This window comes from Curtobacterium sp. L6-1 (assembly GCF_018885305.1).
In the GTDB taxonomy this organism is placed as follows: Bacteria; Actinomycetota; Actinomycetes; order Actinomycetales; family Microbacteriaceae; genus Curtobacterium; species Curtobacterium aetherium.
In genome coordinates this window covers 922,747-980,417 of record NZ_CP076544.1, presented here as the reverse complement: position 1 = coordinate 980,417, position 57,671 = coordinate 922,747, and the positions used below count along the sequence as shown (strand labels likewise).

Annotated in this window: 46 protein-coding genes (2 of these 46 only partly in view); 4 read left to right on the top strand and 42 right to left on the bottom strand. The window is 72.5% G+C overall.

All coding sequences use genetic code 11. The annotated features are described in order from the left end of the window. The 10 genes from KM842_RS04535 to KM842_RS04490 form a co-directional block, all read right to left on the bottom strand. Positions 1–658, bottom strand: partial view of an ABC1 kinase family protein gene (locus KM842_RS04535; RefSeq protein ID WP_216261313.1) — the beginning only. The gene continues 1,034 nt to the left of window position 1, outside the view; the window shows 658 of its 1,692 coding nt (coding positions 1–658); it begins with the start codon at positions 656–658; its stop codon lies off the left edge, out of view. A gap of 209 nt (positions 659–867) precedes the next feature. Beyond that, positions 868–1,965 carry a 3-dehydroquinate synthase gene (aroB, locus tag KM842_RS04530; protein WP_437124543.1) on the bottom strand — a complete coding sequence of 366 codons (1,098 nt, stop codon included), beginning with the start codon at positions 1,963–1,965 and terminating at the stop codon, positions 868–870. Next, the gene (locus KM842_RS04525; protein WP_216262087.1) at positions 1,962–2,513 is read right to left on the bottom strand and encodes a shikimate kinase; all 552 of its coding nucleotides are present in this window, start codon (positions 2,511–2,513) and stop codon (positions 1,962–1,964) included. Before KM842_RS04525 ends, aroB begins: the two co-directional genes overlap by 4 nt. A gap of 38 nt (positions 2,514–2,551) precedes the next feature. Further along, positions 2,552–3,772: a chorismate synthase gene (gene aroC, locus KM842_RS04520; RefSeq protein ID WP_216261312.1), complete on the bottom strand. Its 1,221-nt coding sequence runs from the start codon at positions 3,770–3,772 to the stop codon at positions 2,552–2,554. A gap of 89 nt (positions 3,773–3,861) precedes the next feature. Continuing rightward, on the bottom strand, positions 3,862–5,532 hold the full coding sequence (gene mltG / locus KM842_RS15830; RefSeq protein ID WP_253206250.1) for an endolytic transglycosylase MltG: 1,671 nt from the start codon (positions 5,530–5,532) through the stop codon (positions 3,862–3,864). 73 nt (positions 5,533–5,605) lie between these two features. Next, a complete protein-coding gene (gene ruvX, locus KM842_RS04510; protein WP_216262082.1) occupies positions 5,606–6,049 on the bottom strand; it encodes a Holliday junction resolvase RuvX in 444 nt (147 codons plus the stop codon). An 8-nt stretch (positions 6,050–6,057) separates the two neighbouring features. Beyond that, positions 6,058–8,715, bottom strand: coding sequence for an alanine--tRNA ligase (gene alaS, locus KM842_RS04505; RefSeq protein WP_216261311.1), 2,658 nt, complete (start codon positions 8,713–8,715; stop codon positions 6,058–6,060). A gap of 143 nt (positions 8,716–8,858) precedes the next feature. Continuing rightward, a complete protein-coding gene (locus tag KM842_RS04500; protein WP_216261310.1) occupies positions 8,859–9,053 on the bottom strand; it encodes a hypothetical protein in 195 nt (64 codons plus the stop codon). A 142-nt stretch (positions 9,054–9,195) separates the two neighbouring features. Beyond that, positions 9,196–9,825, bottom strand: coding sequence for a 30S ribosomal protein S4 (gene rpsD, locus KM842_RS04495; protein ID WP_216261309.1), 630 nt, complete (start codon positions 9,823–9,825; stop codon positions 9,196–9,198). 270 nt (positions 9,826–10,095) lie between these two features. Further along, positions 10,096–11,478 (bottom strand): replication-associated recombination protein A, encoded by a 1,383-nt coding sequence (locus KM842_RS04490; protein WP_437124542.1) that lies wholly within the window; start codon positions 11,476–11,478, stop codon positions 10,096–10,098. 177 nt (positions 11,479–11,655) lie between these two features. Here KM842_RS04490 and KM842_RS04485 point away from each other — a divergent pair, with 177 nt between their 5' ends. Further along, the gene (locus tag KM842_RS04485) at positions 11,656–12,447 is read left to right on the top strand and encodes a peptidylprolyl isomerase (protein WP_216261308.1); all 792 of its coding nucleotides are present in this window, start codon (positions 11,656–11,658) and stop codon (positions 12,445–12,447) included. Between the two features lie 113 nt (positions 12,448–12,560). Continuing rightward, the gene (locus KM842_RS04480) at positions 12,561–13,793 is read left to right on the top strand and encodes a DUF349 domain-containing protein (RefSeq protein ID WP_216261307.1); all 1,233 of its coding nucleotides are present in this window, start codon (positions 12,561–12,563) and stop codon (positions 13,791–13,793) included. 145 nt (positions 13,794–13,938) lie between these two features. Here the strand turns inward: KM842_RS04480 and KM842_RS04475 are convergent, their stop codons facing one another. The 5 genes from KM842_RS04475 to KM842_RS04455 all read right to left on the bottom strand — a co-directional run bounded on the left by KM842_RS04475 (position 13,939) and on the right by KM842_RS04455 (position 17,308). Next, positions 13,939–14,901: a bifunctional riboflavin kinase/FAD synthetase gene (locus KM842_RS04475; RefSeq protein WP_216261306.1), complete on the bottom strand. Its 963-nt coding sequence runs from the start codon at positions 14,899–14,901 to the stop codon at positions 13,939–13,941. 17 nt (positions 14,902–14,918) lie between these two features. After that, positions 14,919–15,440: a hypothetical protein gene (locus KM842_RS04470; RefSeq protein WP_253206249.1), complete on the bottom strand. Its 522-nt coding sequence runs from the start codon at positions 15,438–15,440 to the stop codon at positions 14,919–14,921. Between the two features lie 68 nt (positions 15,441–15,508). Then, a complete protein-coding gene (locus KM842_RS04465; RefSeq protein WP_216261305.1) occupies positions 15,509–15,874 on the bottom strand; it encodes a hypothetical protein in 366 nt (121 codons plus the stop codon). Further along, complete coding sequence (gene truB, locus KM842_RS04460; protein ID WP_216261304.1) at positions 15,871–16,812, bottom strand: tRNA pseudouridine(55) synthase TruB; 942 nt, start codon at positions 16,810–16,812, stop codon at positions 15,871–15,873. Before truB ends, KM842_RS04465 begins: the two co-directional genes overlap by 4 nt. 49 nt (positions 16,813–16,861) lie before the next feature. Further along, complete coding sequence (locus KM842_RS04455) at positions 16,862–17,308, bottom strand: hypothetical protein (protein ID WP_216261303.1); 447 nt, start codon at positions 17,306–17,308, stop codon at positions 16,862–16,864. Between the two features lie 52 nt (positions 17,309–17,360). Between KM842_RS04455 and KM842_RS04450 the strand changes: the two genes are divergently transcribed. Then, complete coding sequence (locus KM842_RS04450) at positions 17,361–18,260, top strand: HhH-GPD family protein (RefSeq protein ID WP_301183816.1); 900 nt, start codon at positions 17,361–17,363, stop codon at positions 18,258–18,260. A gap of 207 nt (positions 18,261–18,467) precedes the next feature. On the opposite strand, the gene rbfA is transcribed toward KM842_RS04450, so the two are convergent. The 12 genes from rbfA to KM842_RS04390 all read right to left on the bottom strand — a co-directional run bounded on the left by rbfA (position 18,468) and on the right by KM842_RS04390 (position 32,908). Further along, the gene (gene rbfA, locus KM842_RS04445) at positions 18,468–18,944 is read right to left on the bottom strand and encodes a 30S ribosome-binding factor RbfA (RefSeq protein WP_216261302.1); all 477 of its coding nucleotides are present in this window, start codon (positions 18,942–18,944) and stop codon (positions 18,468–18,470) included. A 75-nt stretch (positions 18,945–19,019) separates the two neighbouring features. After that, positions 19,020–21,884 carry a translation initiation factor IF-2 gene (infB, locus tag KM842_RS04440; RefSeq protein ID WP_216261301.1) on the bottom strand — a complete coding sequence of 955 codons (2,865 nt, stop codon included), beginning with the start codon at positions 21,882–21,884 and terminating at the stop codon, positions 19,020–19,022. 74 nt (positions 21,885–21,958) lie between these two features. Further along, positions 21,959–22,285 (bottom strand): YlxR family protein, encoded by a 327-nt coding sequence (locus tag KM842_RS04435; protein WP_216261300.1) that lies wholly within the window; start codon positions 22,283–22,285, stop codon positions 21,959–21,961. An 86-nt stretch (positions 22,286–22,371) separates the two neighbouring features. Further along, entirely contained in the window at positions 22,372–23,367 is a 996-nt protein-coding gene (gene nusA / locus KM842_RS04430; RefSeq protein ID WP_204607710.1) for a transcription termination factor NusA, read from the bottom strand. 168 nt (positions 23,368–23,535) lie between these two features. Continuing rightward, positions 23,536–25,287 (bottom strand): proline--tRNA ligase, encoded by a 1,752-nt coding sequence (locus KM842_RS04425; protein WP_216261299.1) that lies wholly within the window; start codon positions 25,285–25,287, stop codon positions 23,536–23,538. A 153-nt stretch (positions 25,288–25,440) separates the two neighbouring features. Then, on the bottom strand, positions 25,441–26,571 hold the full coding sequence (gene ispG, locus KM842_RS04420; RefSeq protein ID WP_216262073.1) for a flavodoxin-dependent (E)-4-hydroxy-3-methylbut-2-enyl-diphosphate synthase: 1,131 nt from the start codon (positions 26,569–26,571) through the stop codon (positions 25,441–25,443). A gap of 101 nt (positions 26,572–26,672) precedes the next feature. Next, positions 26,673–27,260: a cysteine hydrolase family protein gene (locus KM842_RS04415; RefSeq protein ID WP_301183815.1), complete on the bottom strand. Its 588-nt coding sequence runs from the start codon at positions 27,258–27,260 to the stop codon at positions 26,673–26,675. Continuing rightward, positions 27,257–28,849, bottom strand: a complete 1,593-nt coding sequence (locus KM842_RS04410) for a purine-cytosine permease family protein (protein WP_216261298.1) — start codon at positions 28,847–28,849, stop codon at positions 27,257–27,259. The genes KM842_RS04415 and KM842_RS04410 overlap by 4 nt, the downstream gene beginning before the upstream one ends. Before the next feature lie 74 nt (positions 28,850–28,923). After that, on the bottom strand, positions 28,924–30,252 hold the full coding sequence (locus KM842_RS04405; protein WP_216261297.1) for a M50 family metallopeptidase: 1,329 nt from the start codon (positions 30,250–30,252) through the stop codon (positions 28,924–28,926). 94 nt (positions 30,253–30,346) lie between these two features. Continuing rightward, entirely contained in the window at positions 30,347–31,429 is a 1,083-nt protein-coding gene (locus KM842_RS04400; RefSeq protein ID WP_216261296.1) for a 1-deoxy-D-xylulose-5-phosphate reductoisomerase, read from the bottom strand. Positions 31,430–31,436: 7 nt separating this feature from the next. Next, on the bottom strand, positions 31,437–32,405 hold the full coding sequence (locus KM842_RS04395; protein WP_216261295.1) for an FKBP-type peptidyl-prolyl cis-trans isomerase: 969 nt from the start codon (positions 32,403–32,405) through the stop codon (positions 31,437–31,439). Between the two features lie 5 nt (positions 32,406–32,410). Continuing rightward, positions 32,411–32,908: an OsmC family protein gene (locus KM842_RS04390; protein WP_216261294.1), complete on the bottom strand. Its 498-nt coding sequence runs from the start codon at positions 32,906–32,908 to the stop codon at positions 32,411–32,413. A gap of 158 nt (positions 32,909–33,066) precedes the next feature. On the opposite strand from KM842_RS04390, the gene KM842_RS04385 reads away from it, so the two are divergent. Next, positions 33,067–34,053 carry an asparaginase gene (locus KM842_RS04385; RefSeq protein WP_216261293.1) on the top strand — a complete coding sequence of 329 codons (987 nt, stop codon included), beginning with the start codon at positions 33,067–33,069 and terminating at the stop codon, positions 34,051–34,053. Positions 34,054–35,428: 1,375 nt separating this feature from the next. On the opposite strand, the gene KM842_RS04380 is transcribed toward KM842_RS04385, so the two are convergent. The 15 genes from KM842_RS04380 to KM842_RS04310 form a co-directional block, all read right to left on the bottom strand. Continuing rightward, positions 35,429–37,384 carry a zinc-ribbon domain-containing protein gene (locus KM842_RS04380; RefSeq protein WP_216261292.1) on the bottom strand — a complete coding sequence of 652 codons (1,956 nt, stop codon included), beginning with the start codon at positions 37,382–37,384 and terminating at the stop codon, positions 35,429–35,431. Positions 37,385–37,444: 60 nt separating this feature from the next. After that, entirely contained in the window at positions 37,445–39,787 is a 2,343-nt protein-coding gene (locus KM842_RS04375) for a transglutaminase TgpA family protein (RefSeq protein WP_216261291.1), read from the bottom strand. Further along, positions 39,784–41,193, bottom strand: a complete 1,410-nt coding sequence (locus KM842_RS04370) for a DUF58 domain-containing protein (protein WP_216261289.1) — start codon at positions 41,191–41,193, stop codon at positions 39,784–39,786. The genes KM842_RS04375 and KM842_RS04370 overlap by 4 nt, the downstream gene beginning before the upstream one ends. Continuing rightward, entirely contained in the window at positions 41,190–42,161 is a 972-nt protein-coding gene (locus tag KM842_RS04365) for an AAA family ATPase (protein ID WP_216261288.1), read from the bottom strand. Before KM842_RS04365 ends, KM842_RS04370 begins: the two co-directional genes overlap by 4 nt. A gap of 154 nt (positions 42,162–42,315) precedes the next feature. Beyond that, a complete protein-coding gene (locus KM842_RS04360) occupies positions 42,316–48,300 on the bottom strand; it encodes a fibronectin type III domain-containing protein (RefSeq protein WP_216261286.1) in 5,985 nt (1,994 codons plus the stop codon). Continuing rightward, the gene (locus tag KM842_RS04355; protein ID WP_216261280.1) at positions 48,273–49,685 is read right to left on the bottom strand and encodes a serine/threonine-protein kinase; all 1,413 of its coding nucleotides are present in this window, start codon (positions 49,683–49,685) and stop codon (positions 48,273–48,275) included. The genes KM842_RS04360 and KM842_RS04355 overlap by 28 nt, the downstream gene beginning before the upstream one ends. 233 nt (positions 49,686–49,918) lie before the next feature. After that, positions 49,919–50,746, bottom strand: coding sequence for a PP2C family protein-serine/threonine phosphatase (locus tag KM842_RS04350; protein ID WP_216261278.1), 828 nt, complete (start codon positions 50,744–50,746; stop codon positions 49,919–49,921). Next, the gene (locus KM842_RS04345; protein ID WP_216261276.1) at positions 50,743–51,555 is read right to left on the bottom strand and encodes a hypothetical protein; all 813 of its coding nucleotides are present in this window, start codon (positions 51,553–51,555) and stop codon (positions 50,743–50,745) included. Before KM842_RS04345 ends, KM842_RS04350 begins: the two co-directional genes overlap by 4 nt. 53 nt (positions 51,556–51,608) lie before the next feature. Further along, entirely contained in the window at positions 51,609–52,154 is a 546-nt protein-coding gene (locus KM842_RS04340; RefSeq protein WP_216261274.1) for a hypothetical protein, read from the bottom strand. A gap of 136 nt (positions 52,155–52,290) precedes the next feature. Next, positions 52,291–53,052, bottom strand: a complete 762-nt coding sequence (locus tag KM842_RS04335) for a YaaA family protein (RefSeq protein WP_216262069.1) — start codon at positions 53,050–53,052, stop codon at positions 52,291–52,293. A 5-nt stretch (positions 53,053–53,057) separates the two neighbouring features. Further along, positions 53,058–53,321, bottom strand: coding sequence for a F0F1 ATP synthase subunit epsilon (locus KM842_RS04330; RefSeq protein WP_110825108.1), 264 nt, complete (start codon positions 53,319–53,321; stop codon positions 53,058–53,060). A 1-nt stretch (position 53,322) separates the two neighbouring features. Next, positions 53,323–54,777, bottom strand: coding sequence for a F0F1 ATP synthase subunit beta (gene atpD, locus KM842_RS04325; protein WP_216261272.1), 1,455 nt, complete (start codon positions 54,775–54,777; stop codon positions 53,323–53,325). A gap of 49 nt (positions 54,778–54,826) precedes the next feature. Further along, positions 54,827–55,729, bottom strand: a complete 903-nt coding sequence (locus tag KM842_RS04320) for a F0F1 ATP synthase subunit gamma (protein ID WP_216261270.1) — start codon at positions 55,727–55,729, stop codon at positions 54,827–54,829. Next, positions 55,730–57,358 carry a F0F1 ATP synthase subunit alpha gene (atpA, locus tag KM842_RS04315; RefSeq protein ID WP_216261269.1) on the bottom strand — a complete coding sequence of 543 codons (1,629 nt, stop codon included), beginning with the start codon at positions 57,356–57,358 and terminating at the stop codon, positions 55,730–55,732. It lies immediately after the preceding gene. A 107-nt stretch (positions 57,359–57,465) separates the two neighbouring features. Continuing rightward, a protein-coding gene (locus KM842_RS04310; protein ID WP_216261267.1) for a F0F1 ATP synthase subunit delta crosses the window boundary here: on the bottom strand, positions 57,466–57,671 show its final stretch. 589 nt of this gene lie beyond the right edge of the window; 206 of the gene's 795 nt are visible here — the last part of the coding sequence; its start codon lies beyond the right edge, outside the window — the gene reads right to left on this strand; its stop codon occupies positions 57,466–57,468.

Sequence of the window (57,671 nt, the reverse complement as noted above, 5' to 3'; positions counted from 1 at the left end):
CGAGGTTCCGGAGTTCCGCGGTGAAGTTCACCTGCCGGACGAGGTCGGCGCCGTACTGCTCGGCGACCTCGACGATGCCGAGCTGCCGGGCCTGGGCGGAGGTCCGGGTGAGGAACCGCACGAGCCGCAGCGCGATGTCGACGTCCCGCCGCAGGGCCGCGTCGATGCCGGGCCGCTGCACCTTCACGGCGACCGCGGTGCCGTCCCGGAGGCGGGCACGGTGCACCTGTGCGATCGACGCCGCCGCGACCGGCACCGGGTCGAAGGCCGCGAAGACCTCGGCCACCGGGGCGCCGAGTTCGGTCTCGAGCAGTGCCGCGACCTCGTCGGGCTCCGCCGGTCGGACGTTCCGCTGCAGGTGCGCGAGCTCCTCGGTCCACTCCTCGGGGAGCAGGTCGTCGCGCGTCGAGAGCAGCTGGCCCATCTTCACGAAGCCGCCGCCGGCCTCCTCGAGCGCGCGGCGGAGGTGGTCCGCCTGCTCGTGCCGGAGGTCCGCCGTCGCCGGGTCGCGGGAGAAGTCGAGCCGACGGAACGGCAGGAGTCCGTGGCGACGCGCGATGCCGAGGACCTCGGCGAACCGTCGGCCCCGGCTGCGGACGCCCCCGGGTCCTGGTCGCTGCTGGGTGGAGAAGTCGCTGAGACGGGGCGGGTTCGGCACTCCGCCAGTCTGCTCCGAGGGCCTGGGGCGGGGCGGGGTACAGCGCCGCGGCGGACCCGGTCGGGTGGCCCGGCCGGGAGTGCCGGGGCTGCCGGGTGGCCCGGGGCGGCCGCGTCGGATCGGCCGGGCCGGTCCGACGGTGGTCAGGGCCGCCGGGTCGGACCGTGGTCAGGGCCGCCGGGTCGGCGGTCCTGGTCGGGCCGCGCTGGTCACGCGCCGACCTCCTGGTAGGCGGTGAACAGGAGGTGGTCCTCCGGGCCCTCGAGCGTGACCGGCTTGCCGACCCCGTCGAGGATGACGAACCGCAGCATGCCGGCGCGCGCCTTCTTGTCCCGGCGCATGGTGGCGAGCAGGCTCTGCCACCGCCCGAGCGGGTACGTCGTCGGCAGCGACAGCGAGTCGAGGACCGCGCGGTGCCGGTCCACCGTGGCGTCGTCCAGGTGCCCGGTCAGGCGCGCGAGCTCGGCCGCGAAGACCATCCCGACCGCGACCGCCGCGCCGTGGCGCCACTGGTACCGCTCGGCGTGCTCGATCGCGTGCCCGAGCGTGTGGCCGTAGTTGAGGATCTCGCGGCGGCCCTGCTCCGTGAAGTCGTCGGACACGACCTGCGCCTTGAGCTCGATCGCGAGCTCGACCACGCGACGGAACTCCGGCGTGGTCGGGTCCGTGACGCGGTCGACGTCGGCCTCGATGACGTCGAGGATCTCGGGCACGGCGATGAAGCCCGCCTTGACGATCTCGGCGAACCCGGCCAGGACCTCGTTGCGGGGCAACGTCCGCAGCAGGTCGAGGTCGGCGACCACTGCGCGCGGCGCCGAGAACACCCCGACCAGGTTCTTGCCCTCGTTCGTGTTGATCCCGGTCTTGCCGCCGACGCTCGCGTCCACCATCCCGAGCACGGTGGTGGGGACGGACAGGTACGCGACCCCGCGGAGCCACGTCGCGGCGACGAACCCGGCGAGATCGGTGACCGCACCGCCGCCCAGGCCGATCACGGCGTCCGTGCGGGTGAAGTCGGACTGGCCCATCACCTGCCAGCAGAACGAGGCCACCTCGATGCGCTTGCCGGCCTCGGCGTCGGGGACCTCGGCGATGAGTGCCTCGAGACCGGCGTCGACGAGCAGCTGCCGGAGCTCCTCGGCACGGGCACCGAGCGTCGGGGCGTGCACGATGAGGACCTTCGCGACGCGGGGGCCGAGCAGGCCGGGCACCGACGCGAGCAGGCCGTTCCCGACCGCGACGACGTACCCGTCGTCGCCGCCGACACGGATCTCGGTGGTGCCCTCGGGCAGGATCGACTCGGTCACGGTGCTCCTTCGTCGGAGGTGGTGGGGGTGCTGGTGCCGACGGCGTCGGCGGGTGCGCTCGTGGCGGCGTCCGGGCGTGCGGCGGCAGCGCGGACCCAGGCGACGACGTCGTCCGCGACGCGGGACATCGGCCGCCGCGAGGTGTCCAGCACGACGTCCGCCAGCTCGGTGTACACCGGCAGGCGCTCGTCGAGGATCGCCTGCCAGGCCGCGATCCCGCCCGACGCGATGAGTGGTCGGTCGCTGCCGGCGATCCGCCCCGCGACCGCCTCGGCCGTGACGGTCAGGAGCACGACGTGGGCGTCGGCCAGCGCCGCACGGGTCGCCGGGTGCAGCACCGCTCCCCCGCCGAGCGACACGACGCCGCCCGCCGCCAGGGCGCGACGGACCGCCTCGGCCTCGAGCTCGCGGAACACGGGTTCGCCGCGTTCCGCGAACAGCCGCGGGATCGGCCCGTGCTCGCGGACGACAACGCGGTCGGTGTCTGTGAACGGCACGCCGAGGGCCTTCGCGACCCGCTTGCCGACGCTCGACTTCCCCGCGCCCATCGGTCCGATGACGACGACGGGCGGGAGCGTCGGTCCGTTCACCAGGCCGGGGTCTGCGCGACCGTGTCGGCCCGCCGGGTGCGGAGGGTCTCCGGGATGGCGGCGAGGTAGGCGTCAAGGTTCCGCTTGGTCTCGGTGACGCTGTCGCCGCCGAACTTCTCGAGCACGGCGTCGGCGAGCACGAGCGCGACCATGGCCTCGGCCACGACGCCCGATGCCGGCACGGCGCAGACGTCGGAGCGCTGGTGGTGCGCGCTGGCGTCCTCGCCGGTGGCCACGTCGACGGTGCGGAGCGCGTGCGGCACCGTGGCGATCGGCTTCATCGCGGCGCGCACCCGGAGGACCGTGCCCGTGGACATGCCGCCCTCGGTGCCGCCGGCGCGGTCGGACGTGCGCACGATCTCGCCGTCGGCGCGCTCGAGCTCGTCGTGTGCGGCGGAGCCCCGACGGGCTGCGGTCGCGAAGCCGTCGCCGACCTCGACGCCCTTGATGGCCTGGATGCCCATGATCGCCGCGGCGAGGCGGGCGTCGAGACGACGGTCCCACTGCACGTGGGAACCGAGCCCCGGCGGGACACCGTAGAAGAGCACCTCGACGATGCCGCCGAGCGTGTCGCCGTCCTTCTTCGCGGCCTCGACCTCGGTCACCATGCGGGCGGAGGTGACGGCGTCGGCGCAGCGGAGCTGGTCGTCGTCGAGCCGGTCGACGTCCTCGGGGACGGGCAGGGCCGCGTCGTCCGGGACGCGGACCGTGCCGACCTGCAGCGTGTGCGCCACCGACGTCATGCCGAGCTCGGCGAGGAACGCCTTCGCGACGGCACCAAGGGCGACGCGGGCGGCGGTCTCACGGGCAGATGCGCGCTCGAGGATCGGGCGGGCCTCGTCGAACCCGTACTTCTGCATCCCGACCAGGTCGGCGTGCCCGGGCCGCGGACGGGTGAGCGGTGCCCCGCGGCCGCGCGATGCGTCGGTCTGCTCGACGGGCTCGGGGTTCATCACCTCGACCCACTTCGGCCACTCCGTGTTGCCGATGCGGATCGCGATCGGGCTGCCCATCGAGAAGCCGTGCCGGACGCCGCCGGACAGGTGCAGCTCGTCCTGCTCGAACTTCATGCGCGAGCCCCGGCCGTAGCCGAGCTTGCGGCGCGCGAGGTCGGCGCGGATGGACTCGTACGACACCGGGACGCCGGCCGGGAGGCCTTCCATCATGGCGATCAGTTCGGGTCCGTGGGACTCACCAGCGGTCAACCAACGAAGCATGCGCCCATCCTCCCACAGCGACGGGCGGCGGTCGGTGTACCGGGAGGTGCACCGACCGCCGCCCGTGCGACGATCCGTCGTGGGTCGCGCTACTGGTACTCGGGGTGCGCGCGGAGCCAGGCCTGGAACTGCTGGACGGCCTGTTCGTGCTGGGCGAGCGTGTCCGAGAACACGGTCTCCCCGGTGTCGAGGTTCACCGTCACGAAGTAGTGCCAGCTGCCGGTCGCCATGTTGGTGACCGCGTTGATCGCGAGGTCGCCCGGGTTGGAGATCGGCGCCGGGGGCAGGCCCTCGTGCTGGTAGGTGTTGTACGGGTTCGACGCGTCCGCACGCTCGGCGTCGGTCGTCGTCACGCGGTGCGTGTTGCCGGTTCCGTACGCGACCGTCGCATCGGACTGCAGGAGCATCCCGTCGTCGAGCCGGTTCTGGAACACCCGGGCGACCTTCGGGTAGTCGGCCGCGAGACCGGCCTCCTTCTGCACGAGCGAGGCGAACACCACGACGCGCTCCTGGTCGGCCTCGGCCACGCCGGCCTTCTCGAGGCGCTGCTTCATCGTGTCGACCATCGACTGGAAGTACTGCTTCGCGGTCCAGTCGGTCTTGATCGGGTAGGTCGCGGGGAACAGCCAGCCCTCGAGCGTCGTGACGCCCGACGGGAGTCCGTACGCCGACACGTCCTTCGCCGCGGCCTCGACCTCGGCCTTGCTCAGGCCCGCCTTCGACACCATGCCGGCCTCGATGTCCTGCAGGGCCGTGCCCTCCGGGATGACCAGGGAGGGGTCCTCCACGCGGTTCGCCTTGTCCTGCAGCGCCGACAGGGCAGCCTTCGAGCTCATCTTCTTCTTGAGCGCGTACGAGCCCGGCTGGAACTGGACCTGCGGCGACGCGAGCAGCAGCTGGTAGAACGCCTTCGAGGTCTTCACCACGCCGCTGCGCTGCAGGGTGGCGGCGACGTCCTCGCCGATGTCGCCGTCCTTGATCGTGATGGTCACCTTCGCGGTGCCGTCGCCGGTGTAGTCGTCGGTCTCCTGCGCGCCCGAGATGGCGCTCATCACCGCCTTCACCTTCGGGGCCGCGAACGCGTAGGCGCCGCCGGCTCCCGCCAGGACGATCGCGACGATGACGATCCCCGCGATGAGCGGACCCTTGCGCCGCGGCGGTCGCTCGCCGCGGGGCGGCCGGGAGGCTCCCCCACGTCCGCCACGTCCGCCACGTCCGCCACGTCCGCCACGTCCGCCACCACCGCCGTGTCCGCCGTCGTCCTCGCGGTCGTGACCGCCGGGGACACCGTCGCCCGCTCCGGCGGCGGCATCGACCGGCTCGGTCCGCGTGTCGCCGTCGACCTCGTCGGCTGCGTCGACTCCCTGCCAGGTCCCGCGTCGCCGGACCGGCGCGTCGTCGCCCGCGGGGTCCGCCTCGCCACGCCTCGCCGCGCCGTCGGGCACCGGCCCGCTGTGCAGCGAGCCGCCGAGCAGCGCGTGCACGTCGGGGTGGTCGTCACCGACCGTCGGGGCCGAGGCGACGCTCGGTCGTGGGCCGGGCCTCCCGGCGGCGTCGCCGACCTGCTCGGTCGGGGGGCCCGTCGTCTCGGGCGCGGCCTCCGCCGCCTGCCGTTCCCGGGCGGCACGTGCGGCGCGACGCGAGAGCGGCGGCTGGCCACCGTCCCGGCCGTCGCCGCGGGTGCGGTCCTCGGTGCGCGCTCGGCGCTCGGCGTCGTTGCCGGTCGCGATGATCGCGTTCCAGTCCAGATCGTCTGCCAACGGTCCTCGGTCTCTCGGTCGTGGGACTCCGCGCGGCTCCGGGCCGCACGAGCGGCGTCGGGAGGGCAGCCGGTCAGGGGAGTTCGGCCCCGGGTGGGGCGCCGGATGCGCGCTCGTGGTCGAGCGCATGTTGCAGAATGATAACAGCGGCCGCTTGGTCGATCACGGCCCGGGACTTCTTCGTGTTCCGACCCGCCTGCTGCAGCCCGCGCTGCGCCGTCACGGTCGACAGTCGTTCGTCGACCAGCCGGACCGGGCGGTGCGCCGCGATCCGGGCCGCGAAGGCCCGGGCGTCCGTCGTCGACGCGGTGTCGCCGCCCGACATCGACAGCGGCAGGCCGACGACCACCTCGAGCACGTCGTACTCGTCGGCGATCGCCAGGATCCGCCGGAGGTCCGCCGAGTCGTCCCGACGGACCGTCTCGACCGGAGTCGCGAGCAATCCGTCGCGGTCGCACACCGCCACGCCGATCCGGGCGCGGCCGACGTCGATGCCGAGCCGCCGCCCGGACCGGATCGCCACGGTCAGGCCGCGATGCGGTCGGTCACGGCGCGGAGCGCGGCGGGCAGCGCCGACGCGTCGGTGCCACCGCCCTGCGCGAGGTCCGGCTTGCCGCCACCGCCGCCACCGAGCACACCGGCGGCCTCCTTGGCGAGCGGACCCGCCTGGACACCGGCCGCACGGGCCGCGTCGTTCGTCGCGACGATGACGACGGGCTTGCCGCCGACGACCGCGCCGAGGACGACCACGGCGGCGTCCGAGCCGAGCTGGCCGCGGACACCGGTCGCCAGGGCACGGAGGTCGTCCCCGGAGGAGAGACCGTCCACGACCTGCGCCACGACCGACACGCTGCCGACGCGCTCGGCGGACCGGGCGATCGTCGGGACGCGCTGCTGCAGGTTCGCGGACTCGAACTCCGCGATCCGCTTCTGGGCGGTCTTCAGGTCGTCGAGCAGCGACTGCACGCGACCCGGGAGGTCGTCGCGCTGGGCCTTCAGGGCGCTGGAGAGCTGCGAGACGATGGTCCGCTCGACGGCGAGCTCGCGGAAGCCCTCGAGCCCGACGAGCGCCTCGACGCGGCGGTTGGTCGAGCCGACGCTCGACTCCCCCACCAGGTTGACGAGCCCGACCTGCGCGCTCGTGGCCACGTGCGTGCCACCGCAGAGCTCGCGGGACCACGGACCGCCGATGTCGACCATCCGGACCTCGGCGCCGTACTTCTCGCCGAACAGGGCCTGCGCGCCGAGCGCCTTCGCCTCGTCGAGGGGCAGCACACGCGTGTTCACCTCGAGGTCGGAGCGGATCGCGGTGTTCACGACCTCCTCGATCTCGGAGCGGGTCTCGAGCGACACCGGCTGGCTCCAGGAGAAGTCGAGGCGCATGTAGCCGGCCTTGTTGTACGACCCCGCCTGGAGCGCCTCCGGCCCGAGGACGTCGCGGAGCGCGGCGTTGACCAGGTGCGTCGCGGAGTGCGCCTGGGTGGCACCACGGCGGTACTCGGCGTCGACGACCGTCGTCGCCGGGTCGCCGACGCCGACCTCGCCGGAGCGCACCTGCACGGTGTGGCTCCACAGACCGGACACCGGACGCTGCACGTCGAGGACCTCGAGGTCGAAGCCGTTGCCGACGATCGAGCCCTGGTCGGCGTCCTGTCCACCGGACTCGGCGTAGAGCGACGTCTCGCTGAGGACGACCTCGGCGATGTCACCGACGACGGCGCGGTCGACGCTGCGACCGTCGACGATCAGGCCGAGCACGCGGCTCTCGGCCTGGAGGGCGTCGTAGCCGAGGAACACGGTCTCGCCGGCGGCGCGGAAGGCGCTGTAGACGCTGAGGTCCGCGAGCGCGGTCTTCTTGCTCTTCGCGTCCGCCTTGGCGCGGGACCGCTGCTCCGACATGAGCGTCTCGAAGGCCGAGCGATCGACGTGCACGCCGGCCTCCTCCGCCATCTCCATCGTCAGGTCGATCGGGAAGCCGAAGGTGTCGTGCAGCAGGAACGCGGTGTCGCCACCGATCGCCGGGCGACCGTCCTGCTTCGCGCGGTCGACCGCGACGTCGAGGATCGTCGTGCCCTGCGCGAGCGTGCGGAGGAAGGTCTCCTCCTCCGCGTAGGCGATGCGGGCGATCCGGTCGTACTGCTCGCCGACCTCCGGGTAGGCGTCGCGCATGGCGTCGCGGGAGGCCGGGAAGAGCTGCGGGAAGGTGGCACCCTCGACGCCGAGCAGGCGCATGGCGCGGACCGTGCGGCGGAGCAGGCGACGGAGGATGTAGCCGCGGCCCTCGTTCGACGGCTGGACGCCGTCGGTGATGAGCATCAGGGCGGACCGGACGTGGTCGGCGATGACGCGCATCCGGACGTCGTCCTCGTGCACGGCGCCGTAGCGTCGACCGGAGACCTCGGCCGCCTTGTCGAGGACCGGGCGGACCTGGTCGATCTCGTACATGTTGTCGACGCCCTGCTTGATGAAGGCGACGCGCTCGAGCCCCATGCCGGTGTCGATGTTCTTGTTCGGCAGCTCGCCGGTGATCTCGAAGTCGTACTTCGACCGCACGTCGGCGATCTGGTACTGCATGAAGACGAGGTTCCAGATCTCGACGTAGCGGTCGTCGTCGGTCGCGGGACCGCCGTCGACGCCGTACTCCGGACCGCGGTCGAAGAAGATCTCGGAGCAGGGTCCCGCCGGACCGGGCTGGCCGGTCGACCAGTAGTTGGTGTCCTTACCGAGCTTCTGGATGCGGTCGTCCGGCAGCGACGAGTGGCGCTTCCAGAACGCGATCGCCTCGTCGTCCTCCTCGTAGACGGTGACCCAGAGGTCGTCCGCCGAGAAGCCGAGCCCGCCGTCGGACTCCGCGTTCGTCAGGAACTCCCAGGCGTACTGGATCGCCTGCTCCTTGAAGTAGTCGCCGAACGAGAAGTTGCCGTTCATCTGGAAGAACGTGCCGTGCCGCGGGGTCTTGCCGACCTCGTCGATGTCGTTCGTGCGGATGCACTTCTGGACGCTCGTCGCGCGGGGGTACGGCGCCGGGATGAGCCCGGTGAGGTACGGGATGAACGGCACCATGCCGGCCACCGTGAACAGCAGCGACGGGTCGTCCGAGACGAGCGACGCGGACGGGACGACGGTGTGGCCGCGGTCACCGAAGAACTGGAGCCAACGGCGGCGGATCTCTGCGGTCTGCATGGTGCTTCCTGTAGGGCGTGTGGCGGGGGCGGGAGGCTCGGGCTGGTGCGGGTGAGCCGGTGTTGCCGGGGAGGTGCGCTCGGGAACGGCGCTGGGGCAGCGGGGACGCGGTGTCGGTCCGCGGCGCCCGTCAGGCAGGGCCGTCAGTCGGCGCTGTCACCGTTCGGGCGGAGTTCGGCTTCGCGCGAGCGGTACCCGTCGGCCACCGCGCCGGTGAAGGCCTTCGCCCGGGCGTCGACCTGGGCCAGGAGGTGCGCGGCGGACGGCGTCCGGCTGACCCGCTGTGCGGCGACGAACCCGATGACCACGCCGACGGCGACGAGGAACAGCTGCTTCACGATGTCTCCCTCTCGCACGCCCCGGAGCGCGCGTCCGTCCAGCGTAGCGCGGCAGTCCGACGGCCCGGTCACGGGTAGTGGGACGCAGAACGGCGGGCCGCCCTCCGGAGAGGACGACCCGCCGTTCACGCAGGTGCTGGGATCAGCGGGCTGCGTAGTACTCGACGACGAGCTGCACTTCACAGGTCACGGGGACCTCGGCGCGCTTCGGACGACGGGCCAGGCGGGCCTGGAGCTTGTCGATCTCGACCTCGAGGTAGCCCGGGACCTTCGGGAGGACTTCCTGGTGGCCACCGGCAGCGGCGACCTGGAAGGGCTCGAGCGACTCGGAGCGCTGCTTGACGTGGATCAGCTGGCCCTCCTTGACGCGGAAGGAGGGGCGGTCGACGAGCTTGCCGTCGACGAGGATGTGACGGTGCACGATGAGCTGGCGGGCCTGCGCGGTGGTGCGGGCGAAGCCGGCACGGAGCACGAGGGCGTCCAGACGCGTCTCGAGGAGCTCGACGAGGTTCTCACCGGTCAGACCGGCGGACTTGCGGGCTTCTTCGAAGACGATGCGGAGCTGCTTCTCGCGGATGCCGTACTGGGCGCGCAGACGCTGCTTCTCACGGAGGCGGACGGCGTAGTCGCTGTCCGCACGACGGCGCGTACGGCCGTGCTCACCGGGCCCGTAGGGGCGCTTCTCGAGGTACCGGGCCGCCTTCGGCGTCAGCGGGATGCCGAGCGCGCGCGAGAGGCGGGTCTTGCTGCGGGTGCGTGACTTGGTAGACACAGGGTCCTTTTCTCTGTACTGAACTGAAGGTGTCACGGGTCTCGGAGCGCGCACGCACCGACGGACCCCGTGACGGGATCCAGAGGGATGAGCCTGTGGGATCGGGCGGCTACAGCCCGAACCTCTGCCCCCGTGCCGGACGTGTCCACTCGAGACTGTCCGACACTGTGTCCTCGACGCAGCCGCACGCGAGGACCAGGACGTAGGCCCGTCAACGATAGCAGCATCGTGGACCGTTGTGGAGCCCCCGACGGACGGCGCGTCGACCGCTCAGTCGCCGCGGATGATCCCGCGGAGCCGGTCGAGGCGGGGACCGATCTCCCGCTCGAACCCGTTGCCGGTCGGCGTGTAGTACTCGGTGCCGTCCAGGGCGTCCGGCAGGTACTGCTGGGTCGCGACCCCGTGCTCGGCGTCGTGCGAGTAGACGTAGCCCTTGCCGTGCCCGAGCCGCTTCGCCCCGGCGTAGTGCGCGTCCCGCAGGTGGTTCGGTACGACGCCCATCCGCCCGGCCTTGACGTCTGCCACCGCCTGGTTCACGCCGTTGTACGCCGCGTTCGACTTCGGGGCGGTGGCCAGGTACACGACGGCCTCGGCGAGCGGGATCCGTCCCTCGGGCATGCCGATGAGCTGCACGGCCTGCGCGGCGGCCACCGCGATGGGCAGCGCCTGCGGGTCCGCCATGCCGATGTCCTCGGACGCCGAGATGATGATCCGGCGGGCGATGAAGCGCGGGTCCTCGCCGGCCTCGATCATCCGGGCGAGGTAGTGCAGCGCCGCGTCGACGTCGCTCCCGCGCACCGACTTGATGAACGCGCTGATGACGTCGTAGTGCTCGTCGCCCGCCCGGTCGTACCGGAGCAGCGCGCGGTCGACCGCCGCGGCGACGGTCTCGGCGTCGACGACGGGCACGGTGCCGTCCTCGCGCTCGTCGTCGTCCTGCGCCGCGACGGCCGACGCGGCGGCGGCCTCGAGCGCGGTGAGGGCACGGCGGGCGTCGCCCGAGGCGAGCCGCACGATCGCCGCTCGGGCCTCGTCTCCCAGGACCACGGTGCCACGGAGGCCGCGGGCGTCCTCGACCGCGCGGTCGACGAGCATGCCGAGGTCGGTGTCGGTGAGCGGTTTCAGCGTGAGCAGGAGCGACCGGGACAGCAGCGGGGAGATCACGGAGAACGACGGGTTCTCGGTCGTCGCGGCGATGAGGATGACCCAGCCGTTCTCGACGCCGGGCAGGAGGGCGTCCTGCTGCGCCTTGCTGAAGCGGTGGATCTCGTCGAGGAACAGGACCGTCGTCGAGCCGTACAGGTCGCGGTGCGCGAGTGCCTTCTCCATGACCTCGCGCACGTCCTTGACGCCCGCGGTCACGGCGGAGAGCTCGACGAACTCGCGGCCGGACTGTCGGGCGATGGCCTGCGCGAGGGTCGTCTTGCCGGTGCCGGGCGGTCCCCAGAGGATGACGGAGACGCCGCCCGGGCTCTCGCGGGTACCGGTCGCCAGCTGGACGAGCGGCGACCCGCGACCGAGGAGGTGCTGCTGGCCCGCCACCTCGTCGAGGCTGGTCGGGCGCATCCGGACCGCGAGCGGGACCGACCCCTGCGCGAGCCCGGTCCGCCCACCCGTCGTGGGCGCGTTCATGCCGGACCGGTCGGAAGCCATGCCTCGATGGTAGGCGTCCGCACCGACGTGGCCGCGCCGGCTTGCCGACCGACGGCGCGCGGGGCCCGGCGCAGGACCGGGCCGGCGCCGAGCCGGGGCTGCCGGGGCTGCCGGGGGTCGCGGGCGGCGACCCGGTACGCTCGGTCCGACACCGCGACGAGAGGTCAGAAGAGCACCGTGGCACCGAAGAACCAGAGCCGTGAAGCCCGCGAGCGACTCCGTCTCTACCAGGCCAGGAAGGGCCTCCACGAGCGGCAGCGACGCCGCCGCGTGCGGGACAACCTGCTCGGTGCCGGTGCGCTCGTGCTCGTCGCCGCGCTGGCCACGGGTTCGCAGCTCGTCCACGCCACCACGCAGGACGGAGCCGGTGCGTCCGCGACTGCGTCGTCCGCTCCCACCCCGTCGGCGACCGCGGGCCGCACCGGGACCGTCCCGAGCAAGCGCATCGCGGAGGGCGCGACCTGGACCGGCTCGCTCACGCTGAACGACGACATCCGGCTCGGGATCGAGCTCGACGGGAAGGCGGCACCGCAGGCCGCGAGCGTCGAGATCGACCTGATCCGCAAGCGGTTCTACGAGGGCACCACGTGCCACCGGTTGGCGGACAGCGCGGACTTCCACTTCCTGCAGTGCGGATCGGCGAACGGCAACGGGTCGGGCGACGCCGGGTTCCGGTACGGCCCGCTCGAGAACGTGCCGGAGGACGGGCAGTACGAGAAGGGCACGATCGCGATCGCCCGCGGATCGTCCCCGTCCTCGCAGACCACGCAGTTCTTCATCGTCACCGGCGACACCACGCTCGACCCGTCGACCGGCGGCTACACGGTCGTCGGCAGGGTCACGAGCGGTCTGCCGGAGCTCGTCGCGAAGGTGACCTCGAAGGGCATCGCGGACCCGGGCCAGGACGGCTCCGGCGAGCCCGAGGTCGCGACGACGATCACCGGCGCGACGATCGCGCAGGAGGACTAGTCCACAGCGAAAGCGCACACGCCCGTCGCACGGGGCGGGCGTGCAATAGGCTGACCACCTGACCGTGCCGACGGTGACGTCGGTGATGCACGACCACGATCGAGGCGAGACCTGTGGCATCTGACGAAGCAACGACCTGGGGCAGGGTCGACGAGGACGGGACGGTCTACGTCCGGTACGAGGACTCCGAGCGGGCCGTGGGTGAGTACCCCGACGCATCCGCCGAGGAAGCCCTGGCCTACTTCGCCCGGAAGTACGCCGACCTGGAAGGCCAGGTGAAGATCGCCGAGCAGCGCGTCAAGGGCGGGGCGTCGGCGAACGACGTCGCGCGCACGGTCGAGCACCTGCGCGGCCTGGTGACGGACGCTCGCGTCGTCGGCGACATCAAGTCGCTCGAGGACCGCGTCGGCGCGCTGACCGACCAGGTGGGCTCGCTCACCAAGGAGCAGGCGGCGCAGGCGCAGCAGGCCCTGACCGAGGCACTCGCGTACCGCACCGCCCTGGTCGAGGAGGCCGAGGCACTCGCCGCGGTCGACCCGGCCCGCGCGCAGTGGAAGCAGGTCACGGCGCAGCTCGACGACGTCTTCGCCCGGTGGCAGCAGCACCAGCACGACGGCCCGCGCCTGCCGAAGAACGACGCCAACGACCTCTGGAAGCGGTTCCGCACCGCCCGGTCGACCGTCGACCAGCACCGCCGCGCGTTCTACTCCGAGCTCGACTCGCAGCACCGCGACGCCCGTGCCCGCAAGCAGGAGCTCGTGCAGCAGGCCGAGGCACTCGCACCCCGCGGTTCGGACGCCATCCCGGCCTACCGCCAGCTGCTCGACGAGTGGAAGGGCGCCGGCCGTGCGGGCAAGCGGCACGACGACGCGCTCTGGGCGCGGTTCAAGGCCGCCGGTGACGTGCTGTTCGAGCAGCGCCACGCCGAGGCGTCCGCCGAGAACGAGGAGTACTCGGCCAACCTCGAGGCAAAGCTCGCCCTCCTCACCGAGGCCGAGCCGATCCTGCAGATCACCGACCGCTCCGCCGCGCGCAAGGCGCTCACCGACGTGCAGCGCCGCTGGGACGAGATCGGGCGGGTCCCCCGCGCCGACGTCCGTCGCGTCGAGGACCGCATCCGCGCCGTCGAGGACCACGTCCGTGGGCTCGAGGACCAGCACTGGAAGCAGTCCGACCCCGAGCGCAAGGCGCGGCAGACCGGCCTCGCGAGCCAGCTCGAGGACGCGATCGCCAAGCTCGAGTCCGAGCTCGCCGAGGCCGAGGCCAGTGGTGACGCGCGGAAGATCAAGGACGCCCGGGAAGCGCTCGACGCCCGCAAGATCTGGCTCGACGCACTCGGCGGCTGAGACACCGACCCGCAAGTGACGGAGGCCCCGCGACCATCACGGTCGCGGGGCCTCCGTCGTCCGCCGCCGACGTCGACGGCAGCGCTGCGCCTGTGCCCGGTCGTGCCCTGTCGGGTCACGCCCTGTCGGGTCATGCCCTGTCGAGTCAGGCGGTGACGGGCATCCCGAGCAGCAGCCGGATGTCGAGGTCGTCCTGCCGCATCTGCGCCGCGAGCTCGTCCATGCCACCGAACGCCACCATGCCGCGGACGTAGGCGACGAACAGCACCGAGATCGTCTCGTCGTACAGGTCGAGGTCGACGTCGAGCAGGTGCGCCTCGATCTGCTTCGCCGGCACGCCCTCGAACGTCGGGTTGTTGCCGACCGACACCGCAGCCGGGTACGTCACACCGTCGTGCAGGACCCGGGCAGCGTAGACGCCGTCGGCGGGCACGAAGCCCTCGCACGCCGGAGCGAGGTTCGCCGTCGGGTACCCCATCGCCCGACCGCGCTGGTTGCCGTGCACGACGACGCTGCGGACCGCGTGCTCCCGGCCGAGCAGCCGCGCGGCCTCGGCGACGCGGCCGACGCCGAGGAGCTCCCGGATCCAGGTGGAGGACACGCGGCGCTCGTCGGACGGCCGGACGTCGTCGACCAGGTCGACGTCGTCGATGAGCTCGACCCGGAAGCCGTACTGTTCGCCGAGCGCCCGGAGCAGGGTGACGTCCCCGGCACCGCGGGCACCGAAGCGGAAGTCACTGCCGACGAACACCAGCTGGGCGTGCAGGGTGCCGACCAGGATCTCGGACACGAAGGCCTCGGCGGACTTGGACTGCAGGGCGGGGTCGAACCGGAGCAGGAGCGTGGCGTCGACGCCCACCGCGTCGAGGAGTTCCCGACGCTGCGCCGTGCTCGTCAGCGCCGGCGGCACCCGCTGCGGGTCGATGACGTTGAGCGGGTGCTGGTCGAAGGTGACGACGGTCGAGATCAGTCCGCGCTCGTGAGCGGCCTTCTCGAGGTGGGCGATGACGGCGCGGTGCCCGACGTGGACACCGTCGAACTTGCCGATGGTGACGGCGCTCGGCCCGAAGTCGGCCGGCACGTCCGTGACGTCGTCGTAGAACTGCATGCTCGGGGTCCTCCCGGTCACTCGGCGGACCGTGCGGCGTCGTCGGTCGCGCCGCGGCGGACGGGCTCGACACCGGCGGCGGCGCGATGGTGCTTCCGCAGCCACCAGAGCCCGGCCACGGGCAGGACGAGCGGCGCGAACGCGTATCCCATGCCGTAGTACGACCAGATCGTGAGGTCGGGGAACAGCTGGCGGTCGATGAGCGAGAGCGTCCCGACGACCAGGACACCGGTCATCTCGAAGACGATCGTCACGCAGGCGACGCGGTACCAGAACCGGCCGGGGACGATGAGGGCGATCATCGCGACGATGTAGACCACGGCCGCGATGGCGCTCAGTGTGTACGAGAACGGTGCGAAGGAGAACTTCTCGGCGATCTGCACGACGCTCCGGCCGGTGGCCGCGAGTGCGAGGATGCCGTACACCGCGATGAGCACCCGCCCGACACCGGTCGCCAGGGACGACACCCTCGGTGCAGCGGGGCCCTCGGGTGCGGAGCTGCCCGAGGAGGTGCTCCCCGCGGAGGACTTGGTCGCCATTGCACCGATCCTACCGATCGTCGACGGGCTCCGGAGCACCGACGGCGTCAAGCGGACCCCGGTGGGCGTCAGTTCAGCGCGAACCAGATCTGCCACATCCGGTAGACCATGACGGCGGCGGTGAACGCCCCGGCGCCCAGGACGACCGTGCTCCAGCGGGTCCGGTCGACGAGTGCCCAGACGATGGTCGCCGGGGGGACGAGCACCACCGAGACGGCGTACACCCAGAACTCGAGCACGTTGCCCTGCGGCGGGTTGCCGACGGCCGGCGCGACGAGTGCCACGACGAGCTGCACGAGGAGCAGGAGCTCCACGAGTGCGAGACCTCCGACCGTGTAGTCGTTCGGCTTCCGCCCGACGAGGCCCAGGACGACCGCGACGACACCGATCACGCAGGCGATCGCGAACTGCACCCACATGAACCACTCGATCACGGGTTCGCTCCTGTCGCGGTCGGGAAGTTCGTGATGACCCGGAGCTGTCCGCGCCGGACGGCGACCAGGCCGACGAGTCGGTCGGAACCGGTTGCGATGGCCGCGACGGGCCCATCGGAGTCGGGGTGGTCGACGGAGATGCGCTTGCCGTCGCCGAGGTCCTTCGCCTGCGCCCCGTCGAGCTGCACGGCCGGGAAGAGCCGCCGTGCGACATCGGCCGGTCGGGCGAGGGCCGCGCGGACGTCGACCGTGTCGTCCTCGAGGTCGATGGCGTCCTCGACCGAGAACGGCCCGACGACCGATCGGCGCAGCGCGGTGAGGTGCGCCCCGGTGCCGAGCGCCGCCCCGACGTCGCGGGCGAGGGCCCGGACGTACGTGCCGGACGAGCAGGAGACCACGACGTCGAGGTCGACCACGCCGACGTCCACTCCGTCGACGGACACGACGCGGTCCGCACGTCCACGGACCTCGAACCGGTCGACGGTCACCCTGCGGCTCCGCAGCGTCACGGCCTCGCCCTTGCGTGCGAGGTCGTAGGCGCGGCGCCCGTCGACCTTGATGGCGCTCACCGTCGAGGGCACCTGGTCGATCGGTCCACGCAGCGCGGCGACGGCCGCTTCGATCGCGTCGTCCGTGACGCCCTCGCTCGGGACGCCGGCGCCGGACACGGGATCGCCGTCCGCGTCGTCGGAGTCGGTGCCGACCCCGAGCCGGATCGTCGCCGTGTAGGTCTTGTCGAGGCCGACCAGGTGCGTCAGCAGCCGCGTCGACGGACCGACGCCGAGGACGAGCAGGCCGGTCGCCATCGGATCGAGGGTGCCGGCGTGGCCGATCTTCTTCAGGTCGAGGCGGCGTCGGGCGATGGACACGACGCGGTGACTCGAGATCCCCTGCGGCTTGTCGACGAGGAGGATGCCGTCGGGCGGGGTCACGAGCACCGCAGCAGCGTAGCAGCGCCCGTGCACGCCGTGCTCGGCACGGCCGGTCTCAGCAGGCGTCGTTCCACTCGCGGCGCGGGTGCTCCGGGTCGGTGACGTCGAGCACGGCCGATGCGGCGATCTTGACGTCCGCGCGCCGTCCGAGGCGCCCGGACTCCTGCTCCGCCCAGAGCGACCAGCGCCAGAGCGTCCGGGTGCCGGGGGCCAGCAGCCCAGCACCGTGCACCACGAGGACGCCGTCGCCGGCACCGGTCGTCCGGAACGGGGTGACGAGGTCGGCGCGGAGCACGTCCGCCTCGGTCGTCGGGGCGGCGGCGGCCATCGCGTGCACCCCGTGCTGTTCGAAGCCGCCGACGAGTGCGGCGGCGATGCGTTCGAGGTCGATGCCGTCCTGTCCGTCGACGGCGATCACGGTGCGGTTCGTGCCGACCTGTGCGATCACCTCCGCCGCGATCGCAGCCATCGTGTCGGTCTCCTGCGGTGCCCAGCGTGCCATGCCACCACCGTAGGCTGTCGTGGTGAACGCGGGCCGATCCTCCAGTCCCCCTGTGGACGGCCTGGCCGTCCCCAACGGGACGGACATCTCCTCCCCCGTCGTCGCGTGGTTCCGCGAGCAGGCCCGCGACCTGCCCTGGCGCCGCCCCGGCTTCCCGGCCTGGGGCACCCTGGTCAGCGAGATCATGCTCCAGCAGACGCAGGTCGCCCGGGTCGTCCCCCGACTGGAGGCGTGGCTCACCCGGTGGCCGACCCCTGCGGACCTCGCCGCGTCACCACCGTCGGAGGCGGTGCGTGCCTGGGACCGGCTCGGCTACCCGCGTCGCGCGCTCGCCCTGCACGCCGCGGCCACCGTGATCGCCGAGCAGCACGGCAACGTGGTCCCGCGGGACGTCGACGCGCTCCTGGCGCTCCCCGGCATCGGCGACTACACCGCCCGGGCGGTCGCGGTCTTCGCCTACGGCGACCGGCACCCCGTCGTCGACGTCAACGTCCGGCGGGTGCTCGCGCGTGCGCTCCTCGGACAGGGCGAGCCCGGCCCGGCGAAGGCGAAGCAGGACCTGCGGCTGATGGAGTCCGTGCTCCCGGCCGACCGCGACGAGGCGGCCGCGACCAACGCCGGCGTGATGGAGCTCGGCGCACTGGTGTGCGTCGCGCGGGCACCGGCCTGCGACGCGTGCCCGATCGCCGACCGCTGCGCCTGGCGTGCCGCTGGCTACCCGGCGCACGACGGGCCGCGCGCCCCGAAGCAGGCTCGGTTCGCCGGCAGCGACCGGCAGGTGCGGGGGCTCATCATGGCCGAGCTGCGCGCCAGTGACGTGCCGGTGACCGTCGACGAGGTCGCGCTCGTCTGGCCGGACGCCGAGCAGCGTGCGCGGGCGCTCGCCTCGCTCGTCCGGGACGGGTTGGCGGAGGGCGACGACGCCTCCGGGTACCGGCTCCCCCGCGGCTGAGCCGCCGGACGCCCCGCGGACCGCGTCGGCCGCACCGCGTCGACCGCGGATCGGTCGGTACGGACGGGAGGCGCGCCTCCCGTCCGGTGCGCTCCGACCGGAGGCGCGCCTCCGGTCACGACGGAACGCCCGTCACGACGCAGCGCCCGACACGACGCAGCGCCCGTCACCGGTGGGTGACGGGCGCTCTGTGTCAGGTCGTCGCGGTCAGCGACCGGTGCCGGCCGTCTCCTTGGAGTCGTCGTCGGACTCGTCGTCGTCCTCGTCCTCGTCGCGCTTGTACGGGTCGGCATCGCCGGCGTACGTGGCGCCGACCGACGCGGCCTTGACCTGCTGGTCACGCATCTGGGCCTGTGCGAGCAGGTCCTCGAGGTGCGCGGACGTGTCCGGCAGGGCGTCGGCGATGAACTCGAGCGACGGGGTGAGCCGCGCCGTGATGTTCTTGCCGACCTCGGTCCGGAGCATGCCGGTCGCGGCCTTGAGCGCCGCCGCGGACTCGGCGCGCTCCTCGTCGGAGCCGTACACCGTGTAGAACACCGATGCGTGCTGCAGGTCGCCGGTCACCCGGACGTCGGTGATCGTGACGAAGCCGAGTCGCGGGTCCCGGAGGCCCTTGTCGAGCCGACGAGCGACGACTTCCTTGATGCGGTCCGCCATCTTGCGCGCTCGCTGCGGGTCAGCCATGGGTTCCTCCTTGCGGAACGGGGTGAGGCCCCGCCTCTCCGGGAAGGAGAGGCGGGGCCCAGGGTACTCAGTGGATCAGTCGCGCGGCTTCTCGACGAGCTCGGTGGTCTCGATCTCGTCACCGATCTGGATGTCGTTGAACTTGCCCAGACCGATACCGGCTTCGAAGTCCGTGCGGACCTCGGTGACGTCGTCCTTGAAGCGACGCAGGGACTCGATGGCGAGGCCATCTGCGAGCACCACGCCGTCACGGATGACGCGCGCCTTGGCGTTGCGCGTGATCGTGCCGGACCGGACGATGACACCGGCGATGTTGCCGAACTTCGAGGAGCGGAACACCTCGCGGATCTCCGCCACACCCGACTGGACCTCTTCGTACTCGGGCTTGAGCATGCCCTTGAGCGAGTTCTCGATGTCCTCGAGTGCGTTGTAGATGACCGAGTAGAAGCGGACGTCGATGCCCTCACGCGCCGCACGCTCACGGGCCTTGACGTCCGGACGGACGTTGAAGCCGATGACGATGGCGTTGTCGATCGTGGCGAGGTCGATGTCCGACTCCGTGATCGCGCCGACACCGCGGTGCAGGATGCGCAGCTGGACGCTGTCGTCCACCTCGATGTCCAGGAGCGACTGCTCGAGTGCCTCGACGGCACCGGAGACGTCACCCTTGATGATGAGGTTGAGCGACTCGACCTTGCCCTCTTCGAGTGCACGGGTGAAGTCCTCGAGCGAGATGCGCTTGCGGGCCTTGGCCAGCTGCGCGTTCCGCTGTGCAGCTTCACGCTTCTCGGCGATCTGACGGGCGGTGCGGTCGTCCTCGGTGACCAGGAACGTGTCACCGGCGCGGGGCACCGACGACAGACCCTGGACCTGGACCGGACGGCTCGGCGTCGCGGCGTCGACCGCGTTGCCGTTCTCGTCCGCCATCGCACGGACGCGGCCGTAGGCCGTCCCCGCGACGATCGCGTCACCGACGTGCAGCGTGCCCGACTGGATGAGGACGGTGGCGACTGCACCACGGCCCTTGTCGAGCCGTGCTTCGATCGCGACGCCTCGGGCGTCCTTGTCGGGGTTGGCACGCAGGTCGAGACCGGCGTCCGCGGTGAGCAGCACGGCGTCCAGGAGCTCCTGGATGCCGATGTTCTGCCGCGCCGACACGTCGACGAACATGACGTCTCCGCCGTACTCCTCGGCCACCAGGTTGTACTCGGTGAGCTGCTGACGGACCTTGGCCGGGTTCGCCCCGTCCTTGTCGATCTTGTTCACCGCGACCACGATCGGCACACCGGCCGACTGGGCGTGGTTCAGCGCCTCGATCGTCTGCGGCATGATGCCGTCGTCCGCCGCGACCACGAGGATCGCGATGTCGGTCACCTGTGCACCACGGGCACGCATGGCCGTGAAGGCCTCGTGACCCGGGGTGTCGATGAAGGTGATCGGACGCTCGACGCCCTCGTGCTCGGCGACGATCTGGTACGCACCGATGTGCTGCGTGATGCCGCCGGCTTCGCCCTCGACGACCTTCGAGTTGCGGATCGCGTCGAGCAGTCGGGTCTTACCGTGGTCGACGTGACCCATGACGGTGACGACCGGGGGACGCTGCTGCAGGACGGAGTCGTCCTCGTCGGCGTACTCGGCGTCGATGTCGATGGCGAAGCCCTCGAGGAGCTCCTTGTCCTCGTCCTCGGGCGAGACGACCTGGATCTTGTAGCCGAGCTCCTCGCCGAGCACCTCGAAGGTGGCCTCGTCCAGGGACTCGGTCGCGGTCGCCATCTCACCGAGGTGGAACAGCACCGTCACCAGGTTGCCGGGGCTCGCGTCGATCTTGTCCGCGAAGTCCGAGATGCTCGCACCGCGACGGAGGCGGATGACCGTGTTGCCGTCACCGCGGGGAACCTGCACACCGCCGAGCGACGGCGCCTGCCGCATCTCGTACTCGGCGCGCTTCGTCCGCTTCGACTTGCGGGCGCGGCTCTTGCCGCCACCACGACCGAACGCACCAGCGGTGCCACCACCGGGGCCACGGCCACGGCCGCCACCACCTGCGGGACGCGGACCGGTGAACGCCGGACGGGCGAAGCCGCCACCGGCGCCGCCGCCGGCACCACCGGGACGGTTGAAGCCGCCACCGGGGCCGCCACGACCGCCGCCGCCCTGACCCGGGCGCTGCCCGAAGCCGTTGGGGCGGTTGTTCTGACCGGGACCACCGGGACGCGGGGCACCCGGACGGGGAGCACCGGGACGCGGCGGCTGCGGACGCGGGATGCCGTTGCCGCCACCGGCGCCGGCAGCCGGGCGCTGGCCCATGCCCTGGTTGGACGCGAACGGGTTGTTGCCCGGACGCGGCGGACGTGCGCCCATGCCCTGGCTCGACGCGTAGGGGTTGTTGCCGGGACGGGCACCGGGCTTCGGGCCACCGGGCTTCGGTGCGGCACCGGACGGCTTGGCGCTGCCGGGCTTGACCGCGTCGCTCGGGCCGGAGTCCTTCGGCTCGCCGTCACCGGAGGCAGCGGCCTGCTGCTCGGCGGCCTTCTGCTCGGCTGCGGCCTTGCGGGCCGCCTCTGCCTCGGCCTGACGCTGCGCGACGGACTTCGGGGCGGCGGGGATCGGGGCACCGTCGACGGCCGCAGGGGCCGCGGGCGCTGCTTCGACCACGGGCTCGGGCGCCGGGGCGGGGCGCTTCGGGCCGGGCTTGGGGCCACCGGGCTTCGGGGCACCGGAACGCGGTGCGGCCGGAGCCTGGGCGGCGGGGGCCGCGGGCGACGACGATGCGGACGCACCCTCGGCCTGCAGTGCTGCACGGAGCTTCCGTGCGACGGGCGGCTCGATGCTCGAGCTCGGTCCCTTGACGAACTCGCCGAGCTCCTTGAGCTTCTCGAGTGCGGTCTTGCTGTCGACGCCGAGCTCGCTTGCGATCTCGTGTACGCGTGGTTTAGCCACTGTTCTCCTTCACGGGTCCCACCCCGTCAAGGGGCAGGACTCAATGGATGACGGGTCTCATTTCGAGCCGCTCATCAGTTGTCCATAAGCCGTTCAGCCTGTTCTGTCATGTCCTGGCGCTCGGGAGCTGTGCTGTTCGGGCCATCGGGCCCCAGCCCAGCGAGGTACTCGCGCACCGCGGACGTGTCGGGATCACGCTCCAGCCGGAGCGCACGGCGGAATGCCCTGCGCTTGACGGCCAGTTCGTACGCTTCGACGGTCGGTGTGAGCCATGCCCCCCGGCCCGGCATGACTGCCTTCGGATCCACCACGACGGTGCCGTCACTGCGAGCGACGACACGGAGGAGGGAGGATCGGGTTGCGCGACGACGACTGCCGATGCACGTTCTGACGGCGTCCACTCTACTCCTTGACTCCGACGACCGCGATCCGGCACGCCCGGGGCTGCACGCCACGGGCGAACCGGACCGCGCCGGTGGGGTGTCGCTCAGTCGTCGCCGTCGAGGATCGAGTCCGGCTGGATGTCGATCCGCGCACCGGTCAGCTTCGCGGCGAGGCGGGCGTTCTGGCCTTCCTTGCCGATAGCGAGCGACAGCTGGTAGTCCGGCACGAGGGCGCGGACGGCCTTGGTCGACGCGTCCAGCACGAAGGCGCTCGTCACCTTCGCCGGCGACAGGGCGCTCGCGACGAAGGTCGAGAGGTCGGAGGACCAGTCGACGATGTCGATCTTCTCGGCGCCGAGCTCGTTCGTGACCGAACGCACGCGGGCACCGAGCTCGCCGATGCAGGCGCCCTTGGCGTTGACGCCGGGCTCGTTGGCCTTGACCGCCATCTTGGTGCGGTGTCCGGCCTCGCGGGCCAGCGAGGTGATCTCCACGACGCCGGACGCGATCTCCGGGACCTCGAGCGCGAACAGCTTCCGGACCAGGCCCGGGTGGGTGCGCGACACGGTGATCTGTGGGCCCTTGTGTCCGCGGCCCACGCTCGTCACGTAGACGCGGAGGCGGGTGCCGTGCGCGTAGGTCTCCCCCGGCACCTGCTCCTCGGGCGGCAGGATCGCCTCGACGGTGCCGAGGTCGACCATCACCATCTTCGGGTTCGGGCCCTGCTGGACGATGCCGGCGACGATGTCGCCTTCCTTACCGCGGAACTCGCCGAGGATCTTGTCGTCACCGATGTCGCGCAGGCGCTGGTTGATGACCTGCTTCGCGGCGAAGGCTGCGATACGGCCGAAGTCGCTCGGCTGGTCGACGGACTCGCCGATGACGTTGTCGTCCTCGTCGCGCTCGGGCACGAAGACGGACACTTCGCCGGACTTGCGGTCCAGCTCGACCCGGGCCTGGGCGTCGACGGGCTCGTCGTTCTCGGCGCGGTGCTTCTGGTAGGCGGTCAGGATGGCAGATTCGATGATCTGGACGAGCTCGTCGAACGGGATCTCCCGCTCGCGCTCCATGAGTCGCAGGACTGCGAGGTCGATCTTCACCGAGGTGCCTCCGTATTCAGATGAGTCACTCCCGCGGATGGAACCGCGCGGAAGCCGTCGTCGATCGTACCGCAGGTCGCCGGGGACGCCAGGCCCCGTGACGACGACGGGCCCGCGGCGTCTCCGCCACGGGCCCGTCGTCCACCGTCACCGGACGGTGACCAGCGATCAGATCGCGCGGACCGCCTCGAGCAGCTCGGCGACGGGGACGTCCCGGCGCTCCCCGGTCGCGCGGTTCCAGAGTTCGACGACACCGTCGGCGGCGTTCCGGCCGGCGACGACGACGACGGGCATGCCGAGCAGCTCGGCGTCGCGGAGCTTCACGCCGGGCGACACCTTGGGCCGGTCGTCGTACACGACGTCGTAGCGCTCACCCTCGAGCTGGGCGACGAGGGACTCGGCGAGGTCGAACGCGGTGGCGTCCTTGCCGGTCGCGACGACGTGCACGTCGAACGGGGCGACGTGCTTCGGCCACGCCAGGCCCTTCTCGTCGTTGTGCGCCTCGGCCAGGATCGCGAGGATGCGGGTCACGCCGATGCCGTACGAGCCCATCGTGACCGTGGCGAGCTTGCCGTTCTCGTCCTGCACCTTGAGCCCGAGCGCCTCGGCGTACTTGCGACCGAGCTGGAAGACGTGGCCGATCTCCATGCCGCGCGCGGTCTCGAGCGGACCGGAGCCGTCCGGAGCGGGATCGCCGGCGCGGACGTCGGAGACCTCGGCAACACCGTCGGCGACGAAGTCCCGACCGGCCACCAGTCCGGACACGTGCACGCCGCGCTCGTTCGCGCCCGTGACCCACGAGGTGCCGTCGACCACACGCGGGTCGAGGAAGTAGCGCAGCCCGGTCGCGCTGTCGGCGCCGAGGACCTGCGGCCCGATGTAGCCCTTCACGAGTCCGCGGTGCTTGCGGAAGTCGTCGTCGGTGGCGGGCTCGACCTCGGCAGGGCCGAAGGCGACCTCGGCACGCTTGAGGTCGACGTCGCGGTCGCCGGGCAGGCCGACGACGATGACTTCCCGCGTGCCGTCGAGGTGGGTCAGCGCGAGCACGACGTTCTTGAGCGTGTCGGCGGCGGTCCAGGGTGCGCCGTCGCGCGGGGCGACCGCGTTGGCGTGGGTGACGAGGGAGTCGATCGTGGGGGTGTCCGACGCCGGCAGCAGCACGGGCTCGGGCAGGCCGTCGATCGGCTTCGCCTCGGGCACGGGCGTGACGTACGCCTCGACGTTGGCCGCGTACCCGCCGGCGCTGCGCACGAAGGTGTCCTCGCCGACGGCGATCGGGTGCAGGAACTCCTCGGACTTCGACCCGCCCATCGCGCCGGCGTCGGCCTTGACGATCACGTACTCGAGGCCCAGGCGCGCAAAGATCCGCTCGTAGGCGTCACGCATCGTCTGGTAGCTGCGCTCGAGCCCGGCGTCGTCGAGGTCGAACGAGTAGGCGTCCTTCATGGTGAACTCGCGCCCGCGGAGCAGACCGGCACGGGGACGGGCCTCGTCGCGGTACTTGTCCTGGATCTGGAACAGCGTGACGGGCAGGTCCTTGTACGACGAGTACAGGTCCTTGACGAGGAGCGCGAACATCTCCTCGTGCGTGGGCGCGAGCAGGTAGTCGGAGCCCTTGCGGTCCTGCAGGCGGAACATGCCGTCGCCGTACTCGGTCCAGCGGTTCGTCGCCTCGTACGGCTCGCGGGGCAGCAGCGCCGGCAGCAGGACCTCCTGCGCACCGGCGGCGACCATCTCGTCGCGGATGATGCCCTCGATCTTCGCGCGGACACGCAGCCCGAGCGGCAGCCAGGCGAAGATGCCCGGCGACTGGCGACGGACGTACCCGGCGCGGACGAGCAGCTTGTGGCTCGTCACCTCGGCGTCGGAGGGGTCGTCGCGGAGCGTGCGGAGGAAGAGGTGTGAGAGCCGTGTGACCACGCCGCCAGCCTAGCGGCGGACCGTCCGGGCGCGACGCGCCTGTGGACGGAGCGGGCCGGACACCGACCGGTGCCGGGACGACGGGAGGCCCGTGGCGGTGTCGCCACGGGCCTCCCGTCCGGGTCCGGGTCGCCGTCGCGACCCGCCGGAGCGTTACGAGGTGACCACCAGCGGCTTGCCGGTGCCGGCCGCCGGCCCCATCTCGTCGGCGAGGCGGTTCGCCTCGTCGATCAGGGTGCGGACGATCTCGGCCTCGGGGACGGTCTTGATGACCTGCCCCTTCACGAAGATCTGGCCCTTGCCGTTGCCCGAGGCGACGCCCAGGTCGGCTTCGCGGGCCTCACCCGGACCGTTCACGACGCAGCCCATGACGGCCACGCGCAGCGGCACGGTCATGCCCTCGAGCCCCGAGGTGACGTCGTTCGCGAGCTGGTAGACGTCGACCTGGGCCCGGCCGCAGCTCGGGCAGGAGACGATCTCGAGCTTCCGCTCGCGGAGGTTGAGCGACTGCAGGATCTGCAGGCCGACCTTCACCTCCTGCGCGGGCGGAGCGGAGAGCGAGACGCGGATGGTGTCGCCGATGCCCTCGCCGAGCAGGATGCCGAACGCGGTGGCGCTCTTGATGGTGCCCTGGAACTCCGGTCCGGCCTCGGTCACGCCGAGGTGCAGCGGCCAGTCACCGCGCTCGGCGAGCTGCCGGTAGGCCTTGACCATGACGACCGGGTCGTTGTGCTTGACCGAGATCTTGAAGTCGTGGAAGTCGTGCTCCTCGAACAGCGAGGCCTCCCACACGGCGGACTCGACGAGCGCCTCGGGCGTCGCCTTGCCGTACTTCTGCATGAGGCTCGGCTCGAGCGACCCCGCGTTCACCCCGATGCGCAGGCTGACGCCGGCGTCCTTCGCGGCCTTCGCGATCGCGCCGACCTGGTCGTCGAACTTCCGGATGTTGCCCGGGTTCACACGGACCGCCGCGCAGCCGGCGTCGATGGCCTGGAAGACGTACTTCGGCTGGAAGTGGATGTCGGCGATCACCGGGATCTGCGACTTCTTCGCGATGATCGGCAGCGCGTCGGCGTCGTCCTGGCTCGGCACGGCGACACGGACGATGTCGCAGCCGGAGGCCGTCAGTTCCGCGATCTGCTGCAGGGTCGCGTTGATGTTCGTGGTCGGCGTCGTGGTCATCGACTGCACGGACACGGGGGCGTCGCCACCGACCAGGACCTTGCCGACCCGGATCTGCCGGGACTTGCGACGAGGGGCCAGGGTTTCGGGGGCCTTCGGCATTCCGAGGTTCACTGCGGGCACGGATCGAACTCTACGCGCTCGTCCGCGGAGCGCGGTGCGGCCGGCTCACAGGTGGCCGGTCGCAGCGCGACGCGGTCTCGTCAGAGGGCGTCGACGACCGTGACGAGTGGCGCGTACAGGCGCATGGCGTCGAGGGCCCGGGCGTGGTCGGCGTCGCTCGCGCCGGCGCAGGCCTCGGCGACGATCGTCACACGGGCTCCCGCGTCGGCCGCGGCCAGCGCGGTCGAGAGCACGCAGCAGTCCGTGGACACCCCGGTGAGGACGAGGTGTGGCCGCGGCCCGGTGACCGCCTGGAGGCCCGTCCCCCACTTGCCGAACGTCGGCTCGGTGACGACGGGGTCGCCTTGGTCTGCCCGCGTCGCGAACGGCTCGGTGAGCGCGTACAGCGGGTCCGCGTCCGGGACCAGTGCGAAGGGCCAGTCGCGGTAGTACGGCTCCCAGGCGCCGGTCGGGTGCTCGGGGGCCACGAAACGGGTGAGGACGGTGCGCCCGGGGAACCGCGGCAGGAGGCGCTCGACGGCGGCGGCGGCCTCGGCGTACCGCGGGGCTGCCCAGGGGCTGTCGCCGGTGAAGACGTGTTGCATGTCGATCACGACGAGCCAGGCGTCCGAGGTGTCGGGGGCGTCGTGGTGGGCCGTGCCCTGGTCGGCCCTTCCCTGGTCGGTCACGCGCGGGGGCCCTGCTCGGCCGTCGGGGCGGGTGCGGCGGTGGGAGAGGTCGCGGGTGCGGGTGCGGGTGCGGCTGCGGGAGCGGGTGCCGCTGCGGGTGCGCGGGTGGGGAGTGCCTCCTGCCGGCGAACCGCCCGTCGACCGAGCAGCACCGTGCCGAGGAACCCGACGAGCAGTGCCACGAGGACCCCGAGGTTCGCGTAGGCCCAGGCGCCGTCGCGACCGCCGAGGCCGACCGGCCCGAGCAGGTAGCCCTGCCAGTTCAGCCACCCCGGCACGCCGTACGTGTTCGTGACGAGTCCCCAGCCGAGCACGGTCCCCAGCACGACCAGCCCGACGGCGGTCCAGCGGACGTCGCCGTACCGGCCGCGCGGGGTGTCGAGCTCGTCCTCGGCGTACGCCCGACGGCGCAGCACCACGTCGGCGACGAACACGCCGCACCAGGCTGCGATCGGCACGCCGAGGGTGACCAGGAAGGCCTGGAAGGGCTGGATGAAGCTCGTCGCGAAGAACACCACGTACACGGCACCGGCCACCATCACCACGCCGTCGACGGCCGCGGCGACGGGACGGGGGATCCGGACGCCGGTGCTCAGCAGGGCGAGCCCGGACGAGTAGATGTCGAGGACCGCACCGCCGACCAGCCCGAGGATCGCGACGACGGCGAACGGCACCAGGAACCACACCGGCAGGATCGTCGTGAGCGCGCCGATCGGATCCGCGCTGATCGCGCCGTTCAGGTCCGAGGACGACCCCGCGAGCATGACGCCGATGACGACGAGGACCGCCGGGGCGAGAGCGCCGCCGAAGGTCGTCCAGCCGACGACACCGCGTGTCGAGGCGGACCGCGGCAGGTAGCGCGAGTAGTCCGCTGCGGCGTTCACCCAGCCGAGGCCGAAGCCCGTCATGACGAGGACCAGGGCGCCCAGGACGTTCTGCGCGCTGCCGGAGGGGATCGCACCGAGGGTGCCGAGGTCGATCGCCGGCACGGCCAGGACGACGTAGACGACGGTCAGCACGCCGGTGACGACGGTGATCCACGTCTGCAGGCGCATGATGACGTCGAAGCCGGCGATCCCCGCCCCGACGACGAGCGCGGCGACGACGACCAGGGCGACGACCTTCGTGAGCACGCCGTCGTCCCACCCGAGTTCGCGGAACACCGTCGAGGTCGCGAGCACGGCCAACGCGGTCAGCGCGGTCTCCCACCCGACCGTGAGCACCCAGCTGAGGAACGACGGCAACCGGTTGCCCCGGACGCCGAACGCCGCACGGCTGAGGACCATCGTGGGGGCCGATCCCCGCTTGCCTGCGATCGCGACGATCCCGCAGAGCAGGAACGAGAACACGACGCCGACGACCGACACGACGGTCGCCTGCGCGAGGGAGATGCCGAAGCCGAGGACGAACGACCCGTACGCCAGGCCGAGCACCGAGATGTTCGCGGCGAACCACGGCCAGAACAGTCCCCGTGGGGTGCCCTTGCGTTCGGACTCCGCGATGACGTCGGTGCCCTGCTGTTCGACGGTCCGGGTCGGTCCCGCGACGGCGGTCGACGGCTCCGGACGGGCCGCTGGCTCTGCGCTCATGCGCTGAGCGTAGTGCTCCGTCCGGCCGGGACCGGCGTCTCCTCCGGGCAGCGCACGCGCGCCTCCCGGGGCGCCTACCCGAACAGGTCGACCGGTCGGACGATGTCGGCGTAGATGAGGAGCGCGCTCATGCCCGCGAGCAGCACGACGACGACCATGGTGAGCGGCATCGTCTTGGCCAGGTCGATCGGCCCCGGGTCGGCCTTGCCGAACAGCCGGAAGGTGCGGCGCTTGACCGCTTCCCACAGGGCGCCGGCGATGTGCCCGCCGTCGAGGGGCAGCAGCGGCACCATGTTGAGCACGAACAGGCCGATGTTGAGCGAGGCCAGCAGGCCGAGGATCGTGTACGCCTTGTCGATCACGGGCACACCGCTCATCGAGGACACCGTCCCGATGGCCCGGCCGACGCCCACCACCGACACCGGGCTGTCCTGCGACCGCTCCTGCGCACCGAACGCCGCGTTCCAGACCGCCACGAGGCGCTGCGGCAGGTCGATGATGAGGTGCGCGGACGCCGTGATCTGCGCTCCCGTCGCCGGCAGCACCGCCGCCGGGGACTGCCGGACGAGGGTCTGTCCGATGCTCACGCCGACGACCCCGACGCGCTGGGTCTTGGTCGTGCCGTCGCTGTTCTTCGCGACCGTGCCGTCCTCGGTGTAGACGTCGCGGGTGGCGAGCTGCGGCGTGACCTCGAGCGTGCGCTCGGCCCCGTCCCGCTCGACGACCACCGTGACCGGTCGCCCCGCGGATCGCTGGAACCGCTCGGAGACCTCGGTGATCGTCGGGTTCCGGTCACCGTCGATCGCGAGGACGACGTCGCCGGAGCGGATACCCGCCTCCTTCGCGGGCGAGACGGCGTCGCCCTGGGTGCACGTCGTGCGGGCGCTCGTCGGCAGGACGCAGTCGACACTCGTCGTGAACGTGGTCGTCGGCGCGCCGAACCCGACGAGCAGGACGCCGAACAGCAGGACCCCGATCACGAGGTTCATCGCGGGGCCGGCGACCATCACGATGATCCGCTTCCAGGGCGTCAGACGGTAGAACGCGCGGGAGTCGTCCCCGCCGGACTCCGCGATCTGCTCGGCGCTGGCCGCGCGGGCGTCCTGCACGAAGGCCGAGTACATCCCCGTGTTCGTGATCTCCCGCCCGGAGGCGCGCGGCTTGAGCATGCCGACCATCGAGATGTAGCCGCCGAGCAGGATCGGCCGGATCCCGTACTCGGTCTCCCCGCGGCGGAACGACCAGATCGCCTTGCCGAAGCCGAGCGAGTACTGGGTCACCTTGACGTTGAAGAGCTTCGCGAAGGCCAGGTGGCCGAGCTCGTGGAGGCCGATCGACACCAGCAGGCCGATGATGAAGACGACGACGCCGAGGACGAAGAGCAGGACGGTTCCGACGGTCACCGGGAAAGCGTACGGGACGCTGTCCGCGACCCAGCCGTGCGCACGCTGGGTGCTGGTGTGAGCCTCCAGATCCGTTCGGGAGGCGCGGCCCGCGTCAGCGGGCGAGGATGCGGTCCGCGGTCTGCCGCGCCCAACGCTCGGCCGCGAGCACGCCGTCGAGCGACGGCTCCCCCGCGGTGTGCTCGTCGACCACGCGCGCCACCGTGTCGACGATGTCGAGGAAACCGATGGCGCCGGCGTGGAACGCTGCGACTGCCTGCTCGTTCGCGGCGTTGAAGACGGCCGGGAAGGTGCCGCCGAGGACGCCGACGCGCTTGGCGAGGGCCACGGCCCCGAACGCGTCGGTGTCGAGCGGCTCGAACGTCCAGGTGCTCGAGGTCGTCCAGTCGAGCGGGACCCCGACGTGCGGGACGCGCTCGGGCCAGGCGAGGCCGAGTGCGATCGGCAGGCGCATGTCCGGAGGCGACGCCTGCGCGATGGTGGAGCCGTCGACGAACTCGACCATCGAGTGCACGACGGACTGGGCGTGCACGGTGACGTCGATGCGGTCGTAGGGCAAGCCGAAGAGCAGGTGCGCCTCGATCACCTCGAGTCCCTTGTTGACGAGCGTGGCCGAGTTCGTCGTGACGACGAGGCCCATGTCCCACGTGGGGTGCGCCAGCGCCTGCGCGGGCGTCACGTCGGCGAGGTCGGCGCGGGACCGGCCGCGGAACGGGCCGCCGCTGGCGGTGAGGACGAGCCGTCCGACCTCCGCACCGGTGCCGGAGCGGAGGGCCTGGGCGATCGCGGAGTGCTCGCTGTCGACCGGGACGATCTGCCCGGGCGCGGCGGCGGCCTGCACGAGCGGACCGCCGACGATGAGGCTCTCCTTGTTCGCCAGTGCGAGGGTGGCCCCGGTCTCGAGGACCGCGAGCGTCGGGCCGAGTCCCACGGAGCCGGTGATGCCGTTGAGGACGACGTCCGCCTCGACGTCGCGGACGAGCCGCTCGGCGTCCGCGGCACCGAGTGCGGTGGTGCGGACGCCGTACCGGCTGGCCTGGTCGGCGAGGGCCTGGTCGTTGCTCCCCGCGGTCAGGCCCACGACCTCGAAGCGGTCGGGGTTGCGCTCGATCACGTCGAGCGCCTGGGTCCCGATGGACCCCGTGCTGCCGAGGAGGACGACGCGACGGCGGTCCATCGCCGGGTCAGCCCTTGGCGAGCAGGTCGACCACGAACACCAGCGTGGCGTTCGACGGGATGCCGGAGCCCTCCGGCGGGGTGGCGCCGTAGCCGTCCTCGGGCGTGACGACGATCATGACCTGCGAGCCGATCTTCTGTCCGACCAGGCCCTTCACGAAGCCCGGGATGAGCCCGCTGTTCGAGATGGTGAAGGTGGTAGGGGTGCCCTTGGACCACGAGGAGTCGAACTCCTTGCCGTCCTTGTAGAGCACGCCCTTGTACTGCACGAGCGCGGTGTCGCCGTCCTTGATGGTGTCACCGTCGCCCTGCTTGATGACCTCGGGCGTGGTCTTCTCCGGAGCGTCGCCGTCGGGGATCGTGATCTCCGGCTCGCCGTCGGCCTTGTCCTTCACGGTCGGCAGCGACGGGTCCTGGTCCTGGGGCGTGCCGGTGGACTTGGTCGGGGTCTGCTCGACGACGTCGGCGACCACGACGATGGAGCCCGTCGTGTTGAAGCCGAGCGCTGCCGCCTGACCGACCACCGCGACGCGGTCGCCGACGTGCGCACAACCGAGGATGGCGCCGAAGCCGCTCCCGCCGGCCGAGAGGACCTGCGGGTTGCCCTGGTCGAAGCCGACCGTGACGAGGTTCTTCGCGTCCTTCGCGTCGTAGGCCGTGTAGGCGACCTGCGCGAAGTCGCCGTCCCCGAGTGCCGCACCGGAGCCCTCCACCAGCCGCGAGGCCTGCGGCGGGTCGGCGGTCAGGCCCTTGTCGAAGGTGACCTTCGGCGCGGTGGACCCACCGACGTCGCCGGTGACCTTGATCGACTCCGACGCGTCGCCCGGCTTCGGGCACGAGCTGATCGGGGTGGCGGACGAGCTCGGGGTGGACGATGCGGATGCCGAGGCGTCGGACGAGCCCGAGCCCGAGCAGGCGGCGAGCCCGAGGACGACGGCGGGCACGAGGGCGATCGGGAGCAGACGGAGACGCTTCACACGGGTCATCCTGCCGTACCTCCCGATGCGTCGGCTCCGAGGACGGTGGTCCGCGCCTCGTGGTGGACGGGGAACGCCACCGACCGGGCGATGAAGCAGAGCCGGTTCGCCTCGGCGTGGGCAGCCTCGGCGTCGGCGACGCGGTCGGCCTCGAGGATCGTGACGACGGGCCGGAGGAACGCACCGGTCAGCTCACCCGAGCCGTCCCGGTGCAGGTCGAGCTCGGCGGTAGCGCGGTCCTCGTAGGCGACGACCGTGAACCCACGGGTCACGGCGACGTGCAGGTAGCTCATCATGTGGCACTGGCTGAGGGCACCGAGGACGAGCTCCTCCGGGTTCCAGCGGTCGCAGTCGCCGCGGAAGGTCGGGTCCGCGCTGCCGAGGACGTCGGGCTTGCCGGCGGCGGAGACGACGTGGTCGCGGCCGTAGTCGCGGTGGCCGCTCGTGCCGGTGCCCCGGTCGCCGGTCCAGCGGACCGAGACCTCGTAGGAGTGGTCGGTCATCGGGGGTCCCTTCGTCACGTCGGTCGTCGGTCGCGGTGGTCGTGCTGCGGCCGCGGTCGTCTCGATCTCGATCTCGATGTCGGTCTCGGTCCCGTCGCCGCGGTCGCGGTCGCGGTCGCCGCGGTCGTCGCGGTCGCGGTCCTCGGTAGGATCGCGCCATGTCCACGGCCACCAGCACCGACCGTCATCCTCTCACCGCCGACGGATCGGTCGAGTTGGCCGTCCTCGACCGCTCCGGGTTCGACGAGAGCCGACACGTCGGGGCCGGCGTCGTCGTCCAGGCGGACGGCACCGTGCTCGACGCCGTCGGCGACACCGGCGCCAGCGTCTACCCGCGGTCGACGATGAAGCCCCTGCAGGCCCTGGCGATCCGTAGGGCAGGCGCGCTGTTCGCCGGCGACGAGCTCGTCATGACGACGGCCAGTCACGCGGGGACCCCCTCGCACCAGTCGCTCGCGCTGCGGATGCTCGAGCGCTTCGACCACGTGGAGGACGACCTCGGCTGCCCGCCCGACCTGCCCTTCGACCGCGAGACCGCCCGCAGCATGGCCGGGCCGCGCCGCCTCGCGATGAACTGCTCGGGCAAGCACGCCGGCATGCTCGCCGCCTGCCGGGTGCACGGCTGGGACGAGGGCACGTACCTGGACATCGACCACCCGCTCCAGCGCGCGGTCCGCAGCACGGTCGAGGACGCCACGGGCGAGGTCGTCGACGTGGTGGGCACCGACGGGTGCGGCGCGCCGGTGTTCCCCCTCACGCTCGTCGGGCTCGCGCGCGGCATCGCGGGTGTGGTGGCCCGCGCGGACGAGGACTCGGCCGCCCTGACCGACGCGGTCCTGGCGAACCCGTGGGCGATCGACGGCGTCGGTCGGGCGAACACCGTGACGATCGAACGCCTCGGGGTCGTCGCGAAGCTCGGTGCCGAGGGCGTCATGGTGATGGGCGTGCCCGGCGGTCCGGCCGTCGCCGTCAAGGTGCTCGACGGCGCCCTGCGTGCCGGGACGCTCGCCGCGTTGACGCTGCTCACCCGCAACGGTCTGGTCGACGCCGACGCCGCAGCCGAGGTCCTGGCCGCGACCGGTGAACGGGTGCTCGGCGGCGGCGTCCCTGTGGGTGCTGTGCGGGTCGGTTCCGGCCTGCGCTGACGTCGTCCCGCTGACCGGCCGTCGCGGGTCGTCGTCCCGGTCGGAACGGCCGTGGTCCCTGCGCTGCAGCGGTCGACCGGACCGACGACGGTCGTCGCGCTGCTCGGGGTGATGAGCAGCGGCAGCGTCGGCACGACCGCGACACCGACCTGGTGCCCCGTGCCCGTCGCGCGCGTGCCCGCCTCCCCGCGCTCCCCCGGCCCGTCCGGTTCGCCGCTGGAGGACCCGTGCCGGAGACGGCAGCCGTACCGCGTCACGTCCACGACCGCGCCGTACCGTCGCGGAACGGCGGTGTCGCACGGCACGAGGACCACCGATCCGAGGACGGTGCCGTCCTCGGCGAGCAGAGACGCCGCCGCAGTGCCCTCGGGCATCCCGGTGCGGACGATCCGCCCGCCGAGGATGCTGGTGTCCGCGGCGACGCGCAGGGAGCCGGCGTGTGTCGGGAGCCCCATCGTCGAGTGCCCGCCGTCGTCCGTCGGGAGCCCGCTGCCATCCCTCGGGCGCCCGTCAGCATCCGTCGCGGGTCCCTGGTCCCCGTCGAGCGAGGCCGACCGGTCTCCTGCGGGCGGCGACGCCGGTGCTCCCGCCGCGTCCGGCCAGGCCGACGCGCCTTCCGTGTCCGGCACGGCAGGGCGCAGTCCGTCGAGCTGGTCGACGAGGGCGGCGAAGACGGCACGTGCGAGTGCCCCGCGGCCGCAGACGACGACGCCTCGCGCGGGATCGACGGTGCGGACCCGCCCGGTCTCGTCTCGCCCCACCAGGACGGACCGGACGGTGGTCGGTGGGTCCAGACCGCGAGCCGGTGTCTCGTCCGCGGGGACGCTGGCGCTGGTGATCGGTCCGGGTGGCCGCACGATGCCGAGGCACTGCTCGACCGAGACCACGACCTCGTCGCCACCGCCACCGTCTCCGTCTCCGTCGTCGACGGGGACCTCAGGCGTCGGACCGGACGGACCGGCCACCGGCGGGACGACGGGCGCAGGTCGCGCGGCGGACTCTGCTGGCCTCTGGACCAGGGCGCCGATCAGCGCACAGGCGGCAGCGGCGGCGAGCAGCTCCGGCCGACCACCGGACCCTCCCGTGACCGCGGCGACGACGAGCAGGGCGGCTGCGACCGTGGCGGTCGTGCGTGCGGCTCGGGGTTCCATGCATCGATTGCAGCAGCTCGGCCAACGCCTCGGTTGCCGTCTCGAGGGCTCTGTGGACGGCGGCGGTTGATCGCGTCACCTGTGCAGGAGAGGTCGGTACGCAGCAGGATCCCGGCGCAGGAACGGAGCTGCAGTGCGCGCTCCTCCCCCGCGGGCGGCGCACCAGCAGCATCGCCTCACGAGCAGCATCAGCCCGCCGTCAGCAGCGGCCCGGTCGCCCGGCCTCACTGCACCAGGAAGAACTGCTCCCCGATGTCCACCCGGGCGCCACGCTCGACGCGGTAGCGCCGCCCCGGCTCGCACCGACGGATGGAGCCGTCAATGTGTCGGATCATCGTGCCGTTGCCGGAGTGCCGGTCGGACACCCACAGGTCGTCGCCGTCACGGCCGAGCTCCAGGTGCGTCTTCGAGACCGACTTGCCGGGGTCGCGGATCGTCAACAGCCCGTCGAAGTGCTCGTCGGCGTCCGGTCGGGGCAGCCGCCCGAGCAGGGCCGATCCGTGCACACCGAGGCGCTCCCCCGTGCTGAAGTGCAGCAGGAAGGGCTCACGTTCGGGAGCACGCGAGACGATGCGGGTCTCCTCGACGTCCTCGTCGGCCTCCGGCTGGTCGTCGGCAACGGTCGGCTGTGCCCCGGCGCGTCCAGCATCCTCCGGCACCGACGGCGAAGCGACGGCAGTACTGACCGGTGAGCCGTCGACGGGCGGGAGCGGCGCGGCGGTCGGAGGCTGCGCCTCCGTCCCGGCCGGTGTGGAGGAGGCCGCGGCGACGGGCGCCTCCGCGGGGTGCTCGGCACCGTCGTCGGAGGCGTCAACCGCTCCGACCGGGGCCGATCCGTCGGTGGAGGCAGCGTCGGTGTCGACGTCCGCCTCCTCCGTGTCGGCGGCCGCTCGGACGTCCCCGTCGGCGGGGTCGTCGTCGCCCCCCGTCGGCTCGTCCGACGGCACTGCGGCGCTGTCCGGGACCCCGGGCCCGTCGGAGACCGCGGGCCCGGCCGGATCGCCGGAGCCGTCGGTCTCATCGGAGTCGCCCGACTCGTCCGGTCCGGCCGCCTCGTCGGATCCGGCCGCATCGTCGGATCCGGCTGCATCGTCCGGCCCGGCCGACTCCTCGGGCAGGCCGTCCGACTCCTCGGTCAGCTCGTGGGCATCGGAGACCGCGCTGCGCAGGGCTTCCTCGTCGGCAGCCCAGTCCGGACGGGCGAGCGGCAGCGGCATGACCGGGCCGGTGAACGCCGCGGTGACCGCGGGCCGGACCGAACCGCACTCCTCGCAGAAGATGTCGTCGGGTTCGAGCGTGTGGCCGCACACGTGGCAGGTCGCGCTCGCGCTGCCCGGGGTGACGAGTGGCATCGGACGCGGTGTCCGGCGTTCGACGACCGGTCCGGCGAGGGGCTGGAACGCCGCGGTGTCGCCCGGGCGGGGTGCGTCCTCGAAGCTGCCGGCGGTCGCACCGTCGGCGTCAGCGGAGTCGGCGGTGCTCGTCGCGTCGGCCGACGGTGCGCGACCGATCCACCACGAGGGCCCGGTCGCCGGCGCGGCGGGTGCTGCGGGCGGCGCCCAGACGGGAGCGGCCTCGGCGGCCGGAGCGGCGTCGGGAGCGCTCTGGTCGGGAGCGGCCTCGGCGGCTTCCCAGGCGTCGGCCCGCTGGACCTCGAGGTCGTCCTGCGGGGCGACCGACTCGGCGGGGAAGGCGTCGGGGTCGAGGGTCGGCTCGGGCTGGTCGACGGTCGCGTCCACCGTGGTCGATGCCCCGGTCCAGTCGCCGAGCCCGGACCCGGAGCCGTGCACGTGTGTGGGAGCGCTGCGCGGGGACAGGTCCGCGTGGTCCGGCGTTCCGGCGCCGGACGCGACCGCGCGGTCGGCGTCACGGACGGCTGCGGTGTCCGGTCCTGCTGCGGTGTCCGGACCGGCCGCGGTGCGGGCTCCACCGCGGTCCGCCCCCGTCAGCCAGGCGCGCGTCGCGGGGTCGAGCGTCGACTCGGGCAGCCAGGCGTCGGCGGCGGGGTCGATCGGCCGGCCGTGCGCGTCCGGCTGTTGCAGGGGCGGCGGGGTGGCGCGGTCGGTGGGCTCGATGGGTGCGGTCCGACGCGCTGCCGAGGTCGTGACAGCTCGTCCGCACTCACCGCAGAAGATCGCTCCGTCCGGAAGCGTCGATCCGCAGTGTTCGCATCTGATCACAGGGTGCCTCTGTCCTCGTCCGACCGTCCGCCAGGTGCTTCCGGCCTCCCGACATCGTAGTCATCGCCGATCGGAGCGCCCTCCGACAGGCTGCCGTCGCAGCGAGCGCAGCGACGTCGCCGCCCGGAGACGTGCGCGCCGGTCCTGCCCCGCCCCGAGCGCCGCGATCGCCGCCGACGCCTCGGCCCAGGTCCGGTCCGCGACGGGGTCGCCGACGTCGACCGGGCCGAAGACCGCCGCGTCCGCCTCAACCGCCAGTCCGGTGCCGCCGGACCCCGGTGACGAGGCCGCGACCTCCCGTCGGGTGGCCGTCAGCGGGACCTCGTGCCCGTGGTCGAGCAGTGCGTCGCGGTACTCATCCCACGCGCCGACGACCCGTGTCCGAGCGTCCGGGGCACGTCGTCGGCGGCGGCGTCGCAACCGCTTCACGGTCACGATGACCGCGGCGGGTGCCAGCACGAGCGCAGCGAGCCCGAGCACCCCGATCGCCCACGGCAGCACCGCGAGGAGCACCCGCAACCAGGTCGGCTGCGACGGCGGAGTCTCCCGGTCGGCCTGCGGCGGGGTCTGCTGGTCCTGTCGCTGCTGCTCCGCGGGCGGCGGCGGCACGACGGTCTCCGGCCGCGTCACGGGCCGCGGGGTCTCCTCGGACTCGTCCGGGATCTCGCGCACGACGGGGTTCGGGTCGAGCACCACCCAGCCCCACTGTGCGGTGTCGACCTCGATGCGCGCGGTGATGTCGGAGCCGCGGAACGTGGTGACGCCGTCCTCGGCGGCCTCCGGCCCGGTCCCCGCGTCGCCACCCGGCGTGAAGCCCAGGACGACCCGCGCCGGGAACCCGATCTCGTCCGCCATGAGCGCCGCGGCGACCGCGTACTGCTCCTGGTCCCCCACCATCGGACGGGCCGTGAGCAGCTGCTGGATGCGGTCGGCCCCGTGTCCGCTCCGGCTCGCTCGGTCGTCGCCGACGCCGTGGCTGACGTAGCCGTCGCGCTGCAGGGCGCGGAGCGCCGTGAGGAGCCGCGTCCCGTCCGGGGTGCCGGCATCGGCGTCCGCCCGTACCGCCTCCCGGACCGCGTCCGGCACCGAGCGCGGTGCCGGCACCGACGCGGTCCCCGGTCGCGCTCCGGCGAGCTCGTCCTCGGTGGGCTGGTCCGGGAGCACGGCCGTGAGCGAGTAGCGGGTCCCCTCCGTCACACCGTCCACGAGTGCGGCCGTGCCCGTCGAGCGGTTGTAGAAGAACCCGGTGCGCTGCCGAGCGGCCTCGGGGCCGGTGAAGCGGACGGACTCGAGGTCCCCGACCGTCGGCAGCCAGACGCCGCGGTAGCCCGAGACGGTGACGCCGACCCGCACCTCGGTGCCGCGGACGCCGCGGGTGTCCACCGACGTGGGCACCCGCTCGAAGGAGCCGGACGACGTCGTCCCGTCCGGTCCGCCGACCCGGTACACGACGCCGTCGTAGGTGTCGAGGGTGGCGATCCGCACGAGGGCCCCGGCCGGCAGACCGGTGACGGTCAGCTGGGTCCGGTCCACGGCCTCGGACTGCTGGTAGGCGCGGAACCCGCTGAGCGGGCTGACGTGGTCGCGCGGGTCGAACGGCTTCACCACGTCCGTGCGCGCGACGGTGCGACCCGCACTCGGCGGCGCCGCCAGTGCGAGACCGGTCGCCAGGACGGCGGCGAGGGCGATGGTGGCGGTCCCGACCAGGGCGGGACGGACGACGGCCCGGGCGACCGGTACCCGGCCGCCGGTCGTGCTCGCCACGGCGACCGCACGACGGCTGTGCCGGACGGTCAGCGCCCAGACGAGCGCGACGCCGACCAGGACCACACCGGTGGTCACCGAGGTCTCGAGCCGCGTCGGCCCGACGACGACCCCGGCGACGAAGACGACGAGCGCCGGCAGGCCGGCGAGTTCCGGACGGGAGGCCCTGGTCGCGATCGTCATGCCGGTCACCGCCGCGAGGAGCACCGTGGCGAAGTACGGCACGAGCAGCGCCTCGTACGACCCGACCGGCAGGGTGATCGTCAGCAGCTGTCGCCACCCGAGGGCGACGCCGGCGAACAGGTCGACGAGCCCGCGACCGGTGGGGAGCAGCCCGGACGCCTCGTCCGGGACGGCGGCGGGCACGCCCGTCGCCGCGAACCCCACGACGGTCGCCAGGGCGACGACCGCGGCCGGGAGGCGCGACACGGCTCCGAGCAGCGCCACCACCGAGCCGACGACCAGCGCCGTGACCCCGGCGACCACCATGCCGACGTCCTCGTGGACGGGCCACCACGCGACGCTCGCGACCGCGAGGAGGAGCCACACCGTGAGGGTCCCGCCGACGAGCCGCACCGGCGACGTGCGGGTCCGGCGCGCAGCACCGCGCGGCCGCCGGATGTCGGGTCCGCCGCTCATCCGCCCACCGACCGGTGCAGGGCGTGCCGCAGGTCCTCGAGGTACCCGATCGTCATCACGGTCAGGCCGGCGACCCGGACCGACCGCGGGACGGCCTCCGGTTCGCAGACGACCGCGACGACCTCCACCCCGACCGGGAACCGCGTCGCGGCGAGGCGCAGGGACGTCACCGGGACGCTCGAGCCGACGACGAGGAACGCGACCGAGATCCCGGCGGTGTCCCGGCCGACGAGCGCGGCGACCTCGGCGATCGGCAGGCAGGCGTCGGCGAGTCCCACCCGGGCGAAGGCGTCGAGGAGCCGTGTGGGGGTGACGGTCGGCAGCGGGTGCACGGCCCGCACCGGCCGCTTCGCGAACTCCGGCGTGCGCTCGGAGACGACGACCGTGACCTCGCGACCGTCCCGCACCGCTCGCGACCCGAGCGAGGCGGCGACGCTCACCGCGAGCTCGAACTCGTCGTCGTCGCGGAACTCCGTGCGCGAGACGCCGAGGGCGACGACCAGGTGCGACCGTCGGGTGTCCTCGAACTGCCGGACCATGAACGCCCCGGTCTTCGCGGTCGACCGCCAGTGGATCGTGCGGGGGTCGTCGCCGGGCACGTACTCGCGGATCGCGTGGAACGAGATGTCGGCCGGGGAAAGGTCCGTGGTCGCCTGCCCCTCGAGGTCACGGACCAGGCCGGTGCTCGTGGACGGGATGGCGATGGTCCGCGGGTGCACGACGACCTGCTCCCGGGCGGTCCAGACGAGCTCCCGTCGGACGAGCCCGACCGGGTCCGCGCGGACGCCCGTCACCGGCCCGACGTCCAGGACGCCCCGTCGGGTGGTCGGGACCGGGACGTGCTGCTGGTGGAAGCCGCGCGGGGCGACCGCGGGGATCGCCACGTCGACGAGCCCCTCGCCGATCGGGAGCTCCACCGTGGTCGGGACCGAGGGCAGCCGTGCCGGGTTCTCCGCCGTGACGGTCACCCCGGCGGCGTCGCCGACCACGACACGGGCCTGCGGCAGGGACATGCGGATCACCAGGCGCGAGCGTCCCAGCAGTGCGGCCGCGGCGACCACCACGAGGACGGCGCCCGCCCACCCGACGACCACGACCTCGCGGAGGCCGAGACGGTACCCCACGACGAACGCGACGAGCGTGAGGAGCAGGACGGTCCAGCCCAGGCCGGTGACCACGGACGACACCTCGTCCCAGGTGCGCGTGACGAGCCTCCCGGCCGTGCGCCACGCGCGGACCAGGCCGACGACGGCGTCGGCGGCGACGTCCTCACGGTCCCCGACCAGGCGGGTGCGGACGTTCGTCAGGCCGGCGACCGTCCCGGTGCGCTCCGGGCCCGCGCCACGACGCGACCGCGTCGCGACGGGACGGCGGGAACGCGTGTCGACGGGCCGGCGATCGGTCACCGTGGGACCCGGTCGGCGGGCGGCGGCGTCTCGACGAGGAGCTGCGCGATGACGCTCGAGGCGTCGACACCGTCGAACTCGGCCTCGGCGTCGAGGACGAGACGGTGCGCGAGCACCGGGTCGGCGAGGGCCTTCACGTCGTCCGGCGTGACGTAGTGGCGGCCCTGCACCGCGGCGTAGACACGGCTCGCACGGACGAGTCCCATCGCGCCGCGGACGCTGACGCCGAGCCGGACCTCGTTCGCGGAGCGGGTGCCGTCGACGAGGCGGGCGACGTAGTCGGCGATGACCGCGTCCACGTGCACCGTGCGCGCGAGCGCCGCCATCTCGGTCACGGTCGCCGCCGGGACGACGCTCGGGAGGGGCACCGAGGCCGACGGTGCGGACGCCGCCTCGAGGATGCGCACGGTCGCCGCGTGGTCCGGGTACCCGATCGACGTCTTCATGAGGAACCGGTCGAGCTGCGCCTCCGGCAGCCGGTAGGTGCCGGCCTGCTCGATCGGGTTCTGCGTCGCCACGACCATGAAGGGCTGTGCGAGCCGGTGGGTCACGCCGTCGACCGTCACCGCCGACTCCTCCATCGCCTCGAGGAGTGCCGACTGGGTCTTCGGGCTCGCGCGGTTGATCTCGTCGGCGAGGACGATGTTGGCGAAGACGGGTCCGCGGTGGAACTCGAACTCCTGGGCGCGCTGGTCGTAGACGCTGATGCCGCTGATGTCGCCCGGCAGGAGGTCGGGCGTGAACTGGATGCGGGAGGTCGAGCCCTGCACGCTCTGCGCCAGCGCGCGGGCGAGGCTCGTCTTGCCGGTGCCGGGGACGTCCTCGAGCAGCAGGTGTCCCTCGCTGAGCATCGCCGTCACGGCCAGCCGGATCACGAACGTCTTGCCGAGGAGGACCTGCTCGACGTTCGTGACGATGCGGCCGGCGACATCGGCGAAGCGTGCGGCCTGCTCCGGGGTCATGCTCATGCGGGTGTCGTTCCTTCGGTGGTGGGGACGGCGGGGCTGGTCGGGCGGCGGTGTGTCCGGGGCGTCGGGCGGGTCAGCGTCGTGCGGATGGGCGTCTGGCGGGTCAGCGTCGGGCGGGTCGGCGTCGACGTGTCCGACGGGTGGGCGGGAAGCGTCACGGCGTGGTCCCGTCGCCGGTACCGCCGCCGGAGCCGGAGCCGTTGCCCGTGCCGTTGCCCGTGCCCGCCCCGTCGCCGGGGTCGGGGTCGGGGTCGGGCTGGGGCTCGGCGGGCGGCGGCGCGGCGGCGACGGGTGCGGCCGGCGACGATCGGCCTGTCGTGGCGCTGAGGCGCGGTGCTGCGGTCGTCTCAACGGTGACGGCGACCCGGACCGAGCGCGCACCGAGGGGCACGGTCGGCTCGTTCCCCGCCGTCCAGCTGTCGGAGGGCTGCGTCGTCAGCGCGACGGTCCCGTCGGCGTCGGCGAACCAGCGCGCCGCGTAGGAGACGACCCGCACCCCGTCCGCCACGGCGGGGCCGCCGACCACGATCGGCTGCCCCTCCTGCGCGCTCGTCACCCGGACCGAGGTGTCGAACGCTGCGCCGGTGCCGGTCCAGGACCTCGTGCCCGAGGTGCAGAAGGCGTCGCCCGGCGCACCGCACGCCTGCAGGGTCAGCGCGACCGCGGTGTTCCGCGCACCGGTCCCCGGCACGCCTGTCCACGAGGCGCCGGGTGCCAGGTCGACGACGGGTCCGCCGGTCTGCAGACGGTAGTGGTCGACGTCGCCGGACGGCGCGGTGACCCGGAGGTCGGACTGCGTCGCCGCACTGTCCACCACCGCGAGCGTCGGCGTCGCGGTGCCGCTCGGGGTCTCGAAGGTCGTCGCGTCGGCGTAGGCGACGGAGCAGAACGTCCCGTTGTCGGACACGACCGCGTACCGAGCGCTGCCCCCGGCCACACCGCCGTCGGTCGTGCCCGAGGTCGTACCGACCGGTGTCTGCCCGGCCAGGGCGGTGCAACTCGGACTCGCCCCGACCGCGATGCGGTACACCCGGTACGTCGGACCCGAGCCACCCGCCGCGTCGGCAGCGGTCCAGGTCACGGTGACCGTCGACCTGCCCTGGCCGTCGGGCTCGGTCCCGGTGATCGCGCGGACGTCGACGGGCGCTCCGGGCCGACCCACCGCGGTCCCGGTCGCCGTGGCGCTGTTCCACTGCACGACGGTCCCGTCGCGGTCGGCGCCGTTGCGGGCGGAGACGGTCACGACGTAGGACGCTCCGCTCGTGCCGCCGGTGAACGAGGTGGACGTCGCCGTGCCCGTCCGCCTGGTCTCGGTGAGCCCCGGCCCCGCGATGGTGACGACGTGGTCGTCGACGGCGCTGCCCCGTGACGGACGCGGGACCGCCTGCCACGAGACGTCGAGCTGGCCCGGGGTCGTCGTGTCGGCTGCGACGCGGAGTCCGGCGGGAGCCGCCGGCACGAAGTCGGCACTCATGACCGCGGACTGCGGGGACGGGTCGGAGCGGCCGACGGCGTTCTCGGCGACGACGCTGAACCGGTACGACGCCGTCGCGTCGAGGCCGGTCACGGTGCACACCGTCGAGGTCCCGCAGTCCTGCGACACCCCGTTCGACCCCGAGACGCGGTACCCGGTGATCGGGGCGTTGTTCGCCTGCGGTGTCGCCCACGTCAGGGTGACCTGCCCGCCGGCCTCGGTCCCGGTGCGGGTCGGGGTACCGGGCGCGTCGGGCACGTCCTGCACAGAGATCGTGACGTCGCCCCAGACGGCGCGGGAGGACTCACCGGTGGCGTCGACGACCCGGTACTGCAGGTGTGCCTCGGCGGTGGAGGCCGTGGGCGAGACCGCCACGCGCAACCGGCTGCGATCGGCGCTCGGGCTCACCGAGACGCCCGCCGGGAGCCCGCCGCCGAGCCCCCGGATGTCGGTGACACGAAGCGGCTGCCCGGGGAAGGGGTTGGTCTGCTCGTCGTTGCCGAGGACGTCGATGGTCGTCGACCGACCGCGCTGGACCACCGCGGTGTCCGCACCGGGCTGCACCAGGGGTCTGGTCGACCCGACGACGTCGACGGTGATGCGCCCCGCCCGCCCCTGGTTCGTGGAGTCCGCCACCGCGATGCCGATGGTCGACCGGTCGCCGGCCCGGGCCGAGTCGTCCACCTGCACGGTGAGCCGCTGGCCGTCGATCGTCGCGGAGGTCCCGTCGGTGGGCCGTTCCACGACGGACCACCGCAGTTCCGGCAGGTCCGAGGGGTACGGGTAGTCCGTCAGACGGCGCAGGTCGAGCACGCGGCGGTCGCCCGGCTGCATCTCGATGGTCGTCCCGGTCAGCGCGGGCGGCTGGTTCGACCGCGGGGTCACCGTGATCGGCAGCACGAGCGTCGCCACGCGTCCCGTGCCGCCGTCCGCGTCCGACCCGTCGGTGACCTCGAACGAGATCGACGCCTTGCCGAAGAACAGCCGGGACGAGGTGAACTGCAGGGTCCCGTCGTCGACCACGAGCGACGTGCCGTCCGAGTGGGTGGCCTTGACGGCGCCGCGGTCGGTCAGCGTCGCGGTCCTGCCGTTCGCCGTGACCACGTACCGCGAGAGCGGGATGCGCACCGTCGACTCGCTCTTCACCGTGACGGCGGGCGCGGTGCGGTCCACCTGCGGCAGAGCGTCGTCGAAGCCCGGTACGTGGACGAACCCGTAAGCGACGACGTCCGGGTGGTCGCGACGGGTGACCGAGAACGGGATGACCTGCGACGCGTCCGCCAGTCGGACGGTGATGCGGTCGTCGGGGGACACGGACGATCCCTCCCCGTAGCCCGCCACCAGGCCGACGCGCAGGTCCGTGGCGGTGCCCTCGGCGAAGAAGACGTTGCGAAGGACGTCGACCGTGACCGTGCGTCGGCCGAGGACGTCCTGCAGGTCGAGCACGGTGTCGTCGACCTCGGGACGGAGTGGTCGCGCGTCGCGGTCCACGGTGACCGTGAGGAAGGCGCTGCTCGTGGTGCCCTGCTCGTCGCTGACGGTGTACGAGACCGCGAAGTCGCCCCGCTGGGCCGAGACCGGGGGTGTCACGCGGACCGTCTCGCCGCCGATGACCCGGGCACGGACGTCGGGTGCGGTCGGCTCGGCGGCCGTGACGGTCAGGCGGCCGCCCTCGGGGTCGGAGTCGTTCTGCAGCACCCGGACGGTCACGGACCCGCCGGGTCGGATGGTGACGTGGTCCGCCTCTGCGACCGGGCTGCCGGCCTGCTCCGCACGGGGTGCGATGCCGATTCGGACCGTCCCGGTGGCCCGGGCCCCGAGCGCGTCGACCACCGTGTAGGTGAACTCGTCCGTCCCCGCCGAGTACTCCCCCGCCTCGTAGGTGAGCGTGTCCGAGGTGACGTCCGCGACGGAGCCCTTCTCCGGGTTCGAGGCGACGCCCATGACCTGCACGCTGTCGCCGTCGGGGTCGATGCCCGCGAGCGGGACCGTGACGCGGACGGACTGCCCGGCGACGACCCGGGCCGTCACGGTCTGCGGCACCGGCTCGGCGTTCGTCGCCCGGTCGCGGTCACGGACGGAGACCGAGACGGTCGCGTCGGCCGTCTGTCCGTCGGGGCCGGCGATCCGGTAGACCGCCGAGTAGGTGCCGGGCGTGGTCGGGGCCAGGTACCGCAGGTGGTCGCCGGAGACGAAGAGCAGCCCGCCCCCGCGGGGCAGTCCCTGCACCAGGTCCGGGAACAGCGTGAGGGACTCGCCCTCGGGCTGCGTGTCGTTGTCGAGCACGTCGATGTCGGTGACGGCGCCCACGCGGACGGTCGCGGTGTCCGCCTGCGCGACGGGGGGCTGCAGTCGGTCCGGCTTCGGGATCTCGACCACCGTCACCGTGCCCGTCGCGGAGGCGAGGCCGTTCGTCACCGTGTACTCGAAGGTGACGGGCCCGTCGAGCGGAGCCGTGAGCGAGACCCGCAGGACGTGCTGGTCGGCGACGCTCGCCTGCACGCCGGAGCCGGCGGGCGGGCCGTCGAGCCCGGTGACCAGGAGCACGCCACCGGCCGGGTCGGAGTCCGTCGCCGTCAGGTCGGTGTCCTTCGAGGACAGCGTGGTGACGAACACCGTCTTCGGGGTGGTGACCGGAGCGGCCGAGGCGTCCGGTGGCGCCTGCACCGTGACGCGGACCACGCCGCTGGCGGTCTTCGTGCCGTCGGAGACGGTGTACTCGAGCTGCCAGTCCCCCGCGGTCCGCGCCTCCACCCGGAACGTGCCGGCGTCGTAGGCGGGCGTCACCGTCAGCCCGGCGGCCGAGGAGACGCTCGTCAGGGTGACGACGCCGTTGCCGCCGCGGACGTGGTCGAGCGGCTCGACGGTGAACGCCTCGTCGGCGTAACCATCGACCGGGAACGCCTCCGCGCGGAGCGGGACGTCGCCCTGCGCCGCGACCGACACGGTGACCGAGCCGCGGCCGCTGTCGCGCCCGTCGCTCACCGTGATCTGCTGCACGCGGTCGCCGGTGCGACCGCTCTCGTTGCGGTAGTCGAGGAGCCCGTCGGGCGTCGTCGACGTGTCGTCGCCCTCGGAGGCCTCGGCCGACTCGAGGTAGACGGGATCGCCGTCGGGGTCGATCCAGTCGCCCAGCACGTTCGTCGAGACGTGGCCTCCGCGCACGACGTCGGCGGTCGTGTCGCGTACCTGGCGCGGCGGTGCGTTCTCGGAGTCGGGCCGCACCGTTACGCGCACGGTCGCGGAGGCGGACCCGCCGTTGCCGTCCGTGATCGTGTACGGGAACGTGACCACGCCCGTCGCGGCGGCGGGCAGGGTGATCTGCAGCTGCTGCCCGTCGGCGACCACGGCGACCCGCGCCGTCGAGGCGTCGGCCTCGCCCACCTCGCTGATCACGAGCGGGTCGCCGTTCGGGTCGTGGTCGTTGAGGAGGACCGGGAGGGTGGTGGTGCGGGCCGGGCGGGCACCGAGGTCGTCGTCGACCGCGACCGGCGGCTCCTGCGCCTTCTCGACCTCGGCGTCGTCGTCGGAGGCACGCTCCTGCTGGCGGTCGGCGTCCTGGTCGACCAGGTCCGCCCAGTTGTCGATGAGCTGCCCGCTTCGCCCGACGGCCCAGGTGCGCCCGGTCGCCGCGTCGTTCGCGACGACCGTCGAGCCGTTGTGCACGAGTTCGAGGGTGGCACCACCAGGGACGCGGGCGAGCCGTTGCACGGACCGGCCGTCGCACGTGTCGACGGCCTGGCCGCCGCTCCACGCGCCGTAGGTGCACCGGCCCTCGATCCACGGACGGGCGGCACGCCCGGCGACGTCGACCGACGTCCGGGCGACCGTTCCGGACGCCGACACCCGCACCAGGCCCGACGCACCGGCGACCACGACCTCGTCCCCGTCGGCGCTCGAGTGCTGCAGTGCCGGGGACGCCCCGACCCTGCTGCTCAGGTCGACCCGACGTCCGTCGACCGCGAGGACCCCGTCCGTCCGGTCGAGGACCGCCACGTGCTCCCCGACGACGGCCACCTGGAACGCGTGGTCCCGGTCCATGCGCACCGTCCAGCGCTGCGCCACGCCCGGGGTGGTCCCGAGGGACACCAGGGACGCGGTCGCGGTCCGGGGCGAGTAGACGGCGACGTGGTCGTCGGAGGCGTCGAACACGGCGTCCGCGCCGAGCGTCAGCGCCGGGTCGGTCGAGGCGTCGAACTCGTCGAGCCGTCCGGCCGGGGTCGTCCACAGCGCGCCGGTGTCGCCGTTGCCGACCACGGCCGTGGAACCGGCGAGGAGCACGGTCGGGCTGCCGGTCGGCAGCGTGACCGCGTCGCCGAGCGTGGCCGTCGCGACGTCGACCCGGGCGACCGTGCCCTTCGTCTCGTCGACGCTGTACACGGTCGACCCGCGCTGGAGGACGGACACCGTGTCGGACGGCGTCTCGACCGCCGTGTTGAGCTCGAGCACACCGGGGTTCGCGCGGCCGAGCGCGCCGAACTCCGCGGACGGGACCCACACGGTGCCGTCCCCGAGCTCGATCCGCTGCGCGTGGTACCCGTTCGACACCAGGGCGGTGCCGGCCACGACCGCGCCGACCACGGTCGCGACGAGCGTGGTCACCGCCGCCGAGCGGCGCGCGCGCAGGAACCGTCGGATCACGACGACCCGCCGATCGTCGCGCACCGTTCGTCGCTGGCCGCGCCGGTCCGGCCGTCACGGTTCACCGCGACCTGGAGGCACTCCTCGGCCCCGGCACGGCCGGTCACCACGAAGGTGGTCCCGGACTGCTGGCTGGACGTGCCGTCGGCGGTGACGACGAAGGTGTCACCGGGACGGAGGCCCGGGTCGGTCCACCGGAAGGTCACGGACGACGAGCCCGCCGTGGCGCTGAGGTCGGTCACGACCGGCACGGTCCCGTCGCCGCCACGCCCGACGGCGACCACGGCGGTCACGGCCAGGGCCGCGACGACCACGGCGGACGCCACCGATCCCCACACGACCGCGGCGCGCGGGCCCCGCTTCCGTCGGACCGTCGAAGCGGTCCGGTGCACCGTGCCCACGCTCTGCGAGGCGGTCGCGGCCACGCCACCGCGGAGCGACGACCGCGTGCGGCGCCGCCGGCCCGACCGGGCGGCCGGGTCGAGACCGCCGACCACGGTCCGCTCGCCGTCGGGCACCGGCGAGGACACCGCCCACGCCTCCACCGCGACCTCGGCCGGCGTCTGCGGCAGTCCGAGTTCGGCCTCGACCTGCTGGAGACCCCGGACGAGTTCCATGACGGTCGCGGGACGGTTCTGCGGGCGACGGGACATCGCGTTCGCGAGCACGCGCTCGAGCGTCGGCGGCACGTCCGGGCGTCCGGTCGGCCGCGGACCGCCCTTCTCGACCCGGGCCATGAGCGCCGCGGCCCCGTTGTCCCCGCCGGGCACCTCGAACGGACTCCGACCGGCGAGCAGCGTCGAGACGGTCGCCGCGAGGGAGTAGACCTCGGACTGGATCGTGCCGCGGGACTCGTCGGCGAGGACCTCGGGCGCGGACCACGGGATCGACATGCCGACGGGCTCGTCGGGGTCGGACTCCCCCAGCGTGGCCGCAATGCCGAAGTCGGAGAGCACGGGGTTGCCGTACGCGGTGAGCAGGATGTTCGACGGCTTCACGTCGCGGTGCAGGACGCCCTCCCGGTGCGCGGTCTCGAGCGCGGAGCCGATGCGGACCCCGATCGAGAGCACCTGCGACACCGGCACGGGTTCACGCCGGTACCGCTCGCTCAGGGACGACGAGCAGAGCTCCATCACCAGGTACGGCCGACCGTCGGCGGCGACGCTGGCCTGGAACACCGTGAGGATCGACGGGTGGGTGCTCAGCCGTGCCATCAGGTTGGCCTCGGCGCGGAACATCTGCCGCACGCGGTCGTCGACGACCTCGTCGAGCAGGACCTTCACGGCCACCTGCCGCCGGGGCATGTCCTGCTCGTAGAGGAAGACGTCGGCGAAGCCGCCCGACCCGAGCACGTGCACGGGGGTGAAGCCCGGGAGGACCGGCGGGGTCGACGGCAGCCTGCGCGCCATGGTCGGTCCTTCCGGTCAGCGTGGCTCGGTCACGATACCGCGGTGGGGTGGACGGGTCGCCGGGACCCGTACCGAGCGGACACCGGGCGGACACCGGGCAGTGGTCGCGGTGTGCCGTGCAGGGGCCCCGCCTGGCCGCCGTCCGTCGCAGCCGGACGGACCGGGAGGGGCGACGGGACGTCCGCCGACCTCCGCCCGCTGACGACCGCGCGACCGTCCGACGTCCGTGGCGGTCAGTGCCGCGGGAGGGTGTCCTCGAGGTCCTCGGCGACCTCGGGGGCGTCGTCGACCTGGAGGACGACGACCGTGACGTTGTCGCGGCCACCGGCGATGACGGCGTCCCCGACGAGGCGCTCGGCGAGCTCCTGCGGGTCGTCGACCTTCGCCGCGATCCGCGAGATGCCGACGTCACCGATCTCCTTGGTGAGGCCGTCCGAGCAGACCACGTAGCGGTCACCGGTGCGGAGCGGGATGGTCCACCAGTCCGGCTCCGGCGGCTCGCCGAAGCCGACCGCGCGCGTGATGACGTTGCTGTCCGGGTGCGACTCGGCGTCCTCGGCGCGGAGCACGCCGGCGTCCACCATCTCCTGCACGACCGAGTGGTCGACCGTGAGTCGCTTGAGCGGTCCGCCGGCGTCGCTCCGGTACGTGCGCGAGTCCCCGACGTTGAACACGAGGGCCGAGGGCTGGCCGTGGCCGGCGACGAGGGCGACACCCGTCACCGTCGTCCCCGCACCGATCGCGTTGCCGCCGGCGGCCTTCTCGATGTCCGCGGTGGCCAGGAGCAGGGCGCGCTGGATGGTCTGACGCGAGGCGAACGGCTCGGTGGTGGAGTCCCCGAGCCGACGCACGACGGCGTCGGACGCGCGGTCACCGGCCAGGTGCCCGCCCATGCCGTCCGCCACGACGAAGTACGGCGCGTCGACGATGTAGCTGTCCTCGTTGTGGTCACGTCGGCGGCCGACGTCCGTCGCCGCACCCCAGGAGAGCGTCAGGGTCCCACCGCCACCGTCGGGGACGGCGATCGCGTGGGAGGAGGTTGCACGGCCGAGTTCGGTCACGGTTCAGGATCGCTCTCTGGGGGGTCGGGACGGGCCGGGGCGGACGGCGGCGCGGGCCACGGTCCGGAGGTCTCGCGGTCGCCGGTGACGACGGTCCGCACGAACGGCGACAGCACCTCGATCGTGTTGCCGTCACCGATGTCGACAACCGTACCGGTCAGCACGACGATCGAGGCACCGGCGGGCATCCGGTGCGGCGCCGCGCCGGGCGCCCGGACGGTCGTGCCGTTCGTGGAGCGCAGGTCGTCGACGACCGCCGACGAGCCGGCCGCGTGGAGGAGGACGTGGGAGGACGAGACGAGGCCGGTCGGCGACGCGACGGTCACGAGTTCCGGGGGCGTCCCCCGCACCACACGCGGCGGTGACGGCCGACGCCCGACGATCACGGGGTGGTCGAGGCGGATGACACGATCGCCGACGCGGACCGAGGGTGCGGGCGGCCGTGGTGCGTCCGGCTCCCCCGCGCCGGTGCCCGCAGCCGGGCCCGCCGTCGCAGCAGCGGCACCGGAGACGGCGTCGACACGGACCGGGTCCGAGCGTCCAGCCGCATCCGTGTCGCCTGCTGCATGGGCACCTCGGCGCTCGACACCGCGAGCGGCGCGGTCGACACCGGGGACAGCGCGGTCGACGGGTGTCCCGCGACCGTCGCGGACGACCGTGTCGTCGAGGTCACCGCGCTCGTCGATCCCACGGACGTCGTCGAGGTCGCCGCTGCCGCCCGGGCTACCGGTCGCGTGCCGACCAGGCCCGTCTCCGCGCTGGCGCCGAGGCCGGATGACGGTGTCATCGACGCGGTCGTCGTCGTGCACGTGCGACCCCTTCCGTCGACGACACCACCGTAGACGATGCGGTGCACCCGAGGTCACCCACGCCACGCCGCCCGACGCCGAGCCCGACAGGCACGGAGCACCAACGTCGCGAGCGGGTCGTCCGCGGCGAGGTCCAGCGCGTACCGGGCCCGTGTGCTCGCACGCAGCTCGGAGCCGAGCGCCCACGAGCACCACGCTGCGAGCGAGAGTGCGCCGGCGACCCCGACGGGCGACTGCCCGGATCCAGCGTCCGCGATCCACGTCCGCCACGCTTCGACGCACCGGTCACCCGCGAGCCGAACGCGGTCACGGTCGGGCATCGGCCCTCTGCCGAGCAGTGCCGGGGGCATCGGTTCGGTGAAGGGGTCGTGTCCACGCACGGCGCCCGGGTCGGCGGCACCCGGCACGGCGAGGAACCGCAGGAGTGCGATCCGCGTCGACAGGGCGCCGCAGGCGGTCGTCACCGCCGCCGCCTCTGCCGTCGTGAGCGCCGACGCACCGACGAGCGCGCGTGCCGCAGCCGGCACGGTGACGGCCGCGGCGATCTCGTGGCTGTACCGGATGAACGGATCTGGTGGGCTGAGCGTCTGGGAGTCCATGCCGACAGCCTGACGCGGACCGAGCCTCCAGATCGGGCCGTCGACGGACCGGTGGAGAACGCCGCCGATCGACCCGTCCTGTGCAGGGAAGGCGTCGGCCGTCATGCCGCTTCGGCCGTCAGACCCACGTCGGCCGTCAGGCCGCGACGGGCTCCAGGCTCTCGGCGAGCAGGTCCCAGCCGTCACCCACGGCCTCCACGACCACGCCGTACACGGCGGCCCAGGCGACGAGGTCGGGCATCGACGCGATGTCCGCACCAGTCCGCCCGAGCAGGGACACCAGACGGCCCTTCGCGGTCTTGTTCCAGTGGTTCAGCGCCTTGCGCCGGCCGTCTCCGGCGACGCTCACGACCCGGACCGGCACGGCGCCGTCGACCGGCCCGAGCGTGCGGTACCCCTCGGACCGCAGGTCGAGCACCAGACCACCGGCACGCGCTGCGAGCACCTCGGCGGAACGCTCCGCCCAGTGCGCCGGCAGACGGAGCCCGGGGAGCCGGGAGTCGTGCGACAGCCGGTAGGCCGGCACGAGGTCACCGGCACCGATCGGCCCGAACATCGCCGACTGCACCACCACGTGCTGCGCCCACCACGCCCGCGTCGCCGCATCGGCGCCGGGGGCGTCGAGCGGGTCGTAGAGCACGCCCGTGTAGCGGTCGATCGCCGGCATCGTCGGGCTCGACTCGAGCACGAGGTTCCGGAAGCGCTCGGTGACCGACTTCGGTCCGAGCTTGAGTGCCGTCCGGGCAGAGGACTCCTCGGAACTGACGGAGCGGGCCGCGGTGATCACCGCGGCCCGCTCGTCGGACAGTTCCGGGAACGAGAGCGACCCCAGGTCGAGGGTGCGCTCCGTGTCCCCACCCTCCCGCTTCGTCTCCGAAGGCGGGAGGAGGACGGTCAGTCCGGTCAGGACGCCAGCGCGGCCTGCCGCGCGACGATCGTGACCGTGTCGTGCTCGACGGAGAGGAAGCCGTCCTCCGCGTCGACCGCGACGGTCGAGCCGTCGGCCCGCGTGATGCGGACCTGACCCTGCGCGAGGGTGGCGAGCATCGGCTCGTGCCCCGCGAGGATGCCGATCTGGCCCTCCGTCGTGCGTGCGACGACCATGGTGGTGTCGCCCGACCAGACCTCGCGGTCAGCCGAGACGACACTCACGGTGAGACCCGCCATCTCAGCGGTTCTCCTTCTGGATCTGCGACCACTTCTCTTCGACGTCGTTGATGCCACCGACGTTGAAGAACGCCTGCGTCGCAACGTGGTCGAACTCGCCGTCGGCGATGGCGCGGAAGGACTCGATGGTGTCCTTCAGCGGGACGGTCGAACCTTCGACGCCCGTGAACTTCTTCGCCATGTACGTGTTCTGCGAGAGGAACTGCTGGATCCGGCGAGCACGCTCGACGGTGATCTTGTCCTCTTCGGAGAGCTCGTCCACACCGAGGATCGCGATGATCTCCTGCAGTTCCTTGTTCTTCTGCAGGATCGCCTTGACGCGGGTCGCGGTCTCGTAGTGGTCGGCACCCAGGTACCGGGGGTCCATGATCCGCGAGGTCGACGTGAGCGGGTCGATCGCCGGGTACAGACCCTGCGAAGCGATCTCACGCGACAGCTCGGTCGTGGCGTCGAGGTGCGCGAACGTGGTCGCCGGCGCCGGGTCGGTGTAGTCGTCAGCCGGCACGTAGATCGCCTGCAGCGAGGTGATCGAGTGACCACGCGTCGAGGTGATGCGCTCCTGGAGCACACCCATCTCGTCGGCGAGGTTCGGCTGGTACCCCACCGCGGACGGCATGCGGCCGAGCAGCGTGGAGACCTCGGAGCCGGCCTGCGTGAAGCGGAAGATGTTGTCGATGAAGAGCAGGACGTCCTGCTTCTGCACGTCACGGAAGTACTCCGCCATCGTCAGCGCCGACAGGGCCACGCGGAGGCGCGTTCCCGGCGGCTCGTCCATCTGGCCGAACACGAGGGCCGTCTTGTCGAAGACCCCCGCCTCCTCCATCTCACCGATGAGGTCGTTGCCCTCACGGGTGCGCTCACCGACACCGGCGAACACCGACACACCACCGTGGTCCTGCGCGACGCGCTGGATCATCTCCTGGATGAGGACGGTCTTGCCGACGCCCGCACCACCGAAGAGGCCGATCTTGCCACCCTGCACGTACGGGGTGAGGAGGTCGATCGACTTGATGCCGGTCTCGAACATCGAGGTCTTCGACTCGAGCTGGTCGAAGGCCGGGGCCTTGCGGTGGATCGGCCAACGCTCGGTGATCTCGAGCTTCTCGTCGGTGTTGAGGACGTTGCCGAGGACGTCGAAGACCTTGCCCTTGGTGACGTCACCGACGGGCACCGAGATCGGTGCGCCGGAGTCGCGGACGTCCTGACCGCGGACGAGACCGTCGGTCGGCTTCAGCGAGATCGCACGGACGAGGTCGTCGCCGAGGTGCTGCGCGACCTCGAGACCGATCTCCTGCGACGTGTCACCGATGGTGATCGTCGTGAACAGGAGGTTGTACATCTCGGGGATGGCGTCGTGCGGGAACTCGATGTCGACGACGGGACCCGTGACACGGGCGATCCGGCCGACACCGGGCGCCGACGACGTCTCGACCGCGGTGGTGGCGGTGTCGGTCATGGCTGGTGCCTTCCTGAGGGTGGGTTCTGTCCGCGAGCTGCGCGGACCACTACTTCTTCTTCGACGAGAGTGCGTCGGCGCCGCCGACGATCTCGGAGATCTGCTGCGTGATCTCGGCCTGACGCGCGTTGTTGGCGAGTCGGGTGAAGTCGCGGATCAGCGAATCGGCATTGTCGCTCGCCGACTTCATGGCCTTCTGGCGGGCGGCGTGCTCGGAAGCGGCCGACTGCAGCATGGCGTTGAAGATGCGGCTCTCGATGTACACCGGGAGCAGGGCGTCGAGCACGGCGTCTGCGTCCGGCTCGAACTCGTACAGCGGCAGCGGCTCGTCGTTCGACGGAGCCTCGACACCGTCGACGACCTCGAGCGGGAGCAGCCGGACGACCTGCGGCTCCTGCGTGGCGAGGCTGAGGAAGCGGTTGAAGACGATGTGGATCTCGTCCACGCCGCCCTCCGCCGTGTCCTGCAGGAACTTCGACACGACCGCGTCGCCGATCTCCTTGGCCGTCGAGAACTCCGGCTGATCGGTGTTGCCGACCCACTGGCGCTCGGACGGACGCTCACGGAACGCGAAGTACCCGACGGACTTGCGACCGACCAGGTAGAAGACGACGTCCTTGCCCTCGCTGCGGAGCAGGGAGGCGAGCTCCTCGCCCTGCTTGAGGACGTTCGTGCTGAACGCGCCGTTCAGGCCCCGGTCCGACGTGAAGAGCACCACGGCGGCACGGGTCGACGTGGTCGGCTCAGTGGTCAGCACGTGGTCGACGTTCGAGAACGTCGCCACCGCGGACACCGCCCGCGTCACGGCCCGCGAGTACGGGCCGGACGCGGCCATGCGGGCCTGCGCCTTCTGGATCCGCGACGCCGAGATCAACTCCATGGCGCGCGTGACCTTCTTCGTGGTCTTCGCCGACTTGATGCGCTGTCGGTAGACCCGGACCTGTGCCGCCATCTAGCGACGACCCTTGACGATCTGCTCCTGGTCGACGTCGTCGGCAGAGGCGGCGTCGAACTGCTCGGAGCCCAGGGTCTTGCCGTCGCTCGTCTGGAAGCCCTTCTTGAACTCGTCGATCTGCTTCGACATCTCGGCGACGGTGTCGTCGCTGAGCTGGTTCGTCTCACGCAGGGTCGAGAGCACGTCCGAGTTGCGGCGCAGGTGCTCGAGGAGCTCGCCCTCGAAGCGCAGCACGTCGGAGACCGGGACCTCGTCGAGCTTGCCGTTGGTGCCGGCCCAGATCGAGACGACCTGCTCCTCCACCGGGTACGGCGAGTACTGCGGCTGCTTGAGGAGCTCGGTCAGACGGGCACCGCGGTCGAGCTGACGACGCGAGGCCTGGTCGAGGTCGGACGCGAACATCGCGAAGGCCTCGAGCGAGCGGTACTGGGCCAGCTCGAGCTTCAGCGTGCCGGAGACCTTCTTGATCGACTTCACCTGGGCGTCACCACCGACGCGCGACACCGAGATGCCCACGTCGACGGCCGGACGCTGGTTCGCGTTGAACAGGTCCGACTGCAGGAAGATCTGGCCGTCGGTGATCGAGATCACGTTGGTCGGGATGTACGCCGAGACGTCGTTCGCCTTGGTCTCGATGATCGGGAGGCCCGTCATCGAACCGGCGCCGAGCTCGTCGGACAGCTTCGCGCAACGCTCCAGCAGACGGGAGTGCAGGTAGAAGACGTCGCCCGGGTATGCCTCGCGTCCCGGCGGACGACGCAGGAGGAGCGACACCGCACGGTAGGCCTCTGCCTGCTTCGACAGGTCGTCGAAGATGATGAGGACGTGCTTGCCCTGGTACATCCAGTGCTGACCGATGGCCGAGCCGGTGTACGGGGCGAGGTACTTGAAGCCGGCCGGGTCGGAGGCCGGGGCGGCGACGATGGTGGTGTACTCCATCGCGCCGGCGTCCTCGAGCGCACCCTTGACGGAGGCGATCGTGGAGCCCTTCTGGCCGATCGCGACATAGATGCAGCGAACCTGCTTGTCCGCGTCGCCCGACTCCCAGTTGGCCTTCTGGTTGATGATCGTGTCGATCGCGATGGCCGTCTTGCCGGTCTGGCGGTCGCCGATGATCAGCTGACGCTGACCGCGGCCGACGGGGATCATCGCGTCGATTGCCTTGATGCCGGTCTGCAGCGGCTCGTGCACCGACTTGCGGGACATGACGCCGGGGGCCTGGAGCTCGAGGGCACGACGACCCTCGGCTGCGATCTCGCCGAGACCGTCGATCGGGGCGCCGAGCGGGTCGACGACACGACCGAGGAAGGCGTCGCCGACCGGGGCGGAGAGGACCTCGCCGGTGCGGGTGACCTCCTGGCCTTCCTCGACGCCGGCGAACTCGCCGAGCACGATCGCGCCGATCTCGTCCTCGTCGAGGTTCTGCGCGAGGCCGAGCGTGCCGTCCGCGAAGCGGATGAGCTCGTTGGCCATGACGCCGGGGAGACCTTCGACGTGGGCGATACCGTCACCGGCATCGGTAACGTGCCCGACCTCGGCCGTGGAGGCCTTCGTCGGCTCGTAGTTCGAGACGAAGTCCTTCAGGGCATCACGGATCTCATCGGGGCTGATGGTGATGTCTGCCATGGGATTTTCCTTGTGGTTTTCCGGGGCCCTTCGGCTCCGAGAGGGTGATGCTGCCGCGAGCGACAGTTCCCGTTGTGGACTTGGGTGGGACGTCTTCGACCGTACGCTCAGCGTGCGAGCTGGAGACGGAGGTCGGCGAGTCGGGACGCGACGGTGCCGTCGATGACGTCGCCGCCGACCTGCACCCGGACTCCGCCGAGCACGGCGGGGTCGACGACCTGGTTGACACTGATGTCCCGGCCGTACCGCTCTCCGATACCGCGGGCGACGCGAGCCGCCTGCTCGTCGGACAGCGGGACCGCCGTGATGACCG

What these genes read in the sequence shown, in the direction of transcription:
- rbfA (WP_216261302.1), bottom strand. Translation starts at nt 18,944, where the DNA reads ATGGCTGACCCGCAGCGAGCGCGCAAGATGGCGGACCGCATCAAGGAA.
- KM842_RS04385 (WP_216261293.1), top strand. Translation starts at nt 33,067, where the DNA reads ATGTCCACGGCCACCAGCACCGACCGTCATCCTCTCACCGCCGACGGA.
- alaS (WP_216261311.1), bottom strand. Translation starts at nt 8,715, where the DNA reads ATGCAGACCGCAGAGATCCGCCGCCGTTGGCTCCAGTTCTTCGGTGAC.
- KM842_RS04340 (WP_216261274.1), bottom strand. Translation starts at nt 52,154, where the DNA reads ATGGACTCCCAGACGCTCAGCCCACCAGATCCGTTCATCCGGTACAGC.
- KM842_RS04375 (WP_216261291.1), bottom strand. Translation starts at nt 39,787, where the DNA reads ATGAGCGGCGGACCCGACATCCGGCGGCCGCGCGGTGCTGCGCGCCGG.
- KM842_RS04320 (WP_216261270.1), bottom strand. Translation starts at nt 55,729, where the DNA reads ATGGCGGCACAGGTCCGGGTCTACCGACAGCGCATCAAGTCGGCGAAG.
- KM842_RS04390 (WP_216261294.1), bottom strand. Translation starts at nt 32,908, where the DNA reads ATGACCGACCACTCCTACGAGGTCTCGGTCCGCTGGACCGGCGACCGG.
- KM842_RS04525 (WP_216262087.1), bottom strand. Translation starts at nt 2,513, where the DNA reads ATGGGCGCGGGGAAGTCGAGCGTCGGCAAGCGGGTCGCGAAGGCCCTC.
- atpD (WP_216261272.1), bottom strand. Translation starts at nt 54,777, where the DNA reads ATGACCGACACCGCCACCACCGCGGTCGAGACGTCGTCGGCGCCCGGT.
- KM842_RS04400 (WP_216261296.1), bottom strand. Translation starts at nt 31,429, where the DNA reads ATGGACCGCCGTCGCGTCGTCCTCCTCGGCAGCACGGGGTCCATCGGG.
- KM842_RS04410 (WP_216261298.1), bottom strand. Translation starts at nt 28,849, where the DNA reads ATGAGCGCAGAGCCAGCGGCCCGTCCGGAGCCGTCGACCGCCGTCGCG.
- KM842_RS04365 (WP_216261288.1), bottom strand. Translation starts at nt 42,161, where the DNA reads ATGAGCATGACCCCGGAGCAGGCCGCACGCTTCGCCGATGTCGCCGGC.
- KM842_RS04455 (WP_216261303.1), bottom strand. Translation starts at nt 17,308, where the DNA reads ATGGCACGCTGGGCACCGCAGGAGACCGACACGATGGCTGCGATCGCG.
- KM842_RS04475 (WP_216261306.1), bottom strand. Translation starts at nt 14,901, where the DNA reads ATGCAGTTCTACGACGACGTCACGGACGTGCCGGCCGACTTCGGGCCG.
- aroC (WP_216261312.1), bottom strand. Translation starts at nt 3,772, where the DNA reads ATGCTTCGTTGGTTGACCGCTGGTGAGTCCCACGGACCCGAACTGATC.
- atpA (WP_216261269.1), bottom strand. Translation starts at nt 57,358, where the DNA reads ATGGCAGACATCACCATCAGCCCCGATGAGATCCGTGATGCCCTGAAG.
- KM842_RS04355 (WP_216261280.1), bottom strand. Translation starts at nt 49,685, where the DNA reads ATGGCGCGCAGGCTGCCGTCGACCCCGCCGGTCCTCCCGGGCTTCACC.
- KM842_RS04470 (WP_253206249.1), bottom strand. Translation starts at nt 15,440, where the DNA reads ATGGCGACCAAGTCCTCCGCGGGGAGCACCTCCTCGGGCAGCTCCGCA.
- KM842_RS04490 (WP_437124542.1), bottom strand. Translation starts at nt 11,478, where the DNA reads ATGGCTTCCGACCGGTCCGGCATGAACGCGCCCACGACGGGTGGGCGG.
- KM842_RS04330 (WP_110825108.1), bottom strand. Translation starts at nt 53,321, where the DNA reads ATGGCGGGTCTCACCGTGAGTGTCGTCTCGGCTGACCGCGAGGTCTGG.
- ispG (WP_216262073.1), bottom strand. Translation starts at nt 26,571, where the DNA reads ATGCCGAAGGCCCCCGAAACCCTGGCCCCTCGTCGCAAGTCCCGGCAG.